This is a genomic window from Dyadobacter pollutisoli (assembly GCF_026625565.1).
GTDB classification, from domain to species: Bacteria; Bacteroidota; Bacteroidia; order Cytophagales; family Spirosomataceae; genus Dyadobacter; species Dyadobacter pollutisoli.
This window is the reverse complement of record NZ_CP112998.1, coordinates 5,420,001-5,477,671: the sequence shown is the minus strand read 5'-3', so window position 1 is coordinate 5,477,671 and position 57,671 is coordinate 5,420,001. Positions and strand designations below refer to the sequence as shown.

General features: G+C 44.0%; 54 protein-coding genes (2 of these 54 cut by a window edge). 24 read left to right on the top strand and 30 right to left on the bottom strand.

What is annotated here, in order from left to right:
• The 3 genes from ON006_RS22295 to ON006_RS22285 form a co-directional block, all read left to right on the top strand.
• Positions 1–688 carry the 3' portion of a D-arabinono-1,4-lactone oxidase gene (locus tag ON006_RS22295; RefSeq protein ID WP_445438771.1) on the top strand. Its footprint begins 668 nt before the window's first position, so the window shows 688 of its 1,356 coding nt (coding positions 669–1,356); the start codon falls outside the window, past its left edge; it ends in the stop codon at positions 686–688.
• A 115-nt stretch (positions 689–803) separates the two neighbouring features.
• Positions 804–1,478, top strand: a complete 675-nt coding sequence (locus ON006_RS22290) for a TetR family transcriptional regulator C-terminal domain-containing protein (protein ID WP_244824503.1) — start codon at positions 804–806, stop codon at positions 1,476–1,478.
• Positions 1,479–1,480: 2 nt separating this feature from the next.
• Positions 1,481–2,782, top strand: a complete 1,302-nt coding sequence (locus tag ON006_RS22285; protein WP_244824504.1) for an ABC1 kinase family protein — start codon at positions 1,481–1,483, stop codon at positions 2,780–2,782.
• 52 nt (positions 2,783–2,834) lie between these two features.
• On the opposite strand, the gene ON006_RS22280 is transcribed toward ON006_RS22285, so the two are convergent.
• The gene (locus tag ON006_RS22280) at positions 2,835–3,950 is read right to left on the bottom strand and encodes an AI-2E family transporter (RefSeq protein WP_374760247.1); all 1,116 of its coding nucleotides are present in this window, start codon (positions 3,948–3,950) and stop codon (positions 2,835–2,837) included.
• An 86-nt stretch (positions 3,951–4,036) separates the two neighbouring features.
• On the opposite strand from ON006_RS22280, the gene ON006_RS22275 reads away from it, so the two are divergent.
• Together ON006_RS22275 and ON006_RS22270 are read left to right on the top strand one after the other, a co-directional pair.
• On the top strand, positions 4,037–4,330 hold the full coding sequence (locus tag ON006_RS22275) for a type II toxin-antitoxin system HigB family toxin (protein ID WP_310590299.1): 294 nt from the start codon (positions 4,037–4,039) through the stop codon (positions 4,328–4,330).
• A gap of 1 nt (position 4,331) precedes the next feature.
• Positions 4,332–4,703: a helix-turn-helix domain-containing protein gene (locus tag ON006_RS22270; RefSeq protein WP_244824505.1), complete on the top strand. Its 372-nt coding sequence runs from the start codon at positions 4,332–4,334 to the stop codon at positions 4,701–4,703.
• A gap of 7 nt (positions 4,704–4,710) precedes the next feature.
• Here ON006_RS22270 and ON006_RS22265 read toward each other — a convergent pair whose 3' ends face one another.
• Together ON006_RS22265 and ON006_RS22260 are read right to left on the bottom strand one after the other, a co-directional pair.
• Entirely contained in the window at positions 4,711–5,085 is a 375-nt protein-coding gene (locus ON006_RS22265; protein WP_244824506.1) for a VOC family protein, read from the bottom strand.
• Positions 5,086–5,129: 44 nt separating this feature from the next.
• Positions 5,130–5,579, bottom strand: a complete 450-nt coding sequence (locus ON006_RS22260) for a GNAT family N-acetyltransferase (RefSeq protein ID WP_244824507.1) — start codon at positions 5,577–5,579, stop codon at positions 5,130–5,132.
• A gap of 125 nt (positions 5,580–5,704) precedes the next feature.
• Here ON006_RS22260 and ON006_RS22255 point away from each other — a divergent pair, with 125 nt between their 5' ends.
• Positions 5,705–6,652 (top strand): 3',5'-cyclic-nucleotide phosphodiesterase, encoded by a 948-nt coding sequence (locus tag ON006_RS22255; RefSeq protein ID WP_244824508.1) that lies wholly within the window; start codon positions 5,705–5,707, stop codon positions 6,650–6,652.
• Between the two features lie 33 nt (positions 6,653–6,685).
• On the opposite strand, the gene ON006_RS22250 is transcribed toward ON006_RS22255, so the two are convergent.
• The 6 genes from ON006_RS22250 to ON006_RS22225 form a co-directional block, all read right to left on the bottom strand.
• Complete coding sequence (locus tag ON006_RS22250) at positions 6,686–7,582, bottom strand: DUF72 domain-containing protein (RefSeq protein WP_244824509.1); 897 nt, start codon at positions 7,580–7,582, stop codon at positions 6,686–6,688.
• 38 nt (positions 7,583–7,620) lie between these two features.
• Complete coding sequence (locus ON006_RS22245; protein WP_244824510.1) at positions 7,621–8,136, bottom strand: cupin domain-containing protein; 516 nt, start codon at positions 8,134–8,136, stop codon at positions 7,621–7,623.
• Between the two features lie 111 nt (positions 8,137–8,247).
• Positions 8,248–9,846: a SusD/RagB family nutrient-binding outer membrane lipoprotein gene (locus tag ON006_RS22240; RefSeq protein WP_244824511.1), complete on the bottom strand. Its 1,599-nt coding sequence runs from the start codon at positions 9,844–9,846 to the stop codon at positions 8,248–8,250.
• Positions 9,847–9,856: 10 nt separating this feature from the next.
• Positions 9,857–13,042: a SusC/RagA family TonB-linked outer membrane protein gene (locus tag ON006_RS22235; protein ID WP_244824512.1), complete on the bottom strand. Its 3,186-nt coding sequence runs from the start codon at positions 13,040–13,042 to the stop codon at positions 9,857–9,859.
• A 286-nt stretch (positions 13,043–13,328) separates the two neighbouring features.
• Positions 13,329–14,579, bottom strand: a complete 1,251-nt coding sequence (locus ON006_RS22230; protein WP_279680739.1) for a glycoside hydrolase family 130 protein — start codon at positions 14,577–14,579, stop codon at positions 13,329–13,331.
• Complete coding sequence (locus tag ON006_RS22225) at positions 14,552–16,381, bottom strand: sodium:solute symporter family protein (protein ID WP_244824514.1); 1,830 nt, start codon at positions 16,379–16,381, stop codon at positions 14,552–14,554. The genes ON006_RS22230 and ON006_RS22225 overlap by 28 nt, the downstream gene beginning before the upstream one ends.
• 324 nt (positions 16,382–16,705) lie before the next feature.
• On the opposite strand from ON006_RS22225, the gene ON006_RS22220 reads away from it, so the two are divergent.
• Positions 16,706–17,590, top strand: a complete 885-nt coding sequence (locus tag ON006_RS22220; protein ID WP_244824515.1) for an AraC family transcriptional regulator — start codon at positions 16,706–16,708, stop codon at positions 17,588–17,590.
• A 171-nt stretch (positions 17,591–17,761) separates the two neighbouring features.
• On the opposite strand, the gene ON006_RS22215 is transcribed toward ON006_RS22220, so the two are convergent.
• Positions 17,762–18,829, bottom strand: a complete 1,068-nt coding sequence (locus ON006_RS22215; RefSeq protein WP_244824516.1) for a branched-chain amino acid aminotransferase — start codon at positions 18,827–18,829, stop codon at positions 17,762–17,764.
• Between the two features lie 134 nt (positions 18,830–18,963).
• The gene (locus ON006_RS22210) at positions 18,964–19,524 is read right to left on the bottom strand and encodes a cob(I)yrinic acid a,c-diamide adenosyltransferase (protein ID WP_244824517.1); all 561 of its coding nucleotides are present in this window, start codon (positions 19,522–19,524) and stop codon (positions 18,964–18,966) included.
• A 116-nt stretch (positions 19,525–19,640) separates the two neighbouring features.
• Between ON006_RS22210 and ON006_RS22205 the strand changes: the two genes are divergently transcribed.
• The 3 genes from ON006_RS22205 (at position 19,641) to ON006_RS22195 (ending at position 22,037) form a co-directional block, all read left to right on the top strand.
• Positions 19,641–20,153 carry a hypothetical protein gene (locus ON006_RS22205; protein ID WP_244824518.1) on the top strand — a complete coding sequence of 171 codons (513 nt, stop codon included), beginning with the start codon at positions 19,641–19,643 and terminating at the stop codon, positions 20,151–20,153.
• Positions 20,154–20,165: 12 nt separating this feature from the next.
• A complete protein-coding gene (locus ON006_RS22200; RefSeq protein WP_244824519.1) occupies positions 20,166–21,380 on the top strand; it encodes an S-adenosylmethionine:tRNA ribosyltransferase-isomerase in 1,215 nt (404 codons plus the stop codon).
• Between the two features lie 63 nt (positions 21,381–21,443).
• Complete coding sequence (locus tag ON006_RS22195; protein WP_244824520.1) at positions 21,444–22,037, top strand: Uma2 family endonuclease; 594 nt, start codon at positions 21,444–21,446, stop codon at positions 22,035–22,037.
• A gap of 5 nt (positions 22,038–22,042) precedes the next feature.
• Here ON006_RS22195 and ON006_RS22190 read toward each other — a convergent pair whose 3' ends face one another.
• On the bottom strand, positions 22,043–23,779 hold the full coding sequence (locus tag ON006_RS22190; protein ID WP_374760248.1) for a discoidin domain-containing protein: 1,737 nt from the start codon (positions 23,777–23,779) through the stop codon (positions 22,043–22,045).
• Between the two features lie 208 nt (positions 23,780–23,987).
• Between ON006_RS22190 and tyrS the strand changes: the two genes are divergently transcribed.
• The 4 genes from tyrS (at position 23,988) to ON006_RS22170 (ending at position 26,369) form a co-directional block, all read left to right on the top strand.
• Complete coding sequence (tyrS, locus tag ON006_RS22185) at positions 23,988–25,283, top strand: tyrosine--tRNA ligase (protein WP_244824554.1); 1,296 nt, start codon at positions 23,988–23,990, stop codon at positions 25,281–25,283.
• Positions 25,284–25,459: 176 nt separating this feature from the next.
• Entirely contained in the window at positions 25,460–25,669 is a 210-nt protein-coding gene (locus ON006_RS22180; protein ID WP_244824521.1) for a hypothetical protein, read from the top strand.
• Positions 25,670–25,796: 127 nt separating this feature from the next.
• Positions 25,797–26,012, top strand: coding sequence for a hypothetical protein (locus tag ON006_RS22175; RefSeq protein WP_244824522.1), 216 nt, complete (start codon positions 25,797–25,799; stop codon positions 26,010–26,012).
• A 69-nt stretch (positions 26,013–26,081) separates the two neighbouring features.
• On the top strand, positions 26,082–26,369 hold the full coding sequence (locus ON006_RS22170) for a hypothetical protein (RefSeq protein ID WP_244824523.1): 288 nt from the start codon (positions 26,082–26,084) through the stop codon (positions 26,367–26,369).
• Between the two features lie 51 nt (positions 26,370–26,420).
• Here the strand turns inward: ON006_RS22170 and ON006_RS22165 are convergent, their stop codons facing one another.
• Positions 26,421–27,236 carry a metallophosphoesterase family protein gene (locus ON006_RS22165; protein WP_244824524.1) on the bottom strand — a complete coding sequence of 272 codons (816 nt, stop codon included), beginning with the start codon at positions 27,234–27,236 and terminating at the stop codon, positions 26,421–26,423.
• A gap of 122 nt (positions 27,237–27,358) precedes the next feature.
• Between ON006_RS22165 and ON006_RS22160 the strand changes: the two genes are divergently transcribed.
• Entirely contained in the window at positions 27,359–27,811 is a 453-nt protein-coding gene (locus tag ON006_RS22160; protein ID WP_244824525.1) for a regulatory protein RecX, read from the top strand.
• A gap of 40 nt (positions 27,812–27,851) precedes the next feature.
• Here the strand turns inward: ON006_RS22160 and ON006_RS22155 are convergent, their stop codons facing one another.
• Positions 27,852–28,847 carry a ribonucleoside-diphosphate reductase small subunit gene (locus tag ON006_RS22155; protein ID WP_244824526.1) on the bottom strand — a complete coding sequence of 332 codons (996 nt, stop codon included), beginning with the start codon at positions 28,845–28,847 and terminating at the stop codon, positions 27,852–27,854.
• Between the two features lie 242 nt (positions 28,848–29,089).
• On the opposite strand from ON006_RS22155, the gene ON006_RS22150 reads away from it, so the two are divergent.
• Both ON006_RS22150 and ON006_RS22145 read left to right on the top strand, forming a co-directional pair.
• Entirely contained in the window at positions 29,090–29,974 is an 885-nt protein-coding gene (locus ON006_RS22150) for a glycosyltransferase family protein (RefSeq protein WP_244824527.1), read from the top strand.
• A 182-nt stretch (positions 29,975–30,156) separates the two neighbouring features.
• Positions 30,157–30,993: an FkbM family methyltransferase gene (locus tag ON006_RS22145; RefSeq protein ID WP_244824528.1), complete on the top strand. Its 837-nt coding sequence runs from the start codon at positions 30,157–30,159 to the stop codon at positions 30,991–30,993.
• A gap of 3 nt (positions 30,994–30,996) precedes the next feature.
• Here the strand turns inward: ON006_RS22145 and corA are convergent, their stop codons facing one another.
• Complete coding sequence (gene corA / locus ON006_RS22140; protein WP_244824529.1) at positions 30,997–31,941, bottom strand: magnesium/cobalt transporter CorA; 945 nt, start codon at positions 31,939–31,941, stop codon at positions 30,997–30,999.
• Between the two features lie 79 nt (positions 31,942–32,020).
• Here corA and ON006_RS22135 point away from each other — a divergent pair, with 79 nt between their 5' ends.
• The 4 genes from ON006_RS22135 (at position 32,021) to ON006_RS22120 (ending at position 34,436) form a co-directional block, all read left to right on the top strand.
• Positions 32,021–32,359 (top strand): DUF6934 family protein, encoded by a 339-nt coding sequence (locus ON006_RS22135; RefSeq protein WP_244824530.1) that lies wholly within the window; start codon positions 32,021–32,023, stop codon positions 32,357–32,359.
• Positions 32,360–32,457: 98 nt separating this feature from the next.
• A complete protein-coding gene (locus ON006_RS22130; protein ID WP_244824531.1) occupies positions 32,458–32,619 on the top strand; it encodes a hypothetical protein in 162 nt (53 codons plus the stop codon).
• Positions 32,620–32,650: 31 nt separating this feature from the next.
• Entirely contained in the window at positions 32,651–33,838 is a 1,188-nt protein-coding gene (locus ON006_RS22125; protein ID WP_244824555.1) for an MFS transporter, read from the top strand.
• Positions 33,828–34,436, top strand: a complete 609-nt coding sequence (locus ON006_RS22120) for an IMPACT family protein (RefSeq protein WP_244824532.1) — start codon at positions 33,828–33,830, stop codon at positions 34,434–34,436. The genes ON006_RS22125 and ON006_RS22120 overlap by 11 nt, the downstream gene beginning before the upstream one ends.
• On the opposite strand, the gene ON006_RS22115 is transcribed toward ON006_RS22120, so the two are convergent.
• The 3 genes from ON006_RS22115 to ON006_RS22105 form a co-directional block, all read right to left on the bottom strand.
• Positions 34,437–34,601, bottom strand: a complete 165-nt coding sequence (locus ON006_RS22115; RefSeq protein ID WP_244824533.1) for a hypothetical protein — start codon at positions 34,599–34,601, stop codon at positions 34,437–34,439.
• 115 nt (positions 34,602–34,716) lie between these two features.
• Positions 34,717–36,480 (bottom strand): RagB/SusD family nutrient uptake outer membrane protein, encoded by a 1,764-nt coding sequence (locus ON006_RS22110; RefSeq protein WP_244824534.1) that lies wholly within the window; start codon positions 36,478–36,480, stop codon positions 34,717–34,719.
• 34 nt (positions 36,481–36,514) lie between these two features.
• Positions 36,515–39,775: a SusC/RagA family TonB-linked outer membrane protein gene (locus ON006_RS22105; RefSeq protein ID WP_244824535.1), complete on the bottom strand. Its 3,261-nt coding sequence runs from the start codon at positions 39,773–39,775 to the stop codon at positions 36,515–36,517.
• Between the two features lie 283 nt (positions 39,776–40,058).
• Here ON006_RS22105 and uvrA point away from each other — a divergent pair, with 283 nt between their 5' ends.
• Positions 40,059–42,956 carry an excinuclease ABC subunit UvrA gene (uvrA, locus tag ON006_RS22100; RefSeq protein WP_244824536.1) on the top strand — a complete coding sequence of 966 codons (2,898 nt, stop codon included), beginning with the start codon at positions 40,059–40,061 and terminating at the stop codon, positions 42,954–42,956.
• A 23-nt stretch (positions 42,957–42,979) separates the two neighbouring features.
• Here uvrA and ON006_RS22095 read toward each other — a convergent pair whose 3' ends face one another.
• Both ON006_RS22095 and ON006_RS22090 read right to left on the bottom strand, forming a co-directional pair.
• Positions 42,980–43,714, bottom strand: coding sequence for a LytR/AlgR family response regulator transcription factor (locus ON006_RS22095; RefSeq protein WP_244824537.1), 735 nt, complete (start codon positions 43,712–43,714; stop codon positions 42,980–42,982).
• Positions 43,711–44,781 (bottom strand): sensor histidine kinase, encoded by a 1,071-nt coding sequence (locus tag ON006_RS22090; protein WP_244824538.1) that lies wholly within the window; start codon positions 44,779–44,781, stop codon positions 43,711–43,713. Before ON006_RS22090 ends, ON006_RS22095 begins: the two co-directional genes overlap by 4 nt.
• A 323-nt stretch (positions 44,782–45,104) precedes the next feature.
• Between ON006_RS22090 and ON006_RS22085 the strand changes: the two genes are divergently transcribed.
• A complete protein-coding gene (locus ON006_RS22085) occupies positions 45,105–47,993 on the top strand; it encodes a TonB-dependent receptor (RefSeq protein WP_244824539.1) in 2,889 nt (962 codons plus the stop codon).
• Between the two features lie 82 nt (positions 47,994–48,075).
• Here ON006_RS22085 and ON006_RS22080 read toward each other — a convergent pair whose 3' ends face one another.
• The 10 genes from ON006_RS22080 to ON006_RS22035 form a co-directional block, all read right to left on the bottom strand.
• Positions 48,076–48,534 carry a hypothetical protein gene (locus ON006_RS22080; protein WP_244824540.1) on the bottom strand — a complete coding sequence of 153 codons (459 nt, stop codon included), beginning with the start codon at positions 48,532–48,534 and terminating at the stop codon, positions 48,076–48,078.
• Positions 48,535–48,652: 118 nt separating this feature from the next.
• The gene (gene hemC, locus ON006_RS22075) at positions 48,653–49,585 is read right to left on the bottom strand and encodes a hydroxymethylbilane synthase (protein ID WP_244824541.1); all 933 of its coding nucleotides are present in this window, start codon (positions 49,583–49,585) and stop codon (positions 48,653–48,655) included.
• Positions 49,586–49,596: 11 nt separating this feature from the next.
• Entirely contained in the window at positions 49,597–49,956 is a 360-nt protein-coding gene (locus tag ON006_RS22070) for a helix-turn-helix domain-containing protein (RefSeq protein ID WP_244824542.1), read from the bottom strand.
• Positions 49,934–50,251 (bottom strand): type II toxin-antitoxin system HigB family toxin, encoded by a 318-nt coding sequence (locus ON006_RS22065; protein WP_244824543.1) that lies wholly within the window; start codon positions 50,249–50,251, stop codon positions 49,934–49,936. Before ON006_RS22065 ends, ON006_RS22070 begins: the two co-directional genes overlap by 23 nt.
• Before the next feature lie 66 nt (positions 50,252–50,317).
• Positions 50,318–51,220: a 30S ribosomal protein S6--L-glutamate ligase gene (gene rimK, locus ON006_RS22060; protein ID WP_244824544.1), complete on the bottom strand. Its 903-nt coding sequence runs from the start codon at positions 51,218–51,220 to the stop codon at positions 50,318–50,320.
• Between the two features lie 37 nt (positions 51,221–51,257).
• A complete protein-coding gene (locus tag ON006_RS22055; RefSeq protein WP_244824545.1) occupies positions 51,258–51,719 on the bottom strand; it encodes an ATP-dependent zinc protease family protein in 462 nt (153 codons plus the stop codon).
• Positions 51,716–52,834, bottom strand: a complete 1,119-nt coding sequence (locus tag ON006_RS22050; protein ID WP_244824546.1) for a DNA polymerase III subunit — start codon at positions 52,832–52,834, stop codon at positions 51,716–51,718. The genes ON006_RS22055 and ON006_RS22050 overlap by 4 nt, the downstream gene beginning before the upstream one ends.
• A gap of 41 nt (positions 52,835–52,875) precedes the next feature.
• Complete coding sequence (locus ON006_RS22045; protein WP_244824547.1) at positions 52,876–54,069, bottom strand: putative sugar nucleotidyl transferase; 1,194 nt, start codon at positions 54,067–54,069, stop codon at positions 52,876–52,878.
• Between the two features lie 120 nt (positions 54,070–54,189).
• The gene (locus ON006_RS22040; RefSeq protein WP_244824548.1) at positions 54,190–54,441 is read right to left on the bottom strand and encodes a type B 50S ribosomal protein L31; all 252 of its coding nucleotides are present in this window, start codon (positions 54,439–54,441) and stop codon (positions 54,190–54,192) included.
• 131 nt (positions 54,442–54,572) lie between these two features.
• A complete protein-coding gene (locus ON006_RS22035; protein WP_244824549.1) occupies positions 54,573–55,484 on the bottom strand; it encodes a sugar phosphate isomerase/epimerase family protein in 912 nt (303 codons plus the stop codon).
• A 438-nt stretch (positions 55,485–55,922) separates the two neighbouring features.
• Here ON006_RS22035 and ON006_RS22030 point away from each other — a divergent pair, with 438 nt between their 5' ends.
• A protein-coding gene (locus tag ON006_RS22030; RefSeq protein WP_267609906.1) for a ribonucleoside-diphosphate reductase subunit alpha crosses the window boundary here: on the top strand, positions 55,923–57,671 show its 5' portion. 696 nt of this gene lie beyond the right edge of the window; 1,749 of the gene's 2,445 nt are visible here — the first part of the coding sequence; it begins with the start codon at positions 55,923–55,925; the stop codon falls past the right edge of the window.

Below are 57,671 nucleotides of genomic sequence, written 5' to 3'. Positions count from 1 at the left end.
CAATTTTGATAAAATCGAAGGCAGTGGTTATAGCGTAAGTTTGTTTACAAACTGGGCTACCAATGACATTACGGAGGTTTGGGTAAAGTATAAAACAAATAGTGAAAAGCCACTCAAAGCTTTGCCGGACAAAGAATTTTTCGGCGGAAAACTAGCAACCAAAAATCTGCATCCGATACCTGAGCTTTCCGCCGAAAATTGTACGCCACAAATGGGCGTGCCGGGGCCATGGTATGATCGTATGCCGCATTTCAAAATGGGTTTTACGCCAAGTAGTGGTAAGGAGCTGCAATCTGAATATTTTGTGCCCAGAATTAACGCGGTCGATGCTATTTTGGCGATTTCAAAGCTGGGTAGCCAGGTTGGTCCTCATCTTTTTACATCTGAGATACGGACTATTGCGGCGGATGATTTCTGGATGAGTCCCTGTTACAAGCAGGATTCGGTGGCGATCCACTTCACCTGGAAGCAGGATTGGCCGGCTGTTAGTAAGCTATTGCCGATGATCGAAAAGGAGCTCGCGCCTTATAATGTACGCCCCCACTGGGGCAAACTTTTTACGATTTCTCCTGATGTGTTGGAAAAGAGATATCCACGTTTTGCAGACTTTCGGGAGCTGGCGATGAAATATGATCCTAAGGGGAAATTTCGTAACGATTTCCTGAACCTCAATATTTTTAAAGCCTAAGTTGAATGATTCCGGCGATTATTTTTGTTGTCAAGATGTCTGTCTAGTTCTTTTTCTTACGTTATCCGTAAGTCAGACTTTGCTAATTCATCACCTTAGTTAATCAGGTAATATAATGGCTACAAAAATAAAGGATATACCTGCCGCCGCCCAGGAAATTACGGCAGAGAAGATTACGGAGTTATTCATGCATTACTGTTTGGAAAACAACAAAAAACCGGAGTCGGTTTATTTGTTCTGCAAGCAGAATGGAATGGCTGAAAAGGATTTTTATAAACATTTTGCCTCCATCGATTCGATTGAGAAAAGTGTATTTGTCAGCTTTCATAAACTTGCGGTGAATTTGATCAACCAAAGTGGTGATCTGGATTTGCTAGGCTTCCGGGATAAGCTGCTGACTTACTATTACACTTATTTTGAAATTCTGACCGCCAACAGGAGCTATGTCGTGCTGGCATTGCAGCAGGACAAGAACAGGCTGAGCGGCTTATTGAAACTGAAAGAGTTCAGGACGCATTTTAAGACATTCATTACTGAAATCAGTGCGGGTTATTTCAAAGTCAAAAGCGAGCGGATACGTAAGGCGCAGCAGGATGCTTTGGAAGAAGGGGCGTGGATACAATTCATGGTTACGCTTAAATTCTGGCTGGATGATGAATCGATCGGGTTTGAAAAAACTGACCTTTTTATCGAAAAATCCATCAGGGCAACGTTTGACCTCATCGATACCACACCACTCGAAAGTGTGATCGATTTTGGTAAATTTCTCATTAAAGAAAAATTGAAGTAGGAATGGAGACCATAGACAGCATACCTACTTCCAAAATACAGCGTGCCACCAGATTGATCTCGACCGGAGTTAAAATCGGGGGTAATTATTTGAAGTATTACGGTGAGAAAATTACTAATCCCGAGTCAGCGAGGGATAATCTGAATACTAATAACGCTGAGGACATTTACGATGGACTCAAAAACCTGAAAGGCAGTGCATTAAAATTGGCGCAAATGCTGAGTATGGAAAAGAATTTCCTTCCGCAGGCTTACGTCGAGAAATTTTCGTTGTCACAATTTTCAGTACCTCCATTGTCGGCGCCGCTGGTAGTGAAGACTTTCAGGAAGTATTTCGGTAAATCGCCGCTCGACCTTTTTGATACCTTCGATCCGAATGCAATCAATGCCGCGAGTATCGGGCAAGTGCATAAAGCGACTGCTAATGGAAAAAATCTTGCAGTGAAAATCCAGTACCCGGGTGTTGCAGAGAGTATTTCGTCTGATCTTGCGTTGGTGAAGCCGATCGCGATGAAGATGTTCAACATTCAGGCGAAGGATTCTGACAAGTATTTCAAGGAAGTTGAGACAAAACTGACGGAGGAAACAAATTACATTCTGGAAATTGCCCAGAGCAGTGAAATTGCCGAGGCTTGTGCGCACATTCCGAATTTGCGATTCCCGAAGTACTACCCGGAATTTTCCTGCGAGCGAGTGATTACGATGGACTGGATGACGGGCAAGCATTTGTCGGAGTTTGTCAAGACAAATCCGGACCAGTACATGTCAAACAAAATAGGGCAGGCATTGTGGGATTTTTATATGTTCCAGGTTCATCAGTTGCGCAAAGTACACGCGGATCCGCATCCGGGGAATTTCTTGGTGGATGATCAGGACAATCTGATCGCGATTGATTTCGGCTGCATCAAAGAGATTCCCGAAGCGTTTTATACACCGTACTTCGAGCTGGCAGAATCGGAGAACCTGAACAATCCGGCGATATTTCATTCAAGATTAGTGGAACTTGAAATACTGACGGATAAAGATACCCGTGAAGAAACTGTTTATTTTTCAAACCTTTTCCGGGAAATACTCAGTCTGCTGACCCAGCCATTCCAGTCAGAAACATTTGATTTCTCCGATGAACAGTTCTTTGCGAAACTGGCTGCATTGGGGGAAAAGTATGCAAATGATAAAGAGCTGCGCAAAATGAATATGAACCGCGGGTCAAAGCATTTCATTTATATCAACAGAACATTCTTCGGACTTTTCAGCTTGCTGCATGATTTGAAAGCAACTGTGGATACGAAGCAATTTGTGGCATAGAAAAGTAGTAAGGTTCAATTGAATGCAGGCAATGTCTGGTTGCCTGCATTTTTTATTCTTCCTCTTTTTTTGGAGGTTTTCTGCGTTTTACCAGTCTGAACAAAGTATTGTTAGCTTGTTCGGGTGTCTGATCACCCAGTAGGATACCCCAGGGTTTCAGGCCATCGACGCGGTCAAATATTACTTTCATCATCGCAATGGCAGGAATTGACAGGAACATTCCGGAAAAACCGGCCAACGCACCTCCCACCAGTACGCCAACGATAGAAACCAGTGCATTGATTTTTACTTTGGAACCGACTATTAGTGGTACAAGGAAGTTGTTATCAATAAATTGAACGGCAATGAAAACCCCCACAACCCCAAGCAATATGTCCGGCTCGGGATGGCTGATGAATGTGACCATGACCGCAAGCGCCGTCGCCACGAGTCCGCCAATGTAGGGTACCAGGTTCAGAATGGCGGCCATAATGCCGAGAAGTACAGCGTACTGAACATTCAAAATCAATAATCCTACTGAATTGAGAATAGCAACCGTCGTGGTTTCCAGCAGCAGGCCGACCATATAGCTCTGAATAATCGCCTTGATCTGTCCGAGTGTTTCCAGGACCTTTTCTTTATGTTTTTCAGCGAAAAGAACTACCATGAAATGCAATAGCATGGTGCGGTAATATAGCAGTAGAAAGGCGTAAATCGGAATGAGGATTAATGTTCCCAATGGTCCTGTCACTACACCCAGGGTTTCGGCGCCCTGGAAGTTTTCAAGCGTTTTGGTCTGAGCGTTTTTGAGGTATTCGGCCTGCTGGCGATAACTCACGCTATATTCTCTGCGGATCCATCGCCGGGCATCTCGATAAAATTCATTGACATTTCTTTTGAGTTTCGGCCATTCGTCGGAAAATTCGGAAAGCTGCATGGAGAGCAATACAGCCAAGCCGGACACGAGTACAACAGCCAGCATCACAGCAAGACTGATTGCAACGACTTTGGGAACACCGATGCGCATCAGCCAACTTTCTACGGGACGTAGCAGCACAGCAATGAGCCCGGCGAGTGCCAGTGGCACAATGATATCCTGCCCAAGATAAATGGCGAGCATAATAAGGCCTATTCCAAGGAGAGAAAGAGAGAATTTTTGGTAGAATTGGGTTTCGGTCGATTCGGACAATTTGGGTTTTTGTTTAGATATTCTAAATTTATTTGTGAATTGCTAAAATTTGTTAACTTTGTGTAAACACACTATAATAATCCATAATGGTAGTAATTAGCTATAAGATGATTCGGAAGTTTGGCAAAAAACATCAGGACTCGCTAGAAGCACTCGATAGTTGGTATCACATTTTCAGAAAGGGCGATTGGTCTAATTTTCATGAAGTTAAGAGAGTTTTTAATTCCGTGGACGCAGTTGGTAACGATTTATACGTTTTTAACATTCGCGGAAATCATATCAGAATAATAGCACGAATCTTGTTCAGAATACGAACGGTTTACATAAAATTTATAGGAACCCATTCAGAATACGATAAAGTAAAATTAGATAGGCTTTAAAATGGAAAATCTGGAATATAAAACTGAATCGGAATACGATAAAGCAATGGTCGAAATAGATCGCTTGATGCGTAAGGGAGAAAACAATCTTTCAGATTTTGAATTGGGGAAAATCCGAACAATGGCCCTGGCCGCTCAGGCCTATGAACTGGAGCATTACTACGTTGAACCGCCAAGGACGTTGGAAGGAATGATCGAACTTCGAATGTATGAGATGAAGCTTAAACAAAAGGATCTTGCCAAAACACTGGGCGTGAGCGGTGCAAAGCTTTCGCTCATCCTGAATGGGAAGCAAAAACCTGATATTCCTTTTATCAAAGCCGTTCACACCAAACTAAATGTCCCCGCCGATTTTATTTTGCAGCATATTTAGGCAGGCATCATTCGATCTCAAATTCTGGATTGTATATCAATCCAATCACATTTCCCCACGGATCTTTTACGGAAGCTACTATGATTTCTCCGCCGACATTCGTTGGAGCTTCGTGCTCAGTAGCACCTGCTGCGATAAATGCGTCATACTCAGATTGAATGTCTCCCACTCCCCAATAGGTCACAACATTGTCCGTTTTTTCAGTGGCGGGGGTGTCGTCTGGCTGTAACCCAAGTTCAAAACCTGCAATGTTGAAGCCGACATAGAACGGTTCGTCGAAGTAAGGTCTGGTTCCGAAAGCTGCTGCGTACCATTCCTTGGCTTCGCTGATGTCGGTAACTTTATAAATGTTGGTCCTTAATCCCAGTATTTTCTTTGTCATCGAAGTGTAGTTGAAGTTTGAATTAAAAGTACATACCGGCGCATTTATAACTGCTTCCTCATGCGGACACTATTGTCCAGATCGGAATATTGACCGTATCGCTCGATAGGAAAATATCCTAGTTTGTGGTACATCGCGATCGCTTCTGGTTGTTTTTTGCCAGTTTCAAGTATCGCAGAATCGTTTTTTAATTCCAATGCCCAGGTTTCCAGTTCACCCACGATCCGTGACGCAATTCCTTTTCCACGGACATCCGCCTCCACATACATTCGTTTGATTTCGATAGTAGTGTCATCATATTTTTTAAAACAGCCACACCCGACCGGAATGTCATTTTCGTAAGCCAAAACTACCGTGGCCAGATCAGCAATGCGGTTGAATTCTTCGTAGTCAGCTTGTTGTGTATTGTATATCCTGCATAGTTCGACGTCCAGGGCCTGCGTCAGTTTTTGAAAATCGGGATCGTCGCTGTTGGTACGTTTGATGCGTGTCATAAATTACATTTCTGAGGCTACAATTTACGATGTTCCAGGCTAACTGACGCAGAAATTAACGTTACCCACTTCGTCAATTGCGAATTATTAATGAATATTGCCAGGTAATTTCCGAACATAAAATCATGCGAGCAGCCAGCTTCCTTTGTCTCTTACTCCTTTCGTTTTCATCATCTTTTGCACAGGGAGGTTTTAAAGTAGTTCCGCTCGGTGTGAAAGGTGGAAATATGGATGGCAATATGTCGGCGTATATGGTCGCGCCTGCTAATTCGAACGATTATGTGTGTTTTGATGGTGGTAGTGTGAGCCAGGGAATTGAAAAGGCGATCGCAAATGGAGTTTTCAATGTGAAACCTGACATTGTTTTGAAACAATACCTCAAAGCCTACCTGATCTCGCACCCGCACCTCGATCATTTGTCTGGAATGATCATTAACTCCATTGATGACACTGCCAAGAATATTTATGGGTTTGACAAATGCATTGAAGTGATCAAGAATCATTATTTCAACTGGCAGAGCTGGCCCAATATGGGAAGTGACGGTAATGCGCCGGTTTTGAGAAAATACAGATATAATGTCTTGACCGAGGAAGTACATACCCCAATTGACAACACGCAAATGGTCATGAAAGCTTACAAACTAAGCCATTCTAATCCTTACGAAAGTGCTGCTTTTCTGATTTCTAACAATGGGAACCATATCCTTTATTTTGGAGATACCGGATCCGATGATGTGGAAGGAACAGGCAAAATGAAAGTGGTCTGGAATGCAGTAGCGCCGTTAGTAAAGTCCAAAAAGCTGAAAGGGGTATTTTTAGAAGTATCATATCCCAATGAGCAACCTGATAAAAAACTATACGGACATCTGACTCCCAAATGGTTTATGAAAGAATTAAATCGGCTTGCTGAACTGAGCGGATTGGAAAATGTAACAGGCCTAAATGTGATCGTAACGCACATTAAGCCAACAGGCAACAACGAAGAGACGATTAAAAAGCAGCTTAGATCAGCTAATTCACTAGGAGTAAATCTGATATTTCCCGTGCAAGGTGTAGCCTTTGAACTCAAATAAAAATGGCCCGGAGGTTAAATCCGGGCCATTTTCTTAAAATATCTTGCCTTGTGCAGTACTTTTCGGATCCGCCGGAATTTTCAAACCGGTCCCCAGTTCATCGTTAAACTTTTTAATGAGGTAGGCTGACAAAAGCGGCGAAGCTTCCTCATGGTTTTGATGGACAAAGAAGTAGATGTTTTGAATTCCTTCATTTACCCAAAGTTTCAGGCGCTCAAACCAATCGTCCAGCCTCGTATAGTCGGAATCTACATTGGCTCCATTGTAACGTATGAAGGCAGTTGGGGTGGTGAGGCGCATATGGAGCAGGTCACGACGACCGGCAGAATCGGTAACAATGTGCGTGATGTTTTTCCTTTCCAGCAAATCGTAAAGGTCGTCGCTATTCCAGGTGCCGTCGTACCAGCCGGTATGCCTTAGTTCCAGCGCCAGTGGGAAGCCTGAGGGCCATTCTTCAAGATAGGCTTTCAATGCTTCCCAGTTTTTTGGGCCAAAATTGTCCGGCAACTGCAGAAACAGCATACCCAGCTTTTCTTGCAAATTCGCAATGCCATCCAGATAAATGTCTGTTTGCTCCTTTGCTTCTTTCAGCCGTTTCCAGTGACTGATACCCTGATGCAGTTTTGGGAAAAACTTGAATCCTGCCGGCGTTTTATTGTACCAGCCTTCGATGGTTTCTACCGGGAAGTTATTGTAAAACGTCGCATTTAGCTCGATACTGTTGAATTGGGTCGCGTAATAAGCGAGTTCGTCCTTGGTACCTTTGGGATAAAAACTTTTAAGATCTGCCTTGTTCCACTTAGCGCAACCAATGTAAATATTCGGCTTACCTTCCGGCTTTGCGGCTTCCAAAAGTTTTTTGTTGGCCGACGGATCGGGAGGTAAGGTAAAATCAATATGATCTGGGTCATCAACTTTTCCGAATTTCATGGTTGTCGAGTTAAGTGGTTTAGTAAATCTAAAGGCTATTATCTTCCGAAGTCATCCTGCACCCTTACAATATCGTCTTCATCGGATGGGTTGCTAGGATCGGTATGCTGCCAGATTTCTGCAACAAAGCCCCACTCATCAACACCAACCAAACGGTGACGTTCTCCTTTTTTCAAATTAATGACAGTGCCGATAGGTAGTTGCTTTAATTCCGTTTCTTCATCTGTATCGCTGATAACGATTCCCGCTTTTCCGCCAATTACTTTCCAGATTTCCGCACGACGGTGATGATATTGCCACGATAGACGCTTATTAGGTGCTACTACCAATATTTTTGGGCTTAGTTTTTCATATCCGGCAAAGTCTTCCAGCGAGAGGTGAGGGAAAAATGTGGAGATAAACTTCGGAGCTTCACTTTCTTCCAAAACAAAAAAACCACCCCACGGACGGGAATGATCCTTACTTACCACTGTGAACCCTTGTTCGTCTATAAACTGCTGGACTTTTGCAAAAACAACATCCTTATCGGCTGTCGCTGTAAATGACTGTATCATATTGGAATGGATAATGAGTAGAAATGGCGTGAGTTTCAAAATTAGGATAAAAAACAAAAAGATGCCCCAAAATATTCAGGACATCTTTTGAATTATATCTACTAATTTATACTATTTGTCCCACCAAACTTTGGTAGTAAACTCGTCCGGCAATGTTGCGCCGGTTTGATAATTTGGATTTCCTGCTAATTCGTTAGTAGGGTATCTAAGTCTTACAGGGATGGTTCCCCCCGTTACGTTACCTGGATAATTGGTCGGTGTCAGTTTAGGAAACCCTGTTCTTCTCCAGTCCGACCATGCTTCCCACCAGTTAAAGAACTTGTTCACCCATAGCTGCTCTCCGATCATTTCCAATGCAGGTTTGGTCACGCCATAAGGGTAAGTCGTAAGATAAGAAGTTACGGCTGCATCGGAAACAGTCAATGAAGCATCATAAGGTGTATACATTTGCATCGATGCCTTCACACCAGCATCATAATGCGACTTGGCAGTTCCAGCAATACCTGTGCCGATTTTTCTCTCAATGGCTTCAGCAAGTAGTAACTCCACTTCTCCATAGTTCATGATCATGTATGGATCAGAATCCTGTAACATTTTTACATTAATGCGGGAATACGTTTTGGGTAATATAACTGCCTGTCCTTCCAGCTTGTCTAGCATCGCCTGGTCGAAGCCATTCGGCATACCTTTCTGTTTCAGAGGATCAACGGTGATTGGTGTGTAGCCGGCCGCAGTCCAATCGCCGATTCCGCCACTAATGATCATCAAACGTGGATCATCGTCGGCAACACTGGCAGCATTGGTTCCTTTCAGAAAGTCAACCAACTTGGCGCTCAGATATGCAGGCTGTCCGCCGTCCCCTGGATCGAATGCGCGTGAGATACCATTCTGGTTCACCCATTCGCTTGGTCCGTCGGCCATTGCCACCCACACATTGTCAGCATTGCTTGCAAATACGCCTCCCGCCGCTGCTTTGGTCACATAAGTTGCAGCTTTGGTTGCATCTACATTGGAAATACGCATAGCGAGACGCAACATCAGGGAATAACCAAATTTCTTCCACTTCGCAATATCACCTTTATAGAGGAAATCGGCTGCGGCAAAACCTTCATCCCCATTTGAAGCGCTCAGCGCCGAGGAAGCTTCATCCAGTTCTTTCAGCAGATCGGCGTAAACGACATCCTGGGAATCGTATTTCGGGAAGAAAATACCTTCCGTACCCTTATTGGCTTCGGAGTAGGGGATATTGCCGTAAAAGTCAGTCACACGGGCGAAGCTGAAAGCACGAAGAATACGTGCTGCCTGACGCATATTCAGATATTTACCTTCCGCAAATCCACCAGGGCCTGACTGTTTCAGGATTTCGGCGATATTTTTCAATTGATCATTGTATGTAAAATCGAATGGCGCAGCATTGGTTTCCGCATTCACCGTGTATTTGTCGCCCGGAGCAATGCCGCCACCTGCATTAGCCAGCTGCTGGATCGCATAGGCGCACATACCGATGTTGGTACGCCAGTCGATGTAACGGTTATCGCCTGTTGTACCGTTGGAAGCAATACCAAGTTCCGCCGATGTGAAGATCAGGTTCAGATTTACCTGGTTCAGCGCCTGCGGGTTAATGTTCAAGTCGTGCAGCTGATTCGTGTCGCAGCCCGACGCAAGCACAACAGCCAAACTATATTTTAAGTATTTAGTCAAATTTTTCATGTCAGGATAATTAGAATGTTGCTCTCAAGTTGAAACCGTAACTGCGTGTCGATGGGAAACCGAAATAGTCAAACCCTTGCGAGTTTCCGTTAGAGTAGGTTGATTCGGGATCTACGTTATCGATGTTTTTGAACAGGATAGCGAGGTTACGACCTACGAACGAAATGCTCAGGTTTTGCAGCGGGGTTTTCTCGAGTAGTCTTTTTGGTACTGTGTAGCCTACCGTCAATTGTCTCAATTTGATAAAAGAAGCATCGTAAAGGAACATTGGCGTTACCGCGTCAGCCTCGCCACCGACAGACTGCCAGTAGTCATAAGCTTCTCGTGGGGAAAGGGTTTTGGTGAACGGTTTATATACTGTACCCTCCTGAGTTACCCCTGTAACGGTCAGCGGAGCTTCACCATCTCTTCCTTGCAGCGATTGCTGGCTCACACCCCATTGGGTCAGGCGCATATTGGTTCCCGAAAGAATATCTCCACCCCATTTGAAGTCAACAAGGAATGAAAGATCGAAGCCTTTGTAGTTGAATGAGTTGGTCAAACCACCCGTAAGTTTCGCAATACCGTTGCCAATGATCTCATACCCGGCCGATCCAACAGGACGACCATCGCTGTAAAATACGGGCTGACCGTCTGGTGACAGTTTCTGAACACGTCCGGTGATCATACCGAATGGCTGTCCCACGATGTTTTTAATGTAAGAGTTACGGGTACGAGGCTCGTCCATCACCAGCTCGTTTGTGCCTTCAATCAGCGCTTTAACCTTGTTGTTGTTTTTTGCGAGATTCAAACTGATGTCCCAGTTCAGTGTGCTGCTTTTAAGCGGAGTAGCAGTTAGCAACAACTCTATACCTTTGTTTTGCATCTTGCCAAGATTTACAGAAGTACTCCCAAAGCCGCTGGCGCGGGAAATGGTTGCGTTCAGGATATCGTCCGTGGTCTGCTGATCATAGTAAGTGAAATCGACGCCCAGTTTGTTGTTGAATACGCGGAAGTCGATACCAAATTCTGTTTCAGTTACGGTCAATGGTTTCAGGTTCGGATTTGGAATATTACCGCCGTTGCCCATTGCCTGTGAGAATGATGCCATCGGATAGCCCATGTGTGGGTTACCGTTCAACGAGTAAGTCAGGTTAGTTGAGTAAGCGTCAATAGTAGCATTACCTACCTGCGCCCATGAAGCTCTCACCTTTCCGTATGACAGCCAAGAAGGAAGGCCCTTTATTGCATCGGAGAATACAAAGCTGGTTCCGATAGACGGGTAAAGGATACTGTTAGTCTCAGGGTTCAAAACTGAGAACCAGTCATTACGGGCGGTGGCGTTCAGGAAAAGATAGCCGTCATAAGAAAATTCAGCCGATCCCAGTAGTGAATTGATGCCGCTTTCCCGGAAGTCGTAGTCCCACGATTTACCCTTAACATTGTTCAGGGCAGGGAAGAATTGAACATTGAAACCATTACCATAAGCGTTCACAAAATCGTATTTTCTTCTCATGCGGTTACCACCGGCAAAAGCGTTGATACCAATTTTCCCGAAGTCTTTGTTAAATCCGACGGTATATTCTGCATTAAGTTCCTGCACATTCCAGGTGCCCATGCTTCTTGCGCCACCACGCTGATAACCAGTTCCTTCCGGTGTAAGGCCTTCGGCACGGCGCTGGTATTTGTCAAGACCTACGCGTCCCTGAATATAGAGCCAGTCGGTAAGCTGGTATTTCAATGCGCCGGAACTGATGAAGCGGTTCTTTTTGTCGGTTTTAATAAACTGATAAGATACCCAGTAAGGGTTCTGGCCCCAGTTATTGCTTGCTTGCTGGAATTCTTCACCTACCTGTTTTCCGAAAATACTCAGGCTGTTCGCGTCGGTTCCGGCAGGGATTGCGCCTGGTTTGTTAGGATCGCCATAGTAGTCAAGGACATTATAGCTGCCGGGAGTACGCCACAGCGCCTGGATCGCGTTACCAGGTGAATCGGAAACATTCGGGCGGTTTTTTGCTTTTTCTTCTGAATAAAGCACTTTTGCATCCAATGTCAGCCTTTTACCGAATTTAGCATTGGTCGACAACGATAGGTTAATCCTGTCGTAACCGGAGTTAGGAATAATGGTGGTGCTGTTGAGGTTGGTTACCGACGCTCTGAAACTTTGTGTTTCGTTTCCGCCCGATAGTGCAAGGTTATTGGTGAAGGCGTGTCCTGTTTTGTAAAAACGAGAAAAATTGTCGCCCTGGTAGGCATATGGGCGCATTTTTCCGTCGAAGCCCAAGAACTGGCTATTGTCATATTTGGGCCCCCATGAATCGTCACCCCATTCGTAAGCCTGTGTCTGGCTTGTTGGTTTCGATGCAACGCCGTTTACGTAGGAGCCTGTGCCATAAGAATGTTGTAAGTCTGATAGGTCATTTAACTTTTCAAATACATAATTTGAGCCAAACTCAATGCCAAGCCCTTTTCTTTTCGTTCCGCGCTTGGTGGTAACGTTAATGACACCATTTGCAGCACGTGAGCCGTAGAGGGCCGCAGCATTCGCGCCTTTCAGCACGACAACCGACTCAATATCGTCAGGGTTGATACTGGAAAGACCATCTCCTTCATCCGAACCGCCCCAAAGGCCGGCCTGACCAAAGTTGTTGTTATCCATTGGGATACCGTCGATTACGTACAACGGCTGGTTGTTACCCTGTAACGATTTATTACCACGAATGATAACCCGTGAAGAGCCTGCCGGACCGGAGGCAATTTTGCTCACGTTCACACCAGCCACCCGTCCAGCAAGGGCATTACCGAGGTTGGATTCGCGCGCTGCGGTCATATTGGCACCGTTTACTTCCGTAATAGAATAAGCCAGCGATCTTTTTTCACGGCTAATACCCAAGGCGGTTACGACTACTTCATTCAGTGCGGTGGCTTCTGCCGCCAGCGCAATGTTCAAAATCGATGCATTGGCTGCTACTTCCTTAGTAACGTAACCAATGTAGCTGAATGTTAAAGTTTTGCCTTTTTCGACCGAGATACTGTAATCTCCTTTGTCATTGGTGGTGGTACCTCTGGTCGTTCCTTTTACCACCACGTTTACTCCGGCTATTTCGCCGCCGGTCGCATCACTTACTTTCCCGGATACTGTCATTTCCTGCGCATAGCCCGGTAGAGCGAGCACAGAGAACAGAACCAACATCTTAATCAGTAAATTTTTTTTCATACACTTTTAAGTCTGGTAATCATTAGGTTAAACAAGGGCATAAGACTAAAATTCGAGTCAAATATACCACCGCTTGATCCATAGTTATATAGTGCTTTTTTATCTAAAAATAACACATTTTTAACCTGGCTTTAATGTTAATATTAAAATTTTTATCTGAAAAGTTTAATTGGAGAGTCTGAGGGCCTATTGATTAAAATTCGAACCCTGCGTGAAATAAAAAAGTGCTATGCAGTATTTTAACCCTTCCTGACTTAATTATCGTTAGCCTCTATACGCAGCTACGCTACCCGACGGATTCGGGGTGTTTCAAATTCAGGTAAGTGAGGTTCTTGTTGATCAGCATGGTTAACGTTTCGCTTGACGAAGCCGAACTGAAACTGTCCTCGGGGGTATTGCAAACATAATTCAGGAGTTTTTCCAGAGTGGAGGTAGCCACGTGCAGCCGGGTGTCGGAAGAGGCGTAATAGATGAACACCGTCCCGTCCTCGTTGAGTATCCATCCATTGCAAAAAACAACATTAGAAACATCGCCGATCCGTTCTTCACCTTCGGGCGCAAGAAAATATCCGCCAGGCTTACAGATCATCTTGGTCAGATCATCGAGATCGGTTAAAAAAAGATACAGAACATAACGCAGGCCGGCAGCGGTACTACGGACGCCATGAGCGAGGTGCAGCCAGCCCTTGGTGGTTTTGATCGGCGTGGGACCCTGACCGTTTTTTAGCTCATAAACCGTATGATATTGCTTTTGGTCAACGATATCTTCTTTTTCAATTTCAGCATTTTCAATGGATCTCGACAACCCCAAAGCAATGCCCCCACCGGTCCCGGCTTCGATAAAACCGTCCTGAGGACGTGTGTAGAAGGCATATTGCCCATTCACAAACTCCGGATGCAGTACTACATTTCGCTGTTGTGGCGACGGCGTTTTAAGATCGGGGAGGCGCTGCCAGGTCTTTAAATCTTTGGTACGGGCGATACCACATTGAGCAATGGCGGCTGACTGGTCTTCTGGTGCGGCGTTGGGATCTCTTCGTTCCGTACAAAAAAGCCCGTAGATCCAGCCGTCCTCGTGTCTGGTAATCCGAATATCGTACACATTTCCGTCAGGTACATCTGTTTCGGGGATTTGCAAGGGGTATTCCCAGAATTTGAAATGATCGATTCCATTCTCGCTTTCGGCCACAGCAAAAAACGACTTGCGATCGTAGCCCTCGACACGGGCCACCACCAAGTACCTTCCATTCAATTTGATCGCCCCTGCATTGAATGTAGAATTGATCCCAAACCGTTTCATTAAAAAAGGATTGGTGTCAGGATTGAGGTCGTATTCCCAAAAGATCGGGACATGTGCGGCCGTAAGTACAGGAAGCTGATAACGGTCATAAATGCCATTTCCATACTCGATAGGGAGGTTTTGCTGCGAAAGTACCCGGTCGTGTTCTGTCTGGATTCTGAGTAACCGCTTTTCGAAAATTTCCATAGTGCTGGTCATTACTGCATTGATCAATGATCGGGGAGCTTCTGATACCATGTTTTCCAAAGTACAAACACACACACCATTAAAACTAGCGCCGTGATTCCGGCGTGGGTGGGCATCATCAGAACTGCGAACACGGGTAACGCTGTAATGGCGGTCTGCGCCGTAACACCCGTTGCTGCATTGAACATGTCCCTTTTGAAATGATGGTCGGGTACAAAATCCGGGTATTCTTCTTTTACAGCCTGTTCAACCGGTTTCCAGAACCCCCAGGGCTGTACCGTTTTGTAAAATTTCTTCAATACTTCGCGGTCGGTGGGCGGGGTAAGTATCGAACCGACTACCGCTCCGACAGTTGAAATCAATAATATCAGGGGGAAATAATACAACGGTAATGTGCCTTTGAAGAGGTAGGGGCAAATGAGTGCACAAACGATCCCGCCAAGCATTCCCCAGAAAAAACCATTGCCATTGAACCGCCACCAGTGCCATTTCAGAACATTGGAGGCGATATAGCCGCCATAAAGCGCCGATACGATCCATTGTAATATACTGTTGACATCTTTGGCCAAAAAACCAAGCAGAATGCTGACCGTTACTACGATGAGGCCGAGCATGTAGTTCATTCGGGTAATTTGCGCATTACTGGCCCCGGGATTGAATGATTTCAGATAAATATCATTAACCATATAGGCCTGAGCAGCATTGAAAGTACCTGCAAATGTTCCCATAAAAGCACCCATTAACCCCACCAGGACAAGCCCGAGCAGGCCGGAAGGAATGTAAGCATTGAGAACGGCGGGAAGTATGCGTTCAAAATCGGTATGCTGAGCATCGGTGAGAGGTAATGTATCATAAAACAGCAGCCCAAGAACGGTAACGCCAATAATCAGAAGATACCGGGTGGGCAGCAGTACCACATTGACAATCATGCTCATCAATGCGGCTTCTCGCGGAGATCTGGTAGATAATATCTTCTGCATGTCGTAATTAGGTGCAGGCCCGGCCAAACTTGCGAGAATGCCTTTGGCTGTCATGAGCGCGAAAAAATACCCAAATGGGGAAAAGTGGTCTTTGTTGATTTTGTCATTCACAGCCGGAATGATACCGGTCCAATCCAGTCCCAGTTCTTTGCCAAAAAACAGATTGGCCCAGCCTTCTGGGACTGGCAGGCTGCCCGCGTCCATTAGTGCGAACATTGCGATTGCGGCTATCGCAATTGAAACAAAAACCATGATCATGTAATGGATCAGGTCGGCCCAGACAATACTCTTCATTCCGCCGAGCAATGAGTAAAAGACGGTGAATAAAGTGAATATAACCCCATAAAAATGAGCAACATATTCGGGGCTGATGGTAAATGGAGCGAACCGGGCAATGTACTGCCATGGAACAAAGATCTCGATGAATTTACCCAACCCTATGAAGCCATAAGCCATAAAGCCGAGGCAGCTTAGTAACGCAAAAGCAATGATGATTTTGTGCGACATCCGGGCATCGTTTTGGTTGCCAAAACGCGTCAGCATCCACTCGGCTCCGGTGGAAACATTAGATCTGCGCAGCCATATCGACAAATAGACCATCATGAAAATCTGATTGAAAACCGGCCACAACCAGGGCAGCCATATGCTTTTGATTCCATAAACAAACATGATCGAAACCATCCAGACCGTACCGGAGATGTCGAACATCCCGGACGCATTGGATACGCCAAGCATCCAGAACGGCATCGATTTCCCGCCTAATAAATAGTCATTCTTACTTCGTCCGGCTTGTTTCTTAAGAATAATCCCGATCGCGGTCACTAGTACCAAATAGGCAAGTATGACCAGGAAATCAATTAGTTGTATCTTCATTAAGGGTTCACAAATTTCAGCGGTTTTTTGCTATTTAATGAAATTTGGATACAATTAACAGATTGGTCCTTCTGAATTGATACAAACATATTTACTATTCGAATGGGGTGTATAATACTATTTTATCAATAACTAGAATTATAAATACTGATTTTATGAATATTGCAGTGATATATTGTTCTTTAAGATGTGTTAATGTCACCAGTTGTTCTTAATTTGCATTATAAGGGCAATTTTTGGTGATAAAGACACATTCGTTGAATAATACATAATCAACGCGTCCTGAATACATTTAAACCTAACTATCTTAGAGAAGTACAGCCTATGAGCGAAATTTACCGCGAAATAACTCCTTTGACGCAGTATGACTGCTTTACTGTTTTTGCAAGGAGAAAGACCATTTTTGACTTCCCGCTTCACAACCACGATGAGTACGAGCTGAATCTGATATTATCGGGTAAGGGTGTAAAGCGTATTATCGGTGACCATACCGAAGTAATTGACGATGCGGAGCTCGTTCTTGTGGGCAACAATCTGCCTCATGGCTGGCTCATGAATGCGTATCAATGGGAGGAAGGGATGCCCGAGGTGCACGAAATCACCGTTCAGTTTCACCGGGACCTGTTTGATGATAAATTTCTCAAACGCAACCAGTTGTTTTTCGTGCGGTCATTGTTGGAGAAGTCGGCCAAAGGGATTTCGTTCTCAAAAGAGACGATCGAGCGTATTATGCCACGACTGAAAGCATTGGCGCAAAAAAGCGGCTTTGATTCGATCCTGGAACTGATGTCGATTTTGCATGATCTGTCAGTGTCGAGAAATATGCGTACGCTTTCCAACAGCACTTTTACGGATGATAATGTCAACTTTAACAGCCGCAGGATCGAGAAAGTCTTTGCGCATATGCGGGACAATTATGACAAGGAGATTAATCTGGAAGGAGTTTCCAGGCTGGCTGGGATGTCGGAGGTTTCCTTTAGCAGGTTTATCAAGAAAAGGACCGGCAAAACCTTCATTGAAAGCCTGAATGAGATAAGGCTGGGCCATGCTTCGAGGTCCCTGATCAATACGACGAATACAGTCTCTGAAATCGCGTATAAATGCGGGTTTAATAATTTGTCCTATTTCAACCGGATATTTAAAACCAAAAACGGATGTACGCCGAAGGAGTTCAGGGATAACTATTCGGGGACGAGGACGTTTGTTTAGCGGGAGAATTTTGAATGAGTGAATGAGTGAATGAGTGAATTTTGAATGCGTGAATATTTAAATAAAAAGAGTTCAAAGTTGGATATTATCTCAACTTTGAACTCTTCCCGACTCAATGATCTTACGATACATTCAGTCATTCACTCAATCACTCATTCAGTCATTGATCACCTATACTTTCAGCATCCATCCAAAGATGTCTTCTTCTTTGCCAGTCCTGAGGTCGGTAAGGTAGGTTTTCACCTTGTTTACAAAGGAATCCTCTTTAATCTCAGGAAGTGGGTAGTCCACACCTTCGTAGGCAATCGTTGCAAACGGAGAGATAACCACAGCTGTTCCTGCTCCGAAAGCTGCTTCGAGGCTACCGTCTTTTAAGCCGTCAATGATCTCTTTTACGCTGATCCTGCGCTCTTCCACGGGGATACCCCAATGTTGTGCGATAGCGACAATGCTTTTCCGGGTAATACCGTCAAGCGTAGTTTCGGAAACATAAGGAGTGACCAGTTTGCCGTCCAGGATGAACATAATGTTCATTGTTCCCGATTCTTCAATGTATGCGTGCTCGCGTGCGTCGGTCCAGATCAACTGGTCGTAGCCTTCCTGCTGAGCAAGCTTGGCTGGATACAATGAGCCGGCATAGTTACCTGCACATTTGGTACCGCCAACGCCACCTTCCGCTGCACGGATATAATGTGTTTCCACTTTCACACGCGGAGGCTTAGCGTAATAGGTGCCTACCGGGCTTGTGAAAATGATAAAGTAGTAAGAGTCAGATGGTTTTACGCCAATGTAAGGATCGGTCGCAAACATGTACGGACGAATATACAGGGAGCATCCTGGTTGTGAAGGCACCCAGCCTGCATCCAGGCGAAGCAGTTCAGTCAGTCCGTTCATGAAAATTTCCTCAGGAATGGTAGGCATGCAAAGGCGCTCAGCCGATTTGTTGAGCCTTTTCCAGTTATCGATCGCGCGGAAAAGAAGAACTTCACCTTCTTCATCCTTGTAGGCTTTCATTCCTTCAAAAATAGCCTGTCCGTAATGTAGCGCCGCTGTTGCCGGGCTTAGCGAAAGGTCACCATAAGGGACAATCCGAAGATCCTGCCATTGGCCTTCACGGTATTCGGCGATGAACATATGGTCGGAGATATTCCGTCCAAAAACGAGATTGTTGAAATCAACCTCTTGCAAGCGGGATTTTGCCGTCTGCTGAACCTCTATTTGTATTGTGTCGGCTGTCATAATGCCAAAAATTTGATTTTCAAAAACGCTTTTACATGGTTGTCATCGCGGACTTTTTCTGATATGCGACTTCTTTCTTCAGTCCCGCAATTTAAAAAATTAATTCTATAAATAACGGATATTTAGTATAACAATTATTTTTTTGGAGATACCCTCGGCTGCCACGTAACTTCTTCAATTTGTAGCTCATACGTCATCATCCGGCAAAGCATAAAAAGGTAGTCAGACAGGCGGTTGAGATAACGTATCACGACGGATTCGACCTCTTCACCCTGCTGCAAATGGATCACAGCTCTTTCGGCGCGGCGGCAGACGGTACGGGCAATGTGGCCGAATGATACGGACGGATGTCCGCCAGGTAAAACAAATGCCCGCAGTGGAGGAAGCTGAGAGTCGATTTGATCCATTTCATTTTCAAGCAAAACTATATCTGCCTCTGTCAGATCGGGCAGAATCTTCTTTTTTTGGTCGGATTCCGAGGCCAGATGTGACCCCATCGTAAAAAGCCTGTCCTGGATTTCCTTCAATAAATCTCTGCGTTTTTCATTGACAGGCTGATCGCGGAGCATTCCGATGTAACTGTTTAATTCATCAACTGTCCCGTATGCGTCAATCCGGACGTGTGCTTTGCTCAGGCGAGTACCTCCAATGAGGGATGTTGTGCCCTTATCGCCGGTCTTTGTGTAAATTTTCATTTAGAACTTATTTCAATACGACGAATAACCATTGCCAATTAGGTTTTAGAAACTCCCCAACCTAATTTTGCACCCAAATTACTATGGCGAAAAAAACCTCTACAGGGTACTGATTCATGAAAGTTACAACATTTGCAATAAAGATCTGGCGTTGGCTATCTCTGTTATTTGTTATCGGGGCGTTGATGTGGACCTACTCCCTGTTTCCGGAAATGGTAGCGGTAGATTTCTCAGACACCGGCCTAGCAGAAAAATATTTAAGTAAAGAACATGTGTTTTACATTGTTATGGGGTTGTTTCTGCTGAACAATGTACTCATTACGGGATTAGCGAAACACGTTCCCAAGGTGGATGCGATGAACCTGCCGATTTTAAACAAAAAAGCCTGGGCTGCACACCGCACAGAACTAGATGAGCATCTTACAAACTGGCTTTACTGCCTGGTGGCGGTGATTAACACCATTATCGGATTCAGTCTGTTGGCCCTTGCGACTATCAACAGTATGCAGTATAAGATGGACGTTTTCGATTTCTCGTGGGTTTACTACGTCGGTTTAGGGCTTATCTTTTTCGTGTTTTTACTTCCCCTGCGCCTGCTATGGGCACCAGCGCCGGAAGAAAGGCTGTAATCTTTGGATAGAATGAAAGGGGACGATATTCAGCTGGACGACTATGTTTACGATCTGCCTGATGACAGGATTGCACGCTATCCGCTGGAACAAAGGGATGCTTCTAAATTGCTGGTTTATAAAAATGGTATAATTGCTCACGAGCATTTCACCGACTTACCTTCCAATCTGCCGGCCGAGACATTACTTGTTTTTAACGATACCAAAGTAATACCCGCCCGCGCCTACTTTAAAAAAGAGACCGGCGCGGTCATTGAAATACTGCTTTTACATCCCGAAGCTCCAACCCGCATTATTAACGACGCCATGCTTATAAGGCACTCCTGCGTTTGGGAATGCATGATTGGAAACAAGAAACGGTGGAAATTAAAGGATAAGTTGACTACTGAAATAGTTGTTGATAGCCAGCTGGTAAAATTACAGGTTGAGTATGCTGATTATGATCTCAATCATGTGAAACTATCCTGGGATCAGGACATTGTATTTTTGGAAATAGTCAAGGCTCTCGGAGAAATTCCATTGCCGCCATACCTAAACCGGGACACAGAAGAGCGTGATAGTCAGACTTACCAGACTGTTTACGCACATCACGATGGAGCAGTAGCCGCGCCCACTGCTGGCCTCCATTTTACTCCCAATATTTTTGAAAAACTGAATGCAAAAGGTATCAGGAGGTCATTTCTGACATTGCATGTAGGTGCAGGTACTTTCCAGCCGATCAAGGTAAGTTCGATCATCGAGCACCGGATGCACTCCGAGCAGGTCGTTTTTACGAGAGATTTGATTAATGACCTTCTTCAAAGTCCTGATATGATCGTACCTGTTGGTACCACTTCGCTTCGTTCGCTGGAAAGCTTGTACTGGTACGGCGTTAAGCTTTTCAGAAAAGAAACTTCGATATTTCAGATTGAAAAATTGTATCCCTACACTTTTGAAGGTCAGGAGCTTCCCACTGCATCCGAATCCTTAAAAGCGATCGCGGACTTTATGGATCAGGAAAATCTGGTCGAACTGGTCGGAGAAACAGAGATCTTTATATTTCCCGGATACCAGTTTCGCTTATGTAAAGGATTGATTACCAACTATCACCAGCCAGGTTCTACATTGATATTACTGGTAGCCGCATTGGTTGGTAACGATTGGAAACAGATTTATACCGAAGCACTGAGCAAGGACTACCGGTTTTTAAGTTATGGCGATTCTTCGTTGCTTTGGAGGAATGGTTGAATGGGCTGGTTATTTCATTTGAAATAATTTTTGGTTAATTTGTCCACTGTTAACCGCACGATTATGGGTCACCCGCAAGTTTCAGAGCAGAAATACTCCGTTGCCGAATATTTGGAAATGGAGGAAAAGAGTGAAATCCGTCATGAATACTATGACGGGGATATCTACGCTATGGCCGGAACTACGATGAATCACAACAGAATCGTTGGGAGGATCCGAAATCTAATGGAGAGAAACTTTTTACCTGCCGGCTGTGATGTGTTTGCTGAAAACGTGAAAGTGGAAGCGATCCCAAACTTTTACTACCCATACCCTGATGTCATTGTAACCTGTTCACCGGAGGATATTAATGGGACATATATTGTTAAGAATCCGGTTATTCTGGTAGAAGTGTTGTCCAAATCATCGGCCAGTTACGACCGCGAGTTCAAATTAAGGCGTTATAAAAGCATTCCATCTCTTCAGTATTATTTGCTGGTTTCGCAGAATGAATATTATGTAGAGCTTTTCACACGAACAGAGCAGAAGGATATCTGGACTTATCAGACTTTTGATAATGTAAATGATGTAATCCGTTTCGAAAGAATGAATTTTGAAATACAAGTTTCTTTAATCTATGAAAACATTAAGTTTAGTGCAGAAGAGGAGTGGGTGTAGATAAATCATTTAACCCACACAACCTCACTCATTGCCGACACCCCATTCTCATTAAACGCCTCAATCGCGAAGTAGTAAGGCACTCCTACATTCAATGCTCTCAGTTCGAATGTGTTCGGATCATCGTTCCAAAATTGATAAGTCTGGTATAGTTTGTCTGGTGCAATGCCCCACAGAACATTGTAGCCGATCACGCCGGGAATTTTTTCCCATTTCAAATCTGCATTGCGTGTGTCTTTTTGCCTGATAGCCGTGAAATTTTTAGGAGTAGGGGGCACTTTCCCAAATCCATTTCCGAAAACCCTGAATTCGCTGATAGCCAAATTGGGTGAAGCGACGTGAATGTGCTCGTAACGTACATAACGGGCACGCACGGGTTGCGCCAGCTCAATGTATGCACACGGGCGGTCACGCTTGGGTTCCTGCGTGAGATCGCTGGCAAGGTCCCATTTCTTTCCGTCTTTGGAAGTTGATATTTTAAACTGCGTGTAAACCCGTGCTGGGTCATTGTCAAAAATGTCGGATTTGTAGTCGGTGTAGTTGATTTGGACAGCTTTGACTTCCTGTTCGGTCTGCAAATCAATGGTTAAAGTCTCGCCCGGCTTGTTCTGTTTGGCTGCCCAGAAAGTTCTGGGATTTTCATCGGTGATTTTAGCAGCAGCCATTGTATCCAGTGTTGAAGAGGCCGTAACAGGCTTTTTGTATGACAATAACATCCAGCCGGTGAACAATTCGTCACCTTTTCCCTGCCATGTCTTCGTTGTCATTTTGTGCGGGAAGTCGCCGAAGCGGGTATTGGCGAACATTTGTCCATCTTTGTCGAATCCGGCCGGGTACATGACGATCCTGCGTTCCATTCCCCAGTTGAGGCCGATCCATGACGTACCGGTGTTCCAGTAATTGCCATAATTATCCTGAAAAGTATTTCCATGGCCCGCACCGGTCGCAAAGCCACCAGGTCTGTAGGAAACGGGATTGTAATTGGCATAAGTAAATGGTCCCAACGGATCGTCGCTGACGTAAGTACCATTGGCATACACATTATATTCCGTTCCCGGAGCGCCGTATTGCAGGTAGTACTTTCCTTTGTGTTTGGTCATCCACGCGCCTTCCGTAAACGGTTTGAATGGGTCAGAATGGTTTGGCCCGAAGCGTTCCCAGCCATGTTCGTACTGATTGAGCCAGAACATGGCTTTATACTGACCTTTGAAAGCCAACCTTTTGGAATAATCGAGTTCCGAGCCAAAAATCGGGTAGACATTGGAAGAACCCCAGTACATATACCATTTATCAGTGTCAGCGTCGTGGAAAAGCGCGGGGTCCCAGGGGCCGATATCTTTGGGCAACCGGGGCGTCCAGCGGTTATAAAATTCCCAGATACCTTTTTCAGGGGCAACAGAATATAGGATAGGCCGCGACTCGAATGTAGATTGAAACAAAAACAATGTATCGCGAACGGAAACGGCTGCCGGGGCGCACATATCTTCAAACGGCCAGCGATTGGCAGTGAGGTATTTCCAGTGGATCATGTCTTTGGAATGCCAGTAGCCACCCGAAATGGTCACGAAAAGGAAATATTCATTTTTGCCGCCTACTTTATGGTTGATGATCACGGGATCGGCACCTGAGCGATAACTAATGTTGTCATTCAATTGCTCAAAATTGTATTTGTAGTCAATATCCATCGGATTGCAGTAGGTCGTTTGTGCAAAACCCGTGTAAGAGATTGTCAATGAGAGCAATGAGAGCAAAATTTGAAATGGCCGCGTGATCATAATGTGTTGATGATTGTGTGCAGGAAAATCTTTTAATGATGCTAAAATAGACACTTTTGAAGTAATAAGTTTTACAGTTTTTTAAAACATCTGTGGATTACAAAGTTTTAAAACCGATAACGTTTACCTTTGCCCTTCGATTTTTTTGAAATAAGAAATAGCATAAAAAATGACGATTGATTTTATTGAAGAACTGCGCTGGCGCGGTATGCTTCACGATATGATGCCCGGTACGCATGAGCAATTGCAAAAGGAAATGACCGCCGGTTATATCGGTTTTGACCCTACGGCTTCGTCTCTGCATATAGGTAATCTGGCTACGATTATGCTACTGGTACATTTTCAACGTGCTGGTCACAAGCCTTTTGCATTAGTAGGTGGCGCAACGGGAATGATCGGCGACCCGTCGTTCAAAGCATCGGAGCGTTCTTTTTTGGATGAAGATACATTGCGTTTTAACCAGGAAGGGATCAAAAAGCAGTTGGAACAATTTCTCGATTTTGACTGCGGCGATAATTCGGCGGAAATGGTCAATAATTATGACTGGTTTAAAGACATTGGTTTTCTCCAATTCTTGCGTGAGGCAGGGAAGTTTCTCAGTGTCAACTATATGATGTCCAAAGATTCTGTGAAGAAACGTTTGGAAACGGGTATCTCATTCACAGAGTTTTCGTACCAGCTTTTGCAGGGTTACGACTTTTATCACTTATATAAACACAAAAATGTCCGGCTGCAAATGGGCGGTTCGGACCAATGGGGTAACATTACGACCGGTACCGAGATCATTCGCCGGAAAGAGGGCGACGAAGAAGGATATTTCAAAGCATATGCATTGACTACGCCACTTCTGACCAAATCGGACGGCTCTAAATTTGGAAAAAGTGAAGGCGGAAATATCTGGTTAGATGCTTCCAAAACTTCGCCGTACGAGTTTTATCAGTTTTGGCTCAACCAAAGTGACGAGGATCTGCCGCGTTATCTGAGGGTTTTTTCGTTTAAAAACAAAGAGGAAATCGAAGCATTGGAAACAAGTCACGCAGCCGAGCCACATTTGCGAATCATGCAAAAAGCATTGGCTGCTGAATTGACTTCCCGGATACATTCGGAAAAAGCATATCAGCTTGTATTGAAGGCTTCGGAAGTCTTGTTTGGAAAAGCAACATTGGAAACTTTGCAAAGCATTAAGGAAGATGAGTTTGATACGATTTTCGACGGAGTTCCTCAGACTGAAATCTCGACTCAGGAATGGAGTGAATGTGCCAATATTACGGATTTGATTTCTACGGTAACCAGGTCTGAGGTTTACGCTTCCAAAGGCGAAGCTCGGCGTGCAATTCAGCAGAATGCAGTGAGTGTTAATAAAGTGAAAGTTACTTCTGCTGAGCAGGTATTAAGTGATTTTTCCTTGCTACAAAATCGGTTTTTGTTGATTTCGAAGGGGAAGAAGAATCATTTGATTAAGGTTGTTTAAATTGATTGATATGGGCAGGATATTCAAAACATCAAACTTCGAAGAAATGGAGGCTCTCAAAAGGAGGTTCGTGATTGAAAAAACTCCTGCGGGGCGTTTAGAAGATGAATTGAGAGCGTTAGAATTCGCCAAAACAATATACAAATCAAATCCTCTGAACTCATCAATACATTTGAATGTCAAAATCGTTTAGCTCTATTGAGGAAGCATTTGCCTGGTATTTGGAGAACATCTATAAAAGCTTGCCGGCTGATGAGAAAAAAGGTGAGTTGGTTATAGCTTGGCGCAATTTCACTCATAAGCAGGGTATATCTCAGAAAAAGATGATTTCAATTTTAAAGAGATTTGGTTTTGACGTAAATATTTCTGTGACTTACAAGAAGTAAATTTTTTTCCCAGGTTTTGTAAGAAAGAAAGACTTGGTAAGTCTTGAAGACTTGCCAAGTCTCGCTTGTCAGTTTTTAAAATACACAGCCAATTGTAAGATTTTCTTACAAATTTTTATATCTTTGAATGTCAAAATCATTTAGTTCAATCGAGGAGGCGTTTGCCTGGTATTTGGAGCACGTTTACAAAAACTTACCGCCAGAAGAAAAAAAAGGCGAATTGGTAAGTGCTTGGCGAAGCTTTACATTCAAACAAGGGATATCTCAAAAGCGGATGATTTCCATTTTAGAACGTTATGGATTTGATGTGAATATCTCAATTTCAGTTACTTACAAAAAGTAACTTTTTTTTGCATCGAATTTGTAAGAAAATCTTACATAATATCAAAACAAACTATAAGCCACTATATCAATGAAAGCATTATCCAATTCTCAAAAAGATTTCAGTTCGATTACGGCGGCGGAAGCAGAGTTGTTAACGCAACAATTTCATGTCATTAAAGATTTTTTTCAAACCTTTACTAGTCGTGAAATGATGGAATCCGTCAACACAATGATTGAGGGTTTTTTATTTGACGAAGGGCTGGAAAACGTTAGTCCTGAAATGCGCGTTCATATAGCCAATAATCTCCGGCTTACTACATTTCTGGTAAGCTTGGAAGAAAGTTATAGGAAGGTTTCACTCTTGCAGGGTGGTTAGTTACCATTAAGACTTACCAAGTCTCCAAGACTTGGCAAGTCTCGCTTACCATTAACTTTTCCCAGAATAAGTATTCAAAACCGGAGCAGCAGTGGGATTATACTGGTACGACTGCCAGGTGCTGTCCTCGTAAATCTCAACAATCCGGTAACCTTTATAAGCCGTTCCCCAGTTCCCGCCGAAGTGGCCGTCGAAGAAGTAAGGTTTTTTGCCGTACATTTTGGTACTGTCCTGATCGTGGTCGTGACCATTGAAAATTGCCTTCACATTGGGCGTTTTTTCAAACAAATCGATCACTTCTTTGCATTCGATACCATGCACGGTCCATTTGGCGGGGGTAATGTGCAGAAATACAAAAATCCCTTTCTTGTCGCTGTATTTGGCTATTTCGGTACGCAGCCAGTTTACATCAGGGCAAACATATTCTCCTTTTTCGTTTGAGGTGTCACCCACCACAAACGCATACTCGCCTTTTGAAAAACTATGATTGGTGGAATAGCCCCAGGTACTTTGCCAAACGTCGAGTCCCACCTTATCGTGGTTGCCGCGGCTCACATAATAAGGTACCCTGAGATTGCCCAGCGTGCTTTTGAAATCGTAGAGTAATGTGGGATCGTCGTGGATCAGGTCGCCGTTGAAAAATAGAAAATCCACTCCTTTTTGTAGCTTTTCCTTATTAACCCAACTGATCAGATCCGAATGAAATGTCTTGAAATCAGTATCCGGCTGACCATAATGGCCGTCGGAGGCCACGATAAACCGCATTGAAATTCTGGCGGGCGACTTGCCGGTTTCAGGCTCGGATAAGTAAGTAAGCCCGGGAAGTGCAGGGAGTAATTTCAGGAAAGAACGTCTCTCGAATTGCATGGTTATGGGTTGCGTTGGATTAGGTCAGGGGTAGTTTTATTCTTTCAAAAATAGTTATTCATCCGTGATATTTTCTTTATCCTTGCAGGTTGTTAACAATATTTAATATAAAATTCTAATTCATGGATCGCCTTATTCTGCAAAAAGCGGCGTCGTATTGTGCTTACCAGGAAAGGACGCAAGATGAAGTGAGGCAGCGTCTCAAAAAGTGGAATGTATGGGGTGAGGAAGCGGACGAACTGATCGCAGAGCTCATTTCAATGAATTACCTGAGCGAGGAACGCTTTGCGAAAACTTATGCCGGAGGGAAATTCAGGATCAAGAATTGGGGCCGAATGAAGATCAAGCAGGAGTTACAGCGGCGAGGCCTTAGCACTTATAGCATTGAAAAAGGGATGAACGAAATTGAGGATAAGGTTTATGTCGAAGGGCTTAGGACGCTTTTGACAAAAAAGAAGATTTTGCTCTCAAAAACGGAAACAGACGCATTTAAACTTAAAAATAAACTGGCAAGGTTTGCTCTGGGGAAGGGATATGAGAGTGAGCTGGTGTGGAAGGAGCTGGAAAGTTTGTAGGAAGACTTGCCAGGTTTTCAAAACCTGGCAAGTCTCAACATTAAAAATCAGAATCGAACGAAATCTTGTGGCCGGAGTCTTTGTCTTTTACTCCGCTCATTACACCGGCTTTTTGGTATTCTCCAACGCGTTTTTCGAAGAAATTGGTCTTCCCTGGAAGCGAGATCAGTTCCATGAAATCGAATGGATTGGCTGAACCGAACTGCTTGGGGCAACCTAACCTTTCAAGCCAGAAATCGGCGATGTATTCTATATATTGTTTCATCAGCTCTGCATTCATCCCGATCAGTGAAACAGGCAATGCTTCGCTTACAAATTCCTTTTCAATCTCAACAGCATCCATCATAATTTCAATCACTCTTTCCTGAGGCAATTGATTGACAATGTGCCTGGTATAAAGCAAACATGCAAATTCGCAATGCAGTCCTTCGTCACGTGAGATCAGCTCATTTGAAAACGAAAGTCCTGGCATTAGCCCGCGTTTTTTCAACCAGAAAATAGAGCAGAATGAGCCGGAGAAGAATACGCCTTCCACGGCGGCAAAAGCAATGATCCGTTCAGCGAAAATAGGGCTGTTGATCCATTTAAGAGCCCAGTCCGCTTTTTTCTGAACACATGGAATGGTGTCAATGGCTCTCAGTAAATGGTCTTTTTCAGCCGGATCTTTGATATAAGTGTCAATCAATAGAGAATATGTCTCGGAATGGATGTTTTCCATTGCGATCTGAAATCCGTAGAAGCATTTGGCCTCCGCATATTGTACTTCGCTCAAAAAATTAACGGCAAGGTTTTCGTTCACTATACCATCGGAAGCAGCAAAAAATGCAAGAACGTGAGAGATAAAGTGACGTTCTCCGTCACTGAGGTTCTCCCAGTCTTTCTGATCCTGCGACAGATCTATTTCTTCTGCGGTCCAGAATGAAGCTTCGTGACGTTTGTACATTTCCCAGATATCGGAATGCTTGATCGGAAATAATACAAACCGCAATGGATCTTCAATCAACAGGGGTTCCTGCCTGGTAAGTTCTTGTGACATAGTGACTTTAAATTTTTACGGGGATCAGATTTATATAACTTTATAATAATCCTGGCCGGAAGGGCGGGCCCGAAGGAGAACAAATCTACACGCTTTGAGCCGAAAATTCAAGGAGAAGCAAAGCAAATTGAAATACTTATTTAGAAAAATTCTTCTCTGGAATAAGTTAACTTTGTTGCTTTCAAATTGTTAAATGCCCGGTAATTTCTCTCGGGAAAAAGTAAATTTTAATCCCCAGACTCTTGAAGATTTCCGGATTCACAATCATCAGAAATGCGGTAATTAATGACTATCCGATCGTGGAAGCGATCACGTCTATTCTGCCTGTGGTGGATGAAATGCTCGTGAGCGTTGGGTATAGCGATGATGATACCCTGGAACTGATCCGGAATATTGGCTCGGACAAAATCCGGATCGTGGAGTCGGAATGGGACATGTCGCTGCGTGAGGGAGGAAAGGTACTGGCTGTGGAAACGGACAAAGCGCTTCGGCAGATTTCGCCGGATACTGATTGGGCATTCTACATTCAGGGTGATGAAGTAGTGCATGAAAAGTATCATGGCGCCATCCGGGAATCGTGTAACAGGTATGCAGATGATCTGCGGGTGGAAGGTTTGCTGTTCGACTACCTGCATTTTTATGGTACTTACGATTATGTCGGTGACAGCAGGAAATGGTACAGAAGAGAGATTCGCATTATCAGGAACGAAAATAAATTGAATCATCCTGAAATTTCTGCCTTTCGCGACGCTCAGGGTTTTCGCAAAGGACATACGAAGCTGAATGTGAAGCATTCGGGCGCGGCGGTTTACCATTATGGCTGGGTAAAAAGTCCGGCGCAGATGAAGACCAAAATGAAGAATGTGAGCCGTTTCTGGAATGAGGATAAAGAATGGGAAAAGATTTTACAGTCGGAAGATTTCTTCAATTACGAAGAATTTGATTCTCTGAAACTTTTCGATGGCACACATCCTGCGGTTATGCAGAAGAGAATTGCAAAGCAAACCTGGAAGGTAAATCTGGATACATCCAAAAAGAAATTCCGCCTGAAAGATGCCCTGCTATATTGGTTCGAAAAAAAGACCGGCAGGCGCTTATTCGAGTTTCGGAACTACAAATTCATCTGATAAATTCTCGTATTGCAATAGCTTTTTTGAGTCGCGGCTAACAGATTACTAGAATAATCGAGTTTTTTTAGCAACACATTTCGAATCGCTTGCGCATTAATGAATGTCTAAGCAAGGCTCATTTCGATTAGAAAGTTATATTTGTTAGAATAATTTTAAATTGTAATTATCACTGCAAATCAATGTTCGAATATTTTAAAAAATCGATAGCACGCAAAAAGGCCCGTCGCCAGTTTCAGGAGTATCCTCACGTAATCGATACTTTTTTATTGGAAGAAGAAGGTTCCGTATCGTTTGCTAACTGGAAAAACCCGCTTGTAAATGCCAAAGTAATTACGCAGGGAGAGATTAACTTTTTCAAGAAATTTATCCCGAAAGGCAGCCTTTGCATCGATATCGGAACTAACATTGGCGACACGACCGTACCTATGGCCCTGGCGGCTGGTAAGGAAGGAACTACGCTAGGTTTTGATCCTAATCCACACGTATTTAAGATATTAGAAATAAATGTATCGTTGAATAAGGACAAGACGAATATTATTCCCCTGCCTTATGCCATTACAAAAGACGAAGGGGAATTTTATTACAGTTCCTCAGAAGCATCTTTTGGAAACGGAGGTATTTCAAATGAAATCGTAGAAGACCAAGGCGCATTCCAGCTTTCCACTAAAATTAAGGGCATTACCTTAGAGAAATATCTCAAAGCAAATCACCCAACGTTGTTGTCAAAACTTTCTTTCATTAAGGTAGACGTGGAAGGTGCTGACAAAGAGGTTATCAAATCAATTGCTGACTTAATTAAGGAATTTAAGCCGGTACTGGTAGCGGAATGTTTCCCGAAATCAACTCCGAAAGAGAGGGCTGAGCTATATCAGATCGTGTCAGACTTCAATTACGAACTTTATTATTTCTCCGACTTTCATGAAAATGCGGAGATCATAAAAATTGAAGATGCCAGGGATATGAACAAATGGAAGACCTTCAACTTTTATTCTCTTCCGGTAGGGAAGCAGGTTTGATTTTCAAATCCATTTTTTCCTTCTGAAAAACCACAATACTACGAGCGAAGAGAGGATCATTAGTAAAAGCGAAATCCAGAATCCCCAAGGTTCACCAGTCGAAGGGATATGATCATAATTCATGCCGAAAATACCTGCGATGAGTGTGGGCGGCATAAAAATGATCGTTACCACCGTGAATATCTTAATCACCTGGCTTTGTTCCAGGTTGATTAAGCCCATAAAGGTATTTTGAAGGTATTCCAGCCTCTCAAAATTGAACGTGGTGTATTCCAGCAGTGAGCTGATATCTTTGAGAATGATCCTCAAATGTTCTTTCCGGTCTTCGGGAAAATACTGACTTCTCAGAATTCCTGAAAGTACCCGCTGCTTATCAATGCTCGTCTCGCGTAGCATCATCGTAATTTCCTGCAATCCACTGATCCGGATCAGTACTTCCTGCCGGGCTTTTTGCTCGTGAGTAAGATCCTTGCTGATCGCCGAAATATCGCGTGAAATACCTTCCAGAGAGTCGGCATCTGCTTCAATGCGGGTTTCAAGCAGTAATAGCATAAAATCAACGCCATTCTGAATCCCTTCGGGGCTGACTTTCATCTTTTTTACCGTGTCAGCAAACGTTTTGGAATCCCCGCGACGGTAGGTAAACAACACATTTTGATGTAAAATAAAAGAGATAGGGTAGGTTTCGTAGCCGTCCCGGTCTATCTTCAAAAAGTTGGAGTTCGCGTTGATGGTCTCGTTCTGTTCAAAAAAGCGGGAGCTGCTTTCAATCTCCACAATCTCCTGTGGCGTTTGAAAACTGATGTTACATTTGTTCTCCACCCATTCCTCTTCCTCCGCCGTGGGAGACTGCAAATCCACCCAGACAAGGTTTTTGACTTTGCCCAGTTCACGAATATCATTTTCGCGTTTAATCAGCCGGCCTTCTTTGTAAAATATACGTACCATTTTTTAAAGTTGGGAAATTATATTCAAAAGGGTGTGGAAGACTAAAAAGATATATGTAATTTCGGAAAAACACGCACTTGTGAATCAGAAATTTTATCCACTGACAGCCTCGGCTGATTCCCTCACTTTTACTTTTCAGAGCCTTTCGACGCATAAAACCGTACCGAAAGAAATTCAGTTTATTAAGATCACAGACAAGCTGTACAATCTTGCTTTCGGCGATTTACAAATGAATGACGAAATTGACGATCTCGTTGTCACAAATAATAAGGATACCGAACTTGTGCTTGCCACAGTCATTCAAGCTATTCAGGCATTTTTGAAGTCTTATTCTCAAAATGCGGTTTATTTTACAGGAAGCACGCCGTCAAGAACTCGCCTATATCGTATTATTCTAAATCGTGAATATGTTAACTGATGTGATGTGTTTGAGGTTTATGGAGTTTTAGGAGACAAAATAATTCCATTTGAGACAAATGTTCGATTTAAGGCGTTTATTGTTAAAATGAGAGAAGTATGAAAACGACAGAAAAAAAATTGGTAGATCTTTCACGAGTTAAGGTGGATCCTAATATGAAAAGGCACAAATTGAGCCCTTCGATGGAGAAAAAAGTGGAAGAAGCTAAAAGAACCATCGAGGAATTGCGGAAATCAGGAAAAAATGATTTTTTATTTTAATTGATCTTCCAGCTAATCGTATTTTTGCGTGATGCGAAATACTGCTTCTCCGGGAATCTTCACGACGCAATTCTGGCTGCTGGGCCTCAGCTCATTCCTCTTTTCTTCCAGCTTCAACATGCTCATACCCGAACTGCCGGGTTATCTTTCATCCATGGGCGGCGCAGAATACAAAGGTTCTATCATTGGATTATTCACATTGACTGCCGGCTTGTCAAGACCATTCAGCGGCAGACTTACCGACAGAGTCGGTAGGGTACCTGTCATGGCTTTTGGGTCTATTGTCTGCTTTATCTGTGGGTTTCTATATCCAATATTCACGACGGTGATGCCTTTTCTGCTTTTACGGCTCGTTCACGGATTTTCTACCGGGTTCAAACCCACGGGAACTGCGGCATATGTAGCGGACATTGTTCCGGCCAACCGCCGGGGAGAAGCAATGGGAATTCACGGCATGTGTATGGGGGTAGGCTCTGCATTTGGGCCCGCGGTCGGCAGTATGATCAGCATGACATTTTCGTTAAATGCGCTGTTCTACACATCATCGCTTTTTGCATTCCTTTCGATTGCGATCCTTCTAAATATGAAGGAAACGCTGAAGGAAAAGCAGCGGCTCTCAGTCAAATCTTTTCAAATCACCTGGCGCGACGTATTTGAGCCCGATGTATTTAGCCCCGCTCTCATCACTTTTTTATGCTATTTTGGCTTCGGGGCAGTTTCTACGGTTACCCCCGATTTTAGTGATTACCTGGGGCTGCAAAACAAAGGATACTATTTCATGGTCTTCACGATTTTCTCCATTCTTGTGCGTCTTTTTGCAGGGAAAATCTCTGATAAGCATGGCCGTATGCCTGTTACCATTGTAGGGTGCAGCATTTTGATAGTTGCTATGGTCATTACGGGCTATGCGAATTCCATCAGTTTGTTTTTGACGGGCGCAGCATTCTTCGGAGTTTCTATGGGTATACTTTCACCGGTACTTTCAGCATGGACGGTCGATTTGAGTCGGGACGATAACAGAGGTCGGGCGATTGCGACGATGTTCATATCCCTCGAAGCTGGTATCGGGTTAGGTGCGTTTTTGTCTGCTGCGATCTTTGCAAACCAGCGTCATAATCTGGAAAATGTATTTTATTGCATGGCAGGCTTTGCACTGGCGGCATTAATTTATGTTGTGTTCCTATATCAATTTAAAAGACACCGTTCCCGTGCTATTTGAAGATACTTATCAAACCATCGCCGCTCCCACGGAAAGTTTGTTTAAAGATAAAGGAAGTAGATTTTTAGCTTTCGCATACCCCATTCTCAATGATAGCGATGCGAAAACCTATCTGAATGAGCTTCGCGAGCTTCATCCGAAAGCAGTTCACCATTGCTACGCATATCGCTTGGGGACGGACAGGATGAGTTACCGTATGAGCGATGACGGAGAACCTTCGGGTACTGCGGGCAGACCTATTTTAAATACATTGTATTCTAAGAATGTTACGAATATTCTGGTAGTAGTTGTGCGGTATTTCGGCGGTACATTGCTTGGTGTACCGGGACTGATCAATGCTTACAAGCTGGGGACAGAAGGTGCATTGGAAAATGCTGAAATCATAACCAGGCATTTTTTCAGCATTTACAATCTGTCATTTTCTTACATTCAAATGAACGACGTCATGCGGATCGTTAAAGAAATGGATCTGCCGGTTACTGATCAGGTTTTTGAAATGGAATGTCAAATGAATGTGGAAGTCCGTACTACGCTCACCGAGCGTTTTATGGATCGGTGCGAAAAGGTGGAAGGGCTTGTGGTAAGCCTCAAAACCTGATCATTCGTTGTCTTTCAGCATTCTGATGAAATCCTCTTCGTACTCTTTGAGTGCTTTCAGTAGCTCCTTCAATTCCTTTTCTTCCGGCGTACCTTTTTTTGCACCATAAATTTCATCAGCTCTTTCTGATGCTTTCTCGTAGTCACTTTCGTTTATCAGCTTCATCACTTATGGATTTAATATTTTATCAAAAGTATTTATTGTAAAACAATGCACAAAAAAACCGGCCGCGGGGACCGGTTTTTTTCAATTTAGTTCAGATTAAAAACCTATTACGTTATTAGTATCCAGGATTTTGGGTCAATGTAGGCTTTCCGTCCAGCTGACTGTTCAGGATTTCATCCTGAGGAAGCGGGTAGTAAAGGTTTTTGGCAGTGAATGTTTTACCCGACAAATAACCTCTCTTGCTGAATACACGTCCTGATGGCTCTTTTCCAGGTACTGCTTCTTCCGCAGCATATTTGTTAAGCACTTTTTCTGCAATGCCCCAGCGTACCAGGTCGAAGAAACGATGTCCTTCCATTGCAAATTCAAGTCTTTGCTCCATACGTACCGCATTTCTTGCGAAATCAGCACCTTTGGCAGCAAAAGTACCGGCCGCATAGGGCTCAACTTTATAAGTCACAGAAGCATCCTGAACGGATCCTGTTTTTGCACGGTTACGGATCTGGTTAACATATCCCTCAGCCACAGCCAGGTTTCCCAATTCAATTTCGCATTCAGCCAGCCACAACAATACGTGCGACAGCTTGATCATGCGGAAGTTGTTGTTCACGTTCCTTTTGCTGGTAGAGTGGGTAGTACTGTTTTCTTCGGCCAGGTAGTACATCCATTTTTTACCTGTAAACGGACCTGCATATACCTGATCACGGATCCAGGCAGAACCCGGCATCGGGCCCCAATCCAGGAAGTTTACCCCGCGACGTCCAACTGTCCAGTCGAGACGGGGGTCAACAGGTACTGTTTTGTCCAATGTAAATGCAGCTGAACTTACAATTCCCTGATCATTTGGAAGGTCTACTTTATTGTAAGTATCCAACGTTCCGTCAGCGGCTGTACCAATCATTGGCAGCCCGTTTTCTGTTTTGAATGCATTCACGAGGTTATGAGAAGCCTGGTAAAAACCGCAGCATCCACGTCCGGGAGCACCAGCAGAATAGGGCCAGTTCAGGTTGTCACCCGCGTTACCATTGTTACCATTGGTCCCGTCATTTACTGAAAACTGTACCTCGAAAATAGACTCAGAGTTGTTGTTTCCGGTTGTTCTGTAGTTGTCGTGGTAGTTAGCAACCAGTTTCTTGCCTGAGTTGGTTACCACATCATCAAGCAGAGCTTTTGCCTCAGCCCATTTTTTCTCAAACAAGAAAGATTTGGCCAGGAAAGACTTGGCAGCCCATTGTGTAGCTCTTCCTTTTTGAGCCTGTGTAGTAGGCAAATTCTCTGCTGCAAATTTGAAATCAGCTTCGATTTTAGGCCAGATATCCTCCGTATTTGGAATTTTGGTGGAGTTGGGATCAGCAGCTACATATACCGTTTCGTCAATGTAAGGTATTTTATTCCACATCTTTTTGGCTTCAAAATGGAAGAAACCTCTTAAGAAACGAGCTTCCGCGATCACCTGCTTTTTCTCCGCCTCGGTCATATCTTTTACGAGTTCACCGTTAACGATCTGGATAACTTCGTTACATCTTGCAACGCCGTCATATTGATGCCACCATTTTCCAAGGAAGTAAGTGTTATCCGAAAGCCAGTTGTATTGTTCGATGAAGGACTGCTCTGGCTGGTCACCGGCATCTGTTCCTTTTACCGCATCATCGCTGGCAATTCCACCGAAAACATAGTTTGAAACAGTCGACTGACGACCTGTGTTTCCGGATCCCACTCCATCTACAAGCGAGTAGGCGCCGATCAACAATGCGTTGACGCCGTTTTTGTTGCTCAATTGTTCCAAGGACGCTCGGCCTTGTGGTTTCAGATCGAAAAAGCTGTCAGAGCAAGAAAAGCTCAGTCCAATTAAGACGATTATTAAGGTTATTTTTTTCATTGTTACAATATGAAATTTCGTGAATATCAGAGGATTAGAAGCCAAAACGTAAACCTACAAGATATGATTTGGAGACAGGGTAAGCACCTTCATCCACACCCAGGTGTTTGTCCTCATTGTCATTACCTGACCTTCTCAGGTTGATGTCTGGATCAAGACCGGTGTATTTGGTGAATGTGAACAGGTTTTGTCCCTGTACATAAATTTGCGCCGATGCGATCTTCACTTTTTTCAGTAACACCGAAGGCAATGTGTAGGTCAACTGGATGTTTTTGATCCGGAAATAAGAACCGTCTTCCAGGAAGTAAGAAGAAACCTGCTGGCTGGTTGCATCACCTGAGTTAAGTCTTGGAAGCTTTGCATCATCACCTGGTTTTTTCCAAGAGTTGTAAAGCATATCCTTAGAGCGGTTACCCTGGAATACGTTGAAATCCGTCCAGTATCTTGTATAGTTGAAGATTTCGTTTCCTTGTACACCTTGTCCGAATACAGTCAGGTCGAATGCCTTGTAACCAACATTCAGGTTCACACCGTAGTTGAAATCCGGGTGAGGGCTTCCGATGATCGTTCTGTCCGCAGCGGTAATGATACCATCACCATTTACGTCCCTGAATTTGAAAACACCTTCACGTGTATAAGAACCGAATTTTGGAGCTGCATCAGCTTCCGCCTGGTCTTTAATCACACCATCCACAAAGTAACCATAGTAGCTACCGATAGGATATCCCGCTTTCGAAGCTGACATAGCCGGAAGACGAGTTGTGAATCCAAAGATGGTAGCGTTAGGGTCATTGTTCAGTTTCACCACTTCGTTTTTGTAGTGACCAAAGTTCACCCCAACAGTATAGTAGAAATCACCTTTTTTGTCGCGGAAATTCAGACCGATATCGAAACCTTTATTAGTAACCTCTCCAATGTTGGTGTAAGGAATAGTACCTGTACCAGCAGTTCTTGGTATGGCGATCTGGGTCAACATATCGGTTGTTTTACGGTTGTATACGTCAAGAACAAATTCCAGTTTGTTGTTCAGCAACACCGCGTCAAGACCAATGTTAGTAGAAGTGTTGGTTTCCCATTTACCATTGGCATTACCAAATTGTACAAGGTCAAATCCACCCACGATGGATGTTCCGGTACCGTTGATATCGTACGCATTGTTTTGTGGATCCGGCGCATAAAGCGTATAAGCGTTGTACACGTTCGGGATCAGCTGGTTACCAGTTTTACCCCAGCCAAAACGTAGTTTCAAATCGTCCAATACTTTTTTGGTCGGTTTCATGAAACTCAACTCAGTCATACGCAGACCCAACGAGAATGCAGGGAAAATACCATATCGGTTAGCTTCTGAGAAACGGGAAGATCCGTCACGACGTAATGTGAAGTCAGCCAGGAACAGGTCTTTGAAACCATAGTTGATTTTACCAAACTGCGAGAACAATGCGCTTCGTGTAGCTCCTGCGCCAGCATTGGCCAAACCTGCCGCGGAACCTGCATCCAGGTAACGGTAGTCAAGGTCATCAAATGCGAAACCACTTCTGCTGGCCTGGAAGGCTGCTGCATAAGTTTTAACAGCTTCCGTTCCTACCAGTACATTCAGATTGTGAGGTCCAAATATTTTCGAATAGTTCAAAGTGTTGAACCAGGTAATCGAGCGGTCAAGGTTGTTGATCACGTTCATGCTGTTTGCATTTCTTGCCTCAGCAGCTTCGATATCTCTGTGGAAATATTCAGAACGGTTTGTCTGGTTGTATTCAAGACCGAAGCTGGTACGTCCGGTAAGGCCTGGCAAAATGTCGATCGAAGCAAACATGTTACCGAATACGTGCGTACCTCTGGTAATGTTGTCTTTCTCACGATACAAACGTGCGAGCGGGTTAGGTGCATTTCCAAGGTTACTACCACGGCTTCCAGCAAAACCATTGTATGGGGAAGTGTTGGTTCCACCCAATGCAGCCGGGCCACCGGTGATGTCAAACACAGGAATGATCGGGTGAACACGGATCGCAAACATGATCGGGTTACTTTCATCATTGTTGGTGATACCTTGTCTTTCATCATATGAAAATGTAAGGTTCTCTCCCACTGTGATTTTGCCTTTGGTAAATTCGGTGTTAGCGCGTACAGAGTATCTTTTGTATTTGGTATATCTCAAAATACCATCTTGCTTGAAATGGTTGGCTGAGATCGCATACTTAGCAGATTTTGAACCACCTGTTGCTCCGATCTGGTAGTTGGAAATTGGAGCCGGGTCAAAAATTACATCCTGCCAGTCAGTACCTTCTTTGTTCGCTTTTGTAATGTTGAAAGCTGTTTTACCAAGATTTGGATCAGCAATGTCATTGGTATAAGTGTAGTTAGAAGGAAGTTCGCCGTAAACATTTGGATAGATATAGTCCGCAACAGTTTGCTCTCCATTTGGTCCAAATTTATATTGAACGGAAGGAGAAGTAACAGAAGGGCTTTTACCAGCTCCAATATCAGACTGGTACAAATACTCACCCAATTCTTTGGTATTCAGCAAGTTCAGCATTTTGCCGGGTCTCTGAGTACCTGTGTAGAAGTCAAATGTAATGCTTGGCTCGCCTGGTTTACCTTTTTTGGTTGTAATGATCACAACACCATTTGCAGCACGCGCACCATAAATAGAAGCCGCAGAAGCATCTTTCAATACCTGCATGGACTCAATGTCATTTGGGTTAAGCTGGTTCAGAGTTCCCTGGGTAGGTACTCCGTCAATTACATAAAGTGGGCTGTTGTTGTTAATAGATCCAAAACCACGGATACGGACCATGGTACCTCCACCAGGAGAGTTGTCATTTCCTACAGTTACCCCGGCAGCACGTCCCTGAAGCATCTGGGTAACGCTTGCAGATGGTACCGCGGTAAGCTCTTTCGGGCTGATCACCGTAACGGCACCGGTAATATCCTGCTTACGCTGAGAAGCGTAACCAGTCACAACGACTTCGGTCAAACTCTTGATGTCATCGGCGAGGGTTATGTCGATAACAGATTTTGCACCGATTACGACTTCTTGCTTTATGTACCCGATTGAAGAAAATACAAGAGCAGCATCGGCACCTTTGGCTTCGATAGAATAGCGGCCATCAGCATCGGTAACTGTTCCGGTGTTGGTGCCCCTTAGTTGCACATTGACGCCCGGGATACCGGCTCCGTCTGTGGCAGATGAGACCTTACCGGTAACCTGTCTTTCCTGCGCGTAGGATGTGCCGGAACTTAGCACTGCCCACACCAATAAGGTTACGGAAGTCAAAAAGACTCGTAAATTTTGTTTCATACAAATAGGGAGTTAATGGTTAAGAAAGTATTAAAAATTATCAATATTAAGTCAAATATAGAAATTGAGAGGACAATAGAATGTAGTGATTGGTGATATTTTTATAATAAATATTAATGTACCAACGGTTACATAAAATTTATTCTCGGAATAATATAATTATGCAATCGTTTGCATGAAGGACCAAAACTTGAAAACAAACAATCCCAAAGACTATACGCAGCCTGTTATTTTGTGAAAAATAATTGCAACTCTGAAGGCTTTTTTGTGGTTATTCAGTAATATGCTTTTTCTGCCGGAAGGCGTACACAAAAACATTGTTGATACTTTGGAATACTTAAATGGTTTAGAAGTTGCGGATCAGGATCTTATTGAAGTTCAAGGGGCACGCGAGCATAATCTCAAAAATATTGATGTCAACATTCCGCGGAATAAACTGGTCGTGGTGACCGGTATCAGTGGAAGCGGCAAATCCTCACTGGCATTTGATACTATATATGCCGAGGGGCAACGCAGGTACATGGAAAGCTTTTCTTCGTACGCACGCGGCTTTATTGGTGAAATGGAGCGGCCGGACGTGGACAAGATCAGCGGGCTGTCGCCGGTGATTAGTATTGAACAAAAGACCACTTCCCGTAATCCGCGCTCCACAGTGGGCACGGTGACCGAGATCTACGATTTCCTCCGTTTGCTGTACGCCAGAGCGGGTGAAGCCTACTCTTACGTTACGGGCAGGCGAATGATCAAACAGTCTCAGGATCAGATAGTCAACCAGTTACAAACGCAGTTTTTGGGTAAAAAAATTGTATTGCTAGCTCCGGCCGTCAAAGGTCGCAAGGGGCATTATCGCGAACTATTTGTACAGATTGCGAGGCTTGGCTACACCAAAGTGCGGGTTGATGGCGAGGTGATGGATATTACCCCGAAAATGCAATTGGACCGTTATAAGGTCCACGACATTGAAATTGTAATTGATCGGGTTGTTCCAAAGAAGGAAGAAGATGACGGACAGTCACGGTACCGGCTTAGTCAATCGGTTGCAACGGCCATAAAGCAGGGAAAAGGTGCGCTAATGGTGCTCGACGATAAAGGAGAAACGTACTATTTTTCACAGAATCTGATGGATCCGGAATCGGGAATCAGTTACGATGATCCGGCACCCAATGCATTCTCATTCAACTCCCCATATGGCTGGTGCCCGACTTGCCAGGGCCTTGGTGTTGTAGAAGAAATTACAGAGGATTCCATCATGCCGGACAAAACCCTTAGCATTACCCGCGGCGGGATTGCGCCGATGGGTGAATACCGGGAGGCGTGGATCTTTAAACAGCTGGAAGTACTTCTCAAACCATTTAAAATAACATTGATTACTCCGCTTAATAAGTTTCCCGAGGAGGCGATCAAGCTGGTATTGTATGGCAGCGAGGAAGCTGTTCCGGTACCTTCCAAAAAATATCCCGGTACTGAATGGGAAACCAAATTTGACGGTATCATCAACTTTCTGAAACGCCAGCAGGAATCTGGTAACGAAAAAATTCAGGATTGGCTGAAAGATTTCATGGTTACCCAAACCTGCCCTGAATGTAATGGAAAGCGCCTTCGCAAGGAATCGCTCCATTTCAGAATTGACGGAAAGGACATTGCCGAACTGTCAAACAGTGACGTTCGTGAATTGGCCGACTGGCTGGTGAACCTGGAAGAAAGGCTGGAAGAGCGCCAGCGTGTGATCGGGCATGAAGTGCTGAAAGAAATTCGTAAAAGGGTCGGCTTTTTACTGGACGTAGGCCTTGACTATTTGACACTTAACCGTGCGCTTCGAACATTGTCGGGCGGGGAAGCACAGAGGATACGGCTGGCGACACAGATCGGGACACAGCTTACCGGCGTGCTTTACATTATGGACGAGCCGAGCATTGGGCTGCATCAAAGAGATAATGTGCGGCTGATCAACTCGCTCAAAAGCCTTCGCGACCTTGGTAATACTGTTTTGGTAGTGGAGCACGACAAGGATATGATGCTGGCTTCGGACTATATTCTGGACATCGGGCCGGGAGCCGGACGCCACGGTGGTAATGTTGTGGGAGCAGGTGCCCCGGACGAATTCCTGAAAAACGGGTCATTGACTGCTGAATACCTGAGTGGCAGGCAGACCATTGAAGTGCCCAAAAAACGCAGAAAAGGCAATGGAAATGTCATTAGTCTGAAAGGATGTACGGGGCACAATCTTAAAAATGTGAATATGTCTTTTCCGCTTGGGACGATGATTTGCGTCACAGGTGTGAGCGGAAGCGGGAAATCTTCGCTGATCCACGAAACATTGTTTCCGTTGTTGAATCATTATTTCTATAAATCCAGAAGGGAGCCTCTGGCTTATAAGTCCATTGAAGGATTAGAACATATTGACAAGGTTATTGAAGTAGATCAGTCACCGATCGGCAGGACGCCACGTTCCAATCCGGCTACCTATACCAATTTATTTACAGACATCCGAACCCTTTTCGCGGAACTCCCCGAAGCTAAAATCAGGGGCTATAAACCCGGTCGTTTTTCTTTTAATGTAAAAGGCGGCCGTTGCGAGGATTGCGAGGGTGCGGGTATGAAGAAGATCGAAATGGATTTTCTGCCAGATGTTCACATTAATTGCGAGACCTGCAAAGGGAAGCGATTTAACCGCGAAACATTAGAAGTGCGTTTCAAAGGCAAATCCATTGCCGATATTCTGGATATGACGGTGGAAACGGCCCTGGAATTCTTTGAAAACCAGCCGAGACTTTTACGCAAAGTGCAAACACTCAATGATGTAGGTTTGGGTTACATTACCCTGGGCCAGCATGCTACGACACTGTCAGGAGGAGAAGCGCAGCGTGTAAAACTGTCGGAAGAGTTATCGAAACGTGATACCGGAAAAACACTTTACATTCTCGATGAGCCTACTACGGGCTTGCATTTTCAGGATATCAGGCATTTGTTGAATGTACTGAACAAACTCGTTGAAAAAGGGAACACCGTACTGATCATCGAACACAACCTGGATGTGATCAAAGTCGCTGACCATGTGATAGATGTAGGACCGGAAGGTGGTGCACAAGGCGGCCGTATCATTGCGGAGGGCACGCCAGAGAAGGTTTCCAAAGTTAAGGGAAGCTATACCGGGCACTTTTTAAAGGAGGAATTGAAGTAGGTGACATTAAAAGTTACCTACTCTTACATCCACTTACTCAAAAATTGATTGAAGTTTTCCTTGTACTGGTCACTCACCGGAATGGTAACCGCGCCGATCTGGATGGTGTTGCGGGTAACTGCACTGATCTTGTCCAGATTGACAATGAATGAGCGGTGGACACGCATGAATTTGGAAGCCGGCAGTTTCTCTTCCAGCGCTTTCAGGCTGGTTAAGGAAAGGGTCGGTTTGGGATCGGATCTCAGGTGTACCTTCACATAATCTTTGAGTCCCTCCGTGTACAAAATGTCGTCATAGGCTATCCTAACCAGCTGATATTCAACTTTCAGAAACAGATACTCATCCTTGGTTTCCTGAGAAGCCGCGGATGAAGCTTTTTGTAAAAGCTCTACATAAGCCTGTGCTTTAGATGCAGCACGGAGGAACTCTTCATAGTTAAAGGGTTTTAGGAGATAGTCTAATGCGTCAACGCGAAAACCGTCCAGTGCGTACTGGTTAAAAGCGGTTGTAAATATGATCCTCGGTGCTTTGGTCCCCGCTTTCTCGATAACCCGAGCGAGTTCAATGCCCGTAAGGTCCGGCATTTGAATATCCAGAAATATAACGTCAATATGCTTGCTATGAATGACCTGCAATGCTTCTACCGCACTGGAATACCGTCCTGCAAGCGACAAAAACGGGGTCTTTTCAATAAAGGCGCATACTAATCCAAGAGCCAGCGGCTCATCATCTACGGCGATGCATTCAATGACGCTCATGCCGTTTCAAGTTCGAGGTGTACTTCAAATTCTTTTCCTTCTTTATTCTCATTCACTTCCAGCTGGTACTTTCCGGGATAAAGCAAGTCGAGACGACGCTGGGTATTAGCCAGTCCGATGCCATTGCTATCGTCGAGTACTGCTCGTTTGTCAGTGAATAATGTATTTTTTACTTCAACAAAAATCTTATGACCACTCTGGCGGATCTGAATGTCGATCCGGCTTGGCTGTACGGCGCTAACACCATGTTTGAATGCATTTTCAATAAATGGCAAAAATAACATGGGGGCAATGCTCACATCGTGAAGTGGCTTTGGCGGATCCAGGTGTACGGTTACTTTGTCGGTCAGTCGCAATTGCATCAGTTGAATGTAGTCCTGGGCAAAAGCAATTTCCTGACTTAGTAACACGGTTCCGTGCTGTGTTTCGTACAATACGTAACGCATCATACGCGAGAGCTTGTGCAGTGCTTCCCGCGCCGCCTCCACGTCAATGACGGTCAATGCATATATGTTATTGAGCGTATTAAAGAAAAAATGTGGGTTGATCTGCGCTTTCAGGAAGGAAAGTTCTGAATTGATCTTTTCTTTTTCGAGATTCTGCCGGTATTGTTTATCGAGCTGAGCACCGCGAACGGCAGCTACACTAGTACTTAATCCAATGATCATCAGCGCAGTAAGCAATGCGAAATTGTCCAGTTTGTCATGGTGTTTTTTGTCACCGTTTACTTCGCGGGCCGTACGAAATGCGCGGTCCATCTGCTCGCCATGATTGATAAAGATCTTTACCTGCTCCATCGCAAATGCAAGCAGGACAACGGAAACAATATTGAGTATTATAAACTTGAAATAGCGGTTTTTGGCAAGATATCGCGGAAACCAGATATAGTAATTGAGATAAAATACAGAGACCAGCAGCGCAAGCAGAACAGCCTGTTTTATCCAGAAAGAAACCGGAAACACAATCTGCCAGCTCAATGGTTGCCACATCAGGAACAGGGCCAAAAAGCTCCATCCTAGCAAGTGAAGGAACAATGGGGGATATTTTCGAGCGGCACGCGTATCCATTTACAAATTAGTTAGTTTCAATGTGCTTAAACGTAGCATGACGTTACAATCTTACGGTGAAATTGTCAAATCACCTATTCCAATCGATCAATGTACCTCAAATACCGACCGATCACTTGCCCTGATCTATTAATGAAAATGTAAAGTCATCGGTTTCCAATATATAACGATGTGTGCCCGGTACGCCGTTTATAACGACCTCTTAATCGTGTGAAATCCGGGTTTGATCGGTAGATACCACCTTTCCATCTATTCTGTTTTTATTACAATTTTATTGACAGTTATTTTGAGCTTCCAATAATACATCAATATACAACCCAACCATGAAAGTTATTTTACAATATGTATTCCTGGCTGTTTTAACAGGACTCACCTCGACAGCTTTTGCCCAGTTTCCAGGCGGCGGAGGTGGCGGTAACCGGGGCGGTGGTGGCTTCGGCGGAGACCAAAGAGGTGGCAACAGAGCACGGCAGACAATCATACCGGGAACAGCGGAGGATACTCCCAAGGGAAGCGGAAAAATCAAGGGTATCCTGATCGACTCAGTTAGCAAAAAACCTGTTGAATTTGCAGCGCTCGCTCTCGTAGATATCAAAACGAATAACCCGATCGATGGTACAACTACTGACGAAAAGGGGGCGTTCAGTATGACGAAAGTTGCTTCTGGTAACTTCAAGATCCTTATTTCCTTTATTGGATATAAAACAAAGACTATCAATGATGTTAAAATAGACCGCAAAACGGAGCTTGATCTTGGTTCGATCACACTGGCGGCAGATGTAGTTCAGCTTAATGAAGTGGAAGTGGTAGGCATGGCCCAATTGATCGAAGAGAAAGTCGACAGGCTGGTTTACAATGCAGAGAAGGACATTACCAGTAGAGGCGGTGATGCTTCGGATGTGATGAAGAAGGTTCCGATGTTAACTGTGGACCTGGACGGAAACGTTTCACTAAGAGGTAGTTCCAATGTAAGGGTTTTGATTAACAACAAACCTTCTACCATTATTGCGTCAAGTGTAGCTGATGCATTAAGACAAATTCCGGCAGATATGATCAAGTCGGTTGAGGTAATTACCTCTCCATCGGCAAAATATGACGCTGAGGGATCGGCTGGTATCATTAACATTGTAACTAAGAAAAGTACCATTCAAGGCGGTACATTGAATATTGATACTGGTATCGGAAACAGAGGATCTAACCTTGGATTGAGAGGAAATTACCGCACTGGAAAAATGGGTTTCAGTCTGGGTGGATTTGGAAGATTCGGCTACAATATGCCTGGCAAATCTGAAAATTCACAGGTAGGCAAAACGGAACCTTTTTCGGTTAAGCAATCTTCTGAATCACATAACAAGAATGCGTTTGGTTCGTACAACTTGGGCTGGGATTACGAAATTGATCCCAAATCATCGGTTTCAGCTAACGTTCGGTATGGTTTGCGGAATCAGATTAATTCTCAGGAGCTTACTACTGTTAATACCAGAGCAGGTGCTGCGACCTCGCTTTTCCGCGATGTAGATACCAAGGACTTGTCAGGAACATGGGATGTCAATGTGGATTATCTCAAAACGCTAAGCAAGCCTCAGCAGGAACTAAGCATTTCGACCCAGTTCAGCCGTAACAACAGAACTAACAACTATAAGGCAGATAACTACTCATTGAGCAGTTTGGACGTCAGGGACTTTTTGAATAATCAGGCTAATGACAATAAGAGCCACAACCAGGAAAGCACTATTCAGCTGGATTATCAGACTCCGATTAAGGACAATCAAATGCTTGAATTGGGCGGTAAGGCGATTATGCGTCAGGTAGTTAGTGATTATTTCTATTACAAAGCTAATGCCCTGGATTCTACCAATAACCTCAACTATGACCAGAATGTAGCTGCGGGGTACCTGTCATATACCTACACCACAAAAAGCCGGTTCTCACTTAAAGTGGGATCTCGATACGAATATACCAATATCAATGCCAATCAATTGTCGAGAGAAGGCAGCAAGGTTGATCTTAACATCCCTTCGTACGGTAATCTGGTTCCAAGTATTAATATTTCTCAAACTTTCGGAAAGGGGCAGACTATTAAATTGGGGTACAACAGGAGGCTTCAACGTCCAGGTATTCAGTATCTTAACCCTAACGTTAATGCGTCAAATCCTCAAAATATATCGTTTGGTAATCCCAACCTTAAACCGGAGCTTACCGATCAGGTTGAGTTAGGAACCAGTTTCTTTAAAGGTACCGTTTATGTAAACGTTTCCACTTTTGCCCGCTTTACAAATGGGTCTATTGAAAGCATCAGGACGGTAAGCCCAACCGGCGTGATTTCTACCACCTTCGGGAACATTGGTCAAAAGGACAACTATGGCGTGAATGTTTTTGGAAATATTACACTGTTTAAAAGATGGCAACTTGGCGGTGGTTTCGACTCCTACTATGTTACGCTTACCAACAATAACTCGGATCCTACGCTTCGGTACAGCAATGACGGATTTGTTATCAGTGGTCGTTTAAGAACAAGTGTTACCATCAAAAATGGATGGGGTTTTCAGGGAGGAGCGTTCATGAGAGGAAGGGATATTCAATTACAAGGATATCAAACAGGTTTCAGAATGTATGATCTAGGTCTTAAAAAAGATTTCAAAAACAAAAGGGGAAGTATAGGATTTGGTATGGAGAATTTCCTGGCCCCTGCTTTCAAGCAAAAAACGGTTTTGGAATCATACAGCTTCAATCAGAACAACACAAACCATTTGTATAACAGAGGGTTCAGAGTTAACTTCTCCTACAAGCTGGGCAAAATGACATTCGTTGAACAACGACCACGCCGGAAAAAATCTGTGAACAATGATGATCAGAAAAGTGACGGCGGTGGCGGAATGGACGGCGGTGGTGCAACACAAGGAGCTGCGACACCTGCGATCACTGTGCCAGCGGCGCGCCCAGCAGGCGGAGCAGGCAGGCCACAAGGTGTACAAGGTGTTAGGCCAACAACTGACAGCACTGCGAGTCCCGTAAGACAAGGGTTTCAGGGGCAGCCTGGAATGAGACCCGATTCTTCCACAATGAAAAGGGATTCGACATTCAAGCCTGACTCTACGGCGGTAAGACCAGACAGCACTTCAAAGCCTGTGCTTCCGGTAACACCCACGGATTCAACGGCATTGCCTGCAAAACCGGCAGTACCAGCGGATTCGTTACCAAAAAAGGATTAATTATCTACTAGTTTATATAATGAAGAAAAGGCCAAACCAGCGATGGTTTGGCCTTACTTTTTTGAAGACGTTCCTAGACTAATTAAAATTCAATTACTACAAATTCTCGATTGTCTTTCCGAATTCCATTTTCTTTTGTTTTGATAGAAACGTCTGCAACTAATGTTCTCGCAAATAGTGCAGCTTTGCCTTTAACAACTTGTTCGTTATTATATGATGTGGCTGCATTATCAAAATCTAGAAAATTGTGCCCATTCTCATCCATGATCGGGATCACATTTCGGTATGTCGATTGCCGGATAATATGATTGGTCAATAGATCTACAATCACTTCTTCGATTTCGATTTTGTTAACATCTACCCGCTTAATCTTCCAGGTGATCTCTTCGTGGACAGACGAATCTTGTAAAATAGATTGATAAATGTGACGGTAGTTGACAGTCAAGTCAGCAATGGTGCCACTATAATCTGCGCTGTCATGTTTTGAGCATGACCAGAAGATTTCGGTAGCGAGAATAGAAACTAAAAGAATTTTTTTCATTGCGAATAGATTAAGATGTTCGCAATGTTATTGATTTAGAATTTATTCATTATCAATCAATTATCCTTAGGTACAAATCAACCAATGTTCGGTAAGAGTTATTTAGCAAACCTATTTTCTAAATTTCTTGATTTTTGGATTTAATATCTTGTAAAATCCTGTCAGCACCTGCTTCCAGCAATTCGTCGGCCAATGCGGTTCCCAATTCCGCAGGAAATGCATTGGAACCTCTTTGCGTTCTGCGGATCAGCTCGCTTCCGTCGAGGCTGATGATACCACCTGCGATACTGATTTGGTCGTCATGCAATGTGGCCATTCCAAATACCGGAATGCTACACCCTCCCTGTAGTCTTTTCAGGAATGCCCTTTCGGTAAGCAGGCATATTTCGGTAAGTCCGTGGTTTAGCAGGTTTTTAATGGTGCTCTTTTTGTCATCTGGCAATGTCACGGCACATTCAATGGCGACACTACCCTGGCCAACTGCCGGAGTGAATTCGTCTAAAAGTAAATGCTCTGCGATTTTGTCATCATACTCCATTCTGTGTACGCCAGCGTATGCGAGAAGTAAGGCGTCACACTGGCCTTCTTCCAATTTCCGAAGCCGTGTTTGCAGGTTACCGCGCATATCTATGGTTTTAATGTGCGGATAAAAATGCTTTAAAACTGCCACCCTGCGTGTGGAAGAAGTGCCAACTACAAATGACTCACCACTTTTGAGTGATAAACTAGTATCGTGGCTCACCAATACATCATTGGCTTTTTCACGCTCGGTAAAAGCAATGATCTCAAATGCTTCGTCGAGCTGAGATTGCAGATCTTTCGCGCTGTGCACGGCAATATCAATGCCGCCACTGATAAGCTGGTCTTCCAGTTCTTGGGTAAAAACGCCTTTGCTGCCTATTTTGGAAAGGGACCGGTCCAGTATCTGGTCTCCTTTGGTTTCAATGATCACTATTTCAGTTTCAACGCCACCTTTTTGCAACAGGTCCTCCACGTAATATGCCTGCCAAAGTGCGAGTTTGCTCCCCCGCGTTCCGATTTTTATATGCATGGTTTTATTTATCAATAAGCTTGTATAAGAACATCTGCTGGGATATGCAGTGTTTCATTCAATTTTCGGATCATATCGAGACTTAGCTTTCTTTTGCCGGACAAAATTTCAGATTTTCGCGAGCGATATCCCAGTATTTCGGACAGCTCTTTTTCCGTAATCCCCAATTGTTCGAGCCTAAATTTGATAGCTTCTACCGGGTTGGGTTTTGGCATAGGAAAGTTTAGGTTTTCATATTCTTTGACCAGAATTGATAATACTTCCAATTCATCTGATTCAATAGAATCTGGTGCTAGCTCTGCCTGCATTAGTTCATATATATGTTCCAGCGCCTGCTCGTACTGAACATTATTTTTTATTGGAGCGATCATACCCTATTTTTTTAGCATCAATTTTATCATATGCTTCATGCGGCCCAAACCAAACGATAAAAACTATTTTCAACCTGAATTCGATATCAACAATAAGGCGATATGTATTACCATGAATGTTAAAAACGACTCGCTTATTGCTCAGTATGGAGGCATTGCGATACTGCTCTTTTAATTCGTTGGGAGAATTCCAGTTAGAAGATTCCGCTTCTTCATGCCAGGACAATAACGATTGCCCGGCTTTTGGATAAGCTTCTAAATAGTCTTTCAGTGTTTTTAGGGCAATTATTCTCATGCATTTCAGACAAAGATACTATAATGTAACCAAATTGGTTACGATATAAATGCTAGTGTATAGTTTTCAAACGCCAACAGTATCTCCTTCGTCGGTAACAATTTTGTCTTCAATGTAAGCAACAATCAGCGAGGCGATGTCAATTCCGCTTACTTCTTCTATTCCTCTGAGGCCCGGCGAAGAATTGACTTCCATTACCAGCGGTCCCCGGTCAGATTGCAGCAGGTCAACTCCGGCGATTCTGACACCCAATGCTTTCGCAGCTGCAATGGCGGTATGTTCCTCTTCCGGAGAAAGTTCAATGATACAACCCTCGCCACCCCGATGTAAATTCGAGCGAAAGTCGCCTTCGGCCCCCTGCCTTTTCATGGCAGCGATCACTTTGTTTCCAATCACAAATGCACGTATATCAGCACCTTTGGATTCTGCAATGTACTCCTGGATCAGGAAATTGGCCCGTAACCCGTAAAATGCTTCAATGGTGGACTTGGCGGCTTTGATCGTTTCAGCTAGTACTACCCCTACACCCTGGGTTCCTTCCAGAAGTTTAATGATAACGGGAGGGCCACCCACCATATGGATCAATTCAGTAACCTGGGCGGGGTTTTTGGCAAATACCGTTTTTGGAATATCAACACCTGACTTTGCCAACACCTGCATACTTCGCAATTTGTCGCGGGAACGTAAGATCGCTTGTGATTTTACGGTCGTAAAAACCTTCATCAGTTCCAGCTGGCGGACCACAGCGCATCCAAAAGCATTGACCGAAGTCCCTATTCGTGGAATTACTGCATCGATCCCTTTTATTGGTTTGCCTTTATATATAATAGTAGGTTTTCCCCCTTCGATCATCACGAAGCATTTGACGTGGTCGATAACCACAGCCTGGTGACCTCTTTGTTTGATTGCCTCCACCAGACGCCTTGTTGAATAAAGGTCGGGATTGGTGGATAACACGGCGATTTTCATAAATTATAAATTGAGATGTGGGGGTAGGTTAGGATAGTCATTTCTTTCCCTGACCGTGACGTGCCGGCGCCTGTTTGGCAGCGGACAGATTTTTGCGGGATACATCTATGATAAACCGGTTTTTGAGCAATTTTCGTCCTAGTAGAATGGGGTAACTCATTTTCCGGCGGTTAGCGAGAGAAAACTCAGTCCGGAAGTTTCTTCCAAAGAGCTTTACGCGGGTTTTGATCACATATCGCTTTTCTTCTTTGCCGGAAGAGTTTCTTACAATTGTTTCTTTAAAATCGGTGACGGTGAAAGACTGCTGGGGCGCTCCTTTTTTTGCATCAAGATAAAAGCAAAGCTTGGTTTCATCGCCATCTCTGATCAGCCGGACGCGTGAACAATGAATGGCAGAACTGGTAGCCCCGGAATCAATGCGTACCGGAACATTGAACCAGCCAAGTTCTGGTAAATCGACGAGATCAGTTGCCCCAATAACCTCCAAATGCTGTTTCATCTGCGCTGAAAGAATTGTGCAACTGTTAAAGAGAGGTCTAAGAAAACCATCTTTGCCCTTACATTCCGTTCAATGTGGTAGTAAGCGACATTCACTTCTTCAATCATTTTTTCCAGTGATTCGAAGTTAACGGTTTTGGAAAAATTCTGTACGAAAGTAAGTTCTTCCTGCGGAACCCGCAAAAGTTCTCCTGCCCCGTGGCTCCAAACCAACATATCCCGAAACAATTTCAATGAATATTCCAACATACCTTTCTGCTTTTCCTTGTTCATGACATCGTACCCATCAGCCAATTTGACGAGATGTGAAATGTCGAATTTGTAGCATGAACGCATCCAAGCGGCAAACCAGGCAGAGCGGTCGTCTTCCGTTTCCTGAACCAGTTTCAATGCTTCGGAAAGATTTCCATCACACAAATAGGCAATCTGGTTGGCAGCGGTTTCAGTAACGTCATGCTGTTTAAGGTAAGAGCGAACCTCCTGATCACTAAAAGCGGGCACCGTAATTCGCTGTGTTCTGGAAATAATGGTCGTTAATAACTTGTCCGACTGGTCGCTAACGAGCAGGAACAATGTTTTTTCAGGCGGCTCTTCCAAAATCTTTAAAATAGCATTGGAAGAGGCCGCATTCATAATGTCGGGTTTCCAGATCAAAAGGATCTTATATTCGCCTTCGTAGGCCTTAACGGAAAGTTTTCGCAAAATTCCCCTTGCTTCCTCCACCGAAATATTCCCTTGCTTGTTTTCTGCGCTGATATGGTCGAGCCATTCGGGTAATACCCGGTAGGGGCTTTCAATTAAAAACGAGCGCCACAATGGAAGGAATGCCTCGCTGGTTTTACCGTCAATTTTTTTTGACGTAGCGATCGGGAAAATAAAATGGAAGTCCGGATGAACAAGCTTGCTCATTTTGGCGCACGAAGCGCATACTCCGCAAGCGTCCAGTTCATTCCGGTTTTCACAGTTGATATAGGTCGAAAACGCGAGCGCCATTGCCAGCCCGCCGCCGCCGGTAGGGTAGTCGAACAGCTGAGCATGTGCCAGATGACTGTTCTGCACCGATCTCCTGAGCGTTGATTTGATGTCTTCCAGTCCCGGAATGTCTTTGAATAGCACTTTCGTTTTGGGTTGTTCTTTAAAAAAGGAGTTTGTTGTGGCTACGCGAGGCGCTGTTCCTGTGTTTGCTCGAATACAGATTTCAGGATACTTTCCTCCGTTTCATCAAAAGCTACATTCCGGCGGCTCACAGTATCCCGGGCCACTGTTAGCGCCTTTTGAAAACGGTATTCGGAAAAACCTTCGGCTGCTCCGCCCCACGAAAACGATGGGACATGCTTGGCCTGAAATCCTGCCCCGAATACATTAACACTTACGCCAACAACGGTGCCAGTGTTGAACATAGTCGAAATTCCTGCTTTGGAATAATCGCCCATCATGAGCCCGCAAAAGAGCAGAGCTGTGTCAGCGAGCGTATCTGACACGTAGCTATGCAGTTTTACAACACTATGGTCATTTTTTAGATTGGAGTTATTGGTATTGGCTCCAAGGTTACACCATTCGCCCAAAACCGAATTGCCGAGGTAGCCGTCATGCCCTTTGTTACTATAACCAAATATAACACAGTTGCTTACTTCGCCGCCTACCTTGCAAAACGGCCCGACGGTTGTGTTAGGCCTGATTTTGGTACCTTGTGCCAATACAGAACTTTCGCCGATCGCAAATGGGCCCTGTATCATGGAGCCTTCCTGTATCAATGCGTTCCGGCCAATGTAAATAGGGCCATTTTCTGCATTCAAAACGGAAGCCTTAACCACAGCGCCTTCTTCAATAAATATATTCTCCGAATTATAGCAGCACGTATAAGGATCCGTAAGATCAGCCGACTGGCGTGATGAAACAATTCTTTCAAAGTCAGCCTTTATCTGTCCGCCATTGAAAGCGAAAATATCCCAGACATTCCTGACCATTGTAAACGGTTCACTATAGGATATGGTCGTAAAATCGTCCAAACCCACAGAAGGATTCCACCTCGTGGCAGTTCTGACAGCCAGAATCTCGTTTTGCGCGGAAATCAATGCTGTATTAAAAGGTAGCTCATGAATGGTAACGGCAAGGTTCGCATCAGGACATAAGCTGCCATTGATGAACACATTATCCGCAGAAGTATGTATCCTGAATTTGGGACTTAGATATCTTTCGGTAAGGAAGGATATCGGTGTTTGAAGCCAGTCCATCCATTTTTCGGCAATTGTATTTATTCCAATGCGAATACCAGAAACCGGTCTGGTGTATGTAAAAGGCAATAATTGAGTTCTCAGTACCGGATCGTCAAACAGAATAATGTCGGGCATATTTTATTCAAGTATATGCTTTCAAAGTTCGGTCATTTTATTGGTTAGGACAAAAAAAGAAGCAGTCTCCTGCACACATTTGTCAGGAGACTGCTTTAATAATTTTGGAAGAAGAGCTTATTAAGCGTCTTTTTGTCCGTAACGTTTTCTGAACTTGTCAACACGTCCTGCTGTATCTACCAGTACATTTTTACCTGTGTAGAATGGGTGCGACTGAGAAGAAACCTCAACTTTATAAACCGGATAAGATTTTCCATCTTCCCAAGTAATGTTTTCGCTGGTTTCTATGGTAGAACGCGTAATGAATTTAAAATCGCTTGATAGATCCCAGAAAACAACCTCTCTATAGTTGGGATGAATATCTTTTTTCATTGGTATATGGTATTATGTGTTTCGATACAATTCTCAAAAAGGATTGCAAAAGTAAAAAATCCTAACTTGTAAACCAAGTATTGAAACGCTATCTTTTTTATATTAGTGATGATAAGAGAAAAATTAATGCTCTAAACCTCACTTAGTTGCTGTTTCAGAACCTCAATTCCTCTTTTTGCTTCTTTGTCAAAATCCGTGTATACGAAACATTCAATGGATAATCCGCCTTTGTAATTGATTTTCTTCAATGCGCTTAGGTATGGCCTGAAATCATCTCCTTTGACCCCGGGAGGCGTGCGGCTTTCCTTCTCAGCAATGTGGCAATGGACAATGTGCTTGCCGTATTTAACAATCTCCAAAGGCGATTCGTCTTCCTTGAGCATATGGTAAATGTCGCATAGCAGCTTGATTCGCGGGCTTTTTACAGCGTCTACAATTTCTACCCCTTCGGCCAGGCTGTTGATAAAATTGGTTTCTCCCCGGTTAAGCGGCTCTACGGCAATGGTAACGCCATACTTTTCTGCCAGCGGCGCCATTTTCTTCGTCAGTTCAATGTGCTGTGCTTTAGCGATGGCGCGATCAAAACCATCCGGGATAACGCGTGAGGCGCCGCTGCCGAATACAACATATTGTGAGCCACATTCCTTCGCCCTTTTGAGAACCAGCTCGGTACGTTGCAGGATAGCCTCATGGTTGGCGTCTGGTCCCAATGTTTTCAAACTTCCTGGTAACAGGATTACATAAGACTTGATCGGGAAATGGTCTTGCCGTAGCTGCTGAAGATTCTTTTCATACTGAGCGTCGCCGTCGGGCGGGATCAGAAAGCCCGCAACTGATTCCTCTATATAGGTACATCCAGACTCTTTTAAGAAAGTAGCCTTGTTGTAAGCGGCATACACGCCGAGCTGTAACGAATACAATGGCTGGATTGGCGGTGCGGCCAGCACGTCCTGAAGAGCCGAACCTACTGTTAGTCCAGCCACTATTCCGGTGGTCTGTTTAAGGAAATCTCTCCTGGTAGCCTGATCAATAATTTGACTCATATTTTTGAAAGTTTTATTCGGTGGTTAAATATTTGTGAGAGAAAAAAATAGCGTCGAAAAATAAAAGTTTACAAATTTAAATTTTTTACAAATAATGATTTTAGTGTAATTGATTGATTTTCAAATATGTTTTCTTCTTGTATTTTTCTTTTTCTAGTACGGTCCGAAAAAAAAGTTTGCAAATTTTTAAAGGTGCCTGGGTGGTTTTTTTTTTCATAGAATCTATTAAGTGTAAACTTTTCATAAACTGCTAGGTATAAGATTCTTAACAATTTATTAATTTGGATTATCCTTATAAACTTGATTTTTGGGTTAAATTACTGGTTGCGTTTGTGAATTTTTTAGTGTTATTTCATGAGATTTTTAGAAATCATCTCCGAGTGAAATCCTAAGAATATACATCACTAACTTCCTTAAAAACACCACTTTACTATGTCAATGTATGTAATAAAGCGTGACGGTCGCCGCGAATCTGTGAAATTCGACAAAGTGACTGCCCGTATTGAGAAACTGAGCTATGGCCTGGACTCAAATTTTATCCAACCCATAGAAGTAGCAAAAAAGGTTGTATCCGGCATTTATGACGGCGTTACTACCGCCGAGCTGGATAACCTGGCTGCCGAAACTGCAGCTTCCATGACCACCAAACACCCGGATTATGCTATCCTGGCCGCCCGTGTTGCTATCTCAAATCTCCATAAGAACACATTGAAGTCTTTTTCGGCTACAATGAAGCGTCTTTATACATATACAGATTCAAAAACCGGTGAAAATGCTTCTTTGATCTCGAAAGAGGTTCATGACGTGATCCGTCAGAACGCGTCTCTTTTTGATTCAACCATTATATATGACCGCGATTATGGTTACGACTACTTTGGCTATAAAACGCTAGAGAAATCATATCTATTAAAGGTTGACGGTAAAATCGTTGAAAGACCCCAACATATGTTGATGCGTGTGGCGGTGGGTATTCACCAGGACGACGTGCAGGCAGCGATTGAAACATATCATTTGCTTTCGGAGAAATGGTTTACCCATGCAACGCCTACATTGTTCAATGCAGGTACGCCGAAGCCGCAAATGTCTTCCTGTTTCTTACTTACAATGAAAGAGGACAGTATCAGCGGTATATATGATACACTTAAGAATTGTGCTTTGATATCTCAGTCAGCAGGAGGTATTGGATTGAGCATTCACGATGTTCGTGCGACGGGTTCTTATATTAAAGGAACAAATGGTCAGTCGAATGGTATCGTACCAATGCTTCGTGTGTTCAACGATACCGCCAGATATGTCGATCAGGGAGGTGGAAAGCGCAAAGGTTCTTTTGCTATATATATGGAACCCTGGCATGCCGATATTTTCGATTTTCTTGATCTTAAGAAAAATCATGGTAAAGAAGAACAGCGCGCGCTCGACCTTTTCTATGCACTTTGGATTCCTGATTTGTTCATGAAGAGAGTTGAAGCCAATGATACATGGTCATTGTTTGACCCACACGAATGTCCGGGTCTTTCGGATACGCACAGCGAGGAATTCGAAAAGCTGTACGAACAATATGAATTGGAAGGAAAGGCGCGGAAAACCATCAAGGCACAGGATCTCTGGTTTGCGATCATGGAATCTCAAATAGAGACGGGTACTCCTTATATGTTGTACAAAGACCATGCGAATGGTAAGTCCAACCAGAAAAACCTGGGAACGATCAAATCTTCCAACCTTTGTACCGAGATCATTGAATATACAGCTCCTGACGAAGTGGCAGTATGTAACCTTGCTTCCATTGCTTTGCCAAAGTTTGTGGAGCAGAGTGCGGACGGTTTCATGCGGTTTGACCACAAGAAGTTATATGAGATCACAAAAGTGATTACACGTAACCTTAATAAAATCATCGACCTTAATTACTATCCCATTCCTGAGGCCGAAAAAAGCAACAAGCGACACCGGCCAATCGGGATTGGTGTGCAAGGACTTGCCGATGCATTTTGTATGATGCGTATGCCTTTCGATTCGGACGAAGCACGTCAATTGAATAAAGATGTGTTTGAGACGATTTATTATGGCGCAATGGAGGCATCTATGGAACTGGCTATCCAGCATGGTCCATATGAAACTTGGGCGGGCAGTCCGGTATCTCAAGGAATATTCCAGTTTGATATGTGGGGTGTCACTCCTGAAAGCAATCGC

What these genes read in the sequence shown, in the direction of transcription:
- ON006_RS22035 (WP_244824549.1), bottom strand. Translation starts at nt 55,484, where the DNA reads ATGAGTCAAATTATTGATCAGGCTACCAGGAGAGATTTCCTTAAACAG.
- ON006_RS22110 (WP_244824534.1), bottom strand. Translation starts at nt 36,480, where the DNA reads ATGAAAAAAATAACCTTAATAATCGTCTTAATTGGACTGAGCTTTTCT.
- ON006_RS22290 (WP_244824503.1), top strand. Translation starts at nt 804, where the DNA reads ATGGCTACAAAAATAAAGGATATACCTGCCGCCGCCCAGGAAATTACG.
- ON006_RS22255 (WP_244824508.1), top strand. Translation starts at nt 5,705, where the DNA reads ATGCGAGCAGCCAGCTTCCTTTGTCTCTTACTCCTTTCGTTTTCATCA.
- ON006_RS22055 (WP_244824545.1), bottom strand. Translation starts at nt 51,719, where the DNA reads ATGAAACAGCATTTGGAGGTTATTGGGGCAACTGATCTCGTCGATTTA.
- ON006_RS22250 (WP_244824509.1), bottom strand. Translation starts at nt 7,582, where the DNA reads ATGAAATTCGGAAAAGTTGATGACCCAGATCATATTGATTTTACCTTA.
- ON006_RS22125 (WP_244824555.1), top strand. Translation starts at nt 32,651, where the DNA reads ATGCGAAATACTGCTTCTCCGGGAATCTTCACGACGCAATTCTGGCTG.
- ON006_RS22270 (WP_244824505.1), top strand. Translation starts at nt 4,332, where the DNA reads ATGGAAAATCTGGAATATAAAACTGAATCGGAATACGATAAAGCAATG.
- ON006_RS22225 (WP_244824514.1), bottom strand. Translation starts at nt 16,381, where the DNA reads ATGAAGATACAACTAATTGATTTCCTGGTCATACTTGCCTATTTGGTA.
- ON006_RS22040 (WP_244824548.1), bottom strand. Translation starts at nt 54,441, where the DNA reads ATGAAAAAAGATATTCATCCCAACTATAGAGAGGTTGTTTTCTGGGAT.
- ON006_RS22080 (WP_244824540.1), bottom strand. Translation starts at nt 48,534, where the DNA reads ATGAAAAAAATTCTTTTAGTTTCTATTCTCGCTACCGAAATCTTCTGG.
- ON006_RS22240 (WP_244824511.1), bottom strand. Translation starts at nt 9,846, where the DNA reads ATGAAAAATTTGACTAAATACTTAAAATATAGTTTGGCTGTTGTGCTT.
- ON006_RS22105 (WP_244824535.1), bottom strand. Translation starts at nt 39,775, where the DNA reads ATGAAACAAAATTTACGAGTCTTTTTGACTTCCGTAACCTTATTGGTG.
- rimK (WP_244824544.1), bottom strand. Translation starts at nt 51,220, where the DNA reads ATGAAAATCGCCGTGTTATCCACCAATCCCGACCTTTATTCAACAAGG.
- ON006_RS22245 (WP_244824510.1), bottom strand. Translation starts at nt 8,136, where the DNA reads ATGATACAGTCATTTACAGCGACAGCCGATAAGGATGTTGTTTTTGCA.
- ON006_RS22115 (WP_244824533.1), bottom strand. Translation starts at nt 34,601, where the DNA reads ATGAAGCTGATAAACGAAAGTGACTACGAGAAAGCATCAGAAAGAGCT.
- ON006_RS22145 (WP_244824528.1), top strand. Translation starts at nt 30,157, where the DNA reads ATGTTCGAATATTTTAAAAAATCGATAGCACGCAAAAAGGCCCGTCGC.
- ON006_RS22215 (WP_244824516.1), bottom strand. Translation starts at nt 18,829, where the DNA reads ATGACAGCCGACACAATACAAATAGAGGTTCAGCAGACGGCAAAATCC.
- ON006_RS22195 (WP_244824520.1), top strand. Translation starts at nt 21,444, where the DNA reads ATGGGTCACCCGCAAGTTTCAGAGCAGAAATACTCCGTTGCCGAATAT.
- ON006_RS22130 (WP_244824531.1), top strand. Translation starts at nt 32,458, where the DNA reads ATGAAAACGACAGAAAAAAAATTGGTAGATCTTTCACGAGTTAAGGTG.
- ON006_RS22265 (WP_244824506.1), bottom strand. Translation starts at nt 5,085, where the DNA reads ATGACAAAGAAAATACTGGGATTAAGGACCAACATTTATAAAGTTACC.
- ON006_RS22085 (WP_244824539.1), top strand. Translation starts at nt 45,105, where the DNA reads ATGAAAGTTATTTTACAATATGTATTCCTGGCTGTTTTAACAGGACTC.
- ON006_RS22220 (WP_244824515.1), top strand. Translation starts at nt 16,706, where the DNA reads ATGAGCGAAATTTACCGCGAAATAACTCCTTTGACGCAGTATGACTGC.
- ON006_RS22070 (WP_244824542.1), bottom strand. Translation starts at nt 49,956, where the DNA reads ATGATCGCTCCAATAAAAAATAATGTTCAGTACGAGCAGGCGCTGGAA.
- ON006_RS22205 (WP_244824518.1), top strand. Translation starts at nt 19,641, where the DNA reads ATGAAAGTTACAACATTTGCAATAAAGATCTGGCGTTGGCTATCTCTG.
- ON006_RS22095 (WP_244824537.1), bottom strand. Translation starts at nt 43,714, where the DNA reads ATGAGCGTCATTGAATGCATCGCCGTAGATGATGAGCCGCTGGCTCTT.
- ON006_RS22210 (WP_244824517.1), bottom strand. Translation starts at nt 19,524, where the DNA reads ATGAAAATTTACACAAAGACCGGCGATAAGGGCACAACATCCCTCATT.
- corA (WP_244824529.1), bottom strand. Translation starts at nt 31,941, where the DNA reads ATGGTACGTATATTTTACAAAGAAGGCCGGCTGATTAAACGCGAAAAT.
- ON006_RS22235 (WP_244824512.1), bottom strand. Translation starts at nt 13,042, where the DNA reads ATGAAAAAAAATTTACTGATTAAGATGTTGGTTCTGTTCTCTGTGCTC.
- ON006_RS22180 (WP_244824521.1), top strand. Translation starts at nt 25,460, where the DNA reads ATGTCAAAATCGTTTAGCTCTATTGAGGAAGCATTTGCCTGGTATTTG.
- ON006_RS22065 (WP_244824543.1), bottom strand. Translation starts at nt 50,251, where the DNA reads ATGAGAATAATTGCCCTAAAAACACTGAAAGACTATTTAGAAGCTTAT.
- hemC (WP_244824541.1), bottom strand. Translation starts at nt 49,585, where the DNA reads ATGCATATAAAAATCGGAACGCGGGGGAGCAAACTCGCACTTTGGCAG.
- ON006_RS22155 (WP_244824526.1), bottom strand. Translation starts at nt 28,847, where the DNA reads ATGTCACAAGAACTTACCAGGCAGGAACCCCTGTTGATTGAAGATCCA.
- ON006_RS22160 (WP_244824525.1), top strand. Translation starts at nt 27,359, where the DNA reads ATGGATCGCCTTATTCTGCAAAAAGCGGCGTCGTATTGTGCTTACCAG.
- ON006_RS22230 (WP_279680739.1), bottom strand. Translation starts at nt 14,579, where the DNA reads ATGGTATCAGAAGCTCCCCGATCATTGATCAATGCAGTAATGACCAGC.
- ON006_RS22200 (WP_244824519.1), top strand. Translation starts at nt 20,166, where the DNA reads ATGAAAGGGGACGATATTCAGCTGGACGACTATGTTTACGATCTGCCT.
- ON006_RS22275 (WP_310590299.1), top strand. Translation starts at nt 4,037, where the DNA reads ATGGTAGTAATTAGCTATAAGATGATTCGGAAGTTTGGCAAAAAACAT.
- ON006_RS22260 (WP_244824507.1), bottom strand. Translation starts at nt 5,579, where the DNA reads ATGACACGCATCAAACGTACCAACAGCGACGATCCCGATTTTCAAAAA.
- uvrA (WP_244824536.1), top strand. Translation starts at nt 40,059, where the DNA reads ATGCTTTTTCTGCCGGAAGGCGTACACAAAAACATTGTTGATACTTTG.
- ON006_RS22175 (WP_244824522.1), top strand. Translation starts at nt 25,797, where the DNA reads ATGTCAAAATCATTTAGTTCAATCGAGGAGGCGTTTGCCTGGTATTTG.
- ON006_RS22285 (WP_244824504.1), top strand. Translation starts at nt 1,481, where the DNA reads ATGGAGACCATAGACAGCATACCTACTTCCAAAATACAGCGTGCCACC.
- ON006_RS22165 (WP_244824524.1), bottom strand. Translation starts at nt 27,236, where the DNA reads ATGCAATTCGAGAGACGTTCTTTCCTGAAATTACTCCCTGCACTTCCC.
- ON006_RS22045 (WP_244824547.1), bottom strand. Translation starts at nt 54,069, where the DNA reads ATGCCCGACATTATTCTGTTTGACGATCCGGTACTGAGAACTCAATTA.
- ON006_RS22170 (WP_244824523.1), top strand. Translation starts at nt 26,082, where the DNA reads ATGAAAGCATTATCCAATTCTCAAAAAGATTTCAGTTCGATTACGGCG.
- ON006_RS22090 (WP_244824538.1), bottom strand. Translation starts at nt 44,781, where the DNA reads ATGGATACGCGTGCCGCTCGAAAATATCCCCCATTGTTCCTTCACTTG.